This window comes from Lysobacter sp. HA18 (assembly GCF_054057595.1).
This window is the reverse complement of sequence record NZ_JBSRZL010000001.1, coordinates 1256501-1311349: the sequence shown is the minus strand read 5'-3', so window position 1 is coordinate 1311349 and position 54849 is coordinate 1256501. Positions and strand designations below refer to the sequence as shown.

General features: G+C 66.7%; 56 protein-coding genes, 1 tRNA gene and 1 pseudogene (2 of these 58 only partly in view). 32 read left to right on the top strand and 26 right to left on the bottom strand.

Annotated elements, in window-relative coordinates; translation table 11 throughout:
• From ACVWWW_RS06655 to ACVWWW_RS06620, 8 genes are all read left to right on the top strand, one after another.
• On the top strand, positions 1 to 993 hold the 3' portion of the coding sequence (locus ACVWWW_RS06655) for a Glu/Leu/Phe/Val dehydrogenase dimerization domain-containing protein (protein ID WP_027082725.1). Its footprint begins 111 nt before the window's first position; 993 of the gene's 1104 nt are visible here — the last part of the coding sequence; its start codon lies beyond the left edge, outside the window; the stop codon is at positions 991 to 993.
• Between the two features lie 201 nt (positions 994 to 1194).
• The gene (locus tag ACVWWW_RS06650) at positions 1195 to 2352 is read left to right on the top strand and encodes an isovaleryl-CoA dehydrogenase (protein ID WP_027082724.1); all 1158 of its coding nucleotides are present in this window, start codon (positions 1195 to 1197) and stop codon (positions 2350 to 2352) included.
• Positions 2353 to 2572: 220 nt separating this feature from the next.
• On the top strand, positions 2573 to 3748 hold the full coding sequence (locus ACVWWW_RS06645; RefSeq protein ID WP_027082723.1) for an acetyl-CoA C-acyltransferase: 1176 nt from the start codon (positions 2573 to 2575) through the stop codon (positions 3746 to 3748).
• Between the two features lie 120 nt (positions 3749 to 3868).
• A complete protein-coding gene (locus tag ACVWWW_RS06640) occupies positions 3869 to 4252 on the top strand; it encodes a hypothetical protein (protein WP_051235011.1) in 384 nt (127 codons plus the stop codon).
• A 160-nt stretch (positions 4253 to 4412) separates the two neighbouring features.
• Entirely contained in the window at positions 4413 to 4805 is a 393-nt protein-coding gene (locus tag ACVWWW_RS06635; protein ID WP_027082722.1) for a hypothetical protein, read from the top strand.
• 150 nt (positions 4806 to 4955) lie between these two features.
• On the top strand, positions 4956 to 6566 hold the full coding sequence (locus tag ACVWWW_RS06630) for a carboxyl transferase domain-containing protein (RefSeq protein WP_027082721.1): 1611 nt from the start codon (positions 4956 to 4958) through the stop codon (positions 6564 to 6566).
• Between the two features lie 150 nt (positions 6567 to 6716).
• Positions 6717 to 7277 carry a polymer-forming cytoskeletal protein gene (locus ACVWWW_RS06625; protein ID WP_027082720.1) on the top strand — a complete coding sequence of 187 codons (561 nt, stop codon included), beginning with the start codon at positions 6717 to 6719 and terminating at the stop codon, positions 7275 to 7277.
• Positions 7274 to 7624, top strand: coding sequence for a hypothetical protein (locus ACVWWW_RS06620; protein WP_027082719.1), 351 nt, complete (start codon positions 7274 to 7276; stop codon positions 7622 to 7624). The genes ACVWWW_RS06625 and ACVWWW_RS06620 overlap by 4 nt, the downstream gene beginning before the upstream one ends.
• 1 nt (position 7625) lies before the next feature.
• Here the strand turns inward: ACVWWW_RS06620 and ACVWWW_RS06615 are convergent, their stop codons facing one another.
• The 3 genes from ACVWWW_RS06615 to ACVWWW_RS06605 are packed head-to-tail and all read right to left on the bottom strand — an operon-like array spanning position 7626 to position 10029.
• Positions 7626 to 7868 carry a DUF6587 family protein gene (locus ACVWWW_RS06615; RefSeq protein WP_051235009.1) on the bottom strand — a complete coding sequence of 81 codons (243 nt, stop codon included), beginning with the start codon at positions 7866 to 7868 and terminating at the stop codon, positions 7626 to 7628.
• Complete coding sequence (gene feoB / locus ACVWWW_RS06610) at positions 7865 to 9736, bottom strand: ferrous iron transport protein B (RefSeq protein WP_027082717.1); 1872 nt, start codon at positions 9734 to 9736, stop codon at positions 7865 to 7867. The genes ACVWWW_RS06615 and feoB overlap by 4 nt, the downstream gene beginning before the upstream one ends.
• Entirely contained in the window at positions 9733 to 10029 is a 297-nt protein-coding gene (locus tag ACVWWW_RS06605) for a FeoA family protein (protein ID WP_051235417.1), read from the bottom strand. The genes feoB and ACVWWW_RS06605 overlap by 4 nt, the downstream gene beginning before the upstream one ends.
• A 119-nt stretch (positions 10030 to 10148) precedes the next feature.
• Here ACVWWW_RS06605 and ACVWWW_RS06600 point away from each other — a divergent pair, with 119 nt between their 5' ends.
• The 9 genes from ACVWWW_RS06600 to yeiP are packed head-to-tail and all read left to right on the top strand — an operon-like array spanning position 10149 to position 17699.
• Positions 10149 to 10934, top strand: a complete 786-nt coding sequence (locus tag ACVWWW_RS06600) for an enoyl-CoA hydratase-related protein (RefSeq protein WP_027082716.1) — start codon at positions 10149 to 10151, stop codon at positions 10932 to 10934.
• Between the two features lie 9 nt (positions 10935 to 10943).
• Positions 10944 to 11348: a VOC family protein gene (locus tag ACVWWW_RS06595; RefSeq protein WP_027082715.1), complete on the top strand. Its 405-nt coding sequence runs from the start codon at positions 10944 to 10946 to the stop codon at positions 11346 to 11348.
• Positions 11348 to 13351: an acetyl-CoA carboxylase biotin carboxylase subunit gene (locus tag ACVWWW_RS06590; protein ID WP_027082714.1), complete on the top strand. Its 2004-nt coding sequence runs from the start codon at positions 11348 to 11350 to the stop codon at positions 13349 to 13351. Before ACVWWW_RS06595 ends, ACVWWW_RS06590 begins: the two co-directional genes overlap by 1 nt.
• Positions 13348 to 14244, top strand: coding sequence for a hydroxymethylglutaryl-CoA lyase (locus tag ACVWWW_RS06585; protein WP_027082713.1), 897 nt, complete (start codon positions 13348 to 13350; stop codon positions 14242 to 14244). Before ACVWWW_RS06590 ends, ACVWWW_RS06585 begins: the two co-directional genes overlap by 4 nt.
• Positions 14241 to 14732 (top strand): GNAT family N-acetyltransferase, encoded by a 492-nt coding sequence (locus tag ACVWWW_RS06580; protein ID WP_027082712.1) that lies wholly within the window; start codon positions 14241 to 14243, stop codon positions 14730 to 14732. The genes ACVWWW_RS06585 and ACVWWW_RS06580 overlap by 4 nt, the downstream gene beginning before the upstream one ends.
• Position 14733: 1 nt before the next feature.
• Positions 14734 to 16020, top strand: a complete 1287-nt coding sequence (locus tag ACVWWW_RS06575) for an amidohydrolase family protein (protein ID WP_027082711.1) — start codon at positions 14734 to 14736, stop codon at positions 16018 to 16020.
• A gap of 56 nt (positions 16021 to 16076) precedes the next feature.
• Positions 16077 to 16847: an SDR family NAD(P)-dependent oxidoreductase gene (locus ACVWWW_RS06570; RefSeq protein WP_027082710.1), complete on the top strand. Its 771-nt coding sequence runs from the start codon at positions 16077 to 16079 to the stop codon at positions 16845 to 16847.
• A 4-nt stretch (positions 16848 to 16851) separates the two neighbouring features.
• Positions 16852 to 17136 (top strand): hypothetical protein, encoded by a 285-nt coding sequence (locus ACVWWW_RS06565; RefSeq protein ID WP_027082709.1) that lies wholly within the window; start codon positions 16852 to 16854, stop codon positions 17134 to 17136.
• Positions 17133 to 17699 (top strand): elongation factor P-like protein YeiP, encoded by a 567-nt coding sequence (gene yeiP, locus ACVWWW_RS06560; protein ID WP_027082708.1) that lies wholly within the window; start codon positions 17133 to 17135, stop codon positions 17697 to 17699. The genes ACVWWW_RS06565 and yeiP overlap by 4 nt, the downstream gene beginning before the upstream one ends.
• A gap of 69 nt (positions 17700 to 17768) precedes the next feature.
• Here the strand turns inward: yeiP and ACVWWW_RS06555 are convergent, their stop codons facing one another.
• Positions 17769 to 18392 (bottom strand): NUDIX hydrolase, encoded by a 624-nt coding sequence (locus ACVWWW_RS06555; protein ID WP_456998658.1) that lies wholly within the window; start codon positions 18390 to 18392, stop codon positions 17769 to 17771.
• Between the two features lie 122 nt (positions 18393 to 18514).
• Between ACVWWW_RS06555 and ACVWWW_RS06550 the strand changes: the two genes are divergently transcribed.
• The 4 genes from ACVWWW_RS06550 to mtnC all read left to right on the top strand — a co-directional run bounded on the left by ACVWWW_RS06550 (position 18515) and on the right by mtnC (position 22102).
• Positions 18515 to 19999 (top strand): amino acid permease, encoded by a 1485-nt coding sequence (locus tag ACVWWW_RS06550; protein ID WP_027082706.1) that lies wholly within the window; start codon positions 18515 to 18517, stop codon positions 19997 to 19999.
• Positions 20000 to 20125: 126 nt separating this feature from the next.
• Positions 20126 to 20794, top strand: coding sequence for a methylthioribulose 1-phosphate dehydratase (locus ACVWWW_RS06545; RefSeq protein ID WP_027082705.1), 669 nt, complete (start codon positions 20126 to 20128; stop codon positions 20792 to 20794).
• Positions 20791 to 21348, top strand: a complete 558-nt coding sequence (locus ACVWWW_RS06540; protein WP_027082704.1) for a 1,2-dihydroxy-3-keto-5-methylthiopentene dioxygenase — start codon at positions 20791 to 20793, stop codon at positions 21346 to 21348. Before ACVWWW_RS06545 ends, ACVWWW_RS06540 begins: the two co-directional genes overlap by 4 nt.
• Positions 21349 to 21406: 58 nt before the next feature.
• On the top strand, positions 21407 to 22102 hold the full coding sequence (gene mtnC / locus ACVWWW_RS06535) for an acireductone synthase (RefSeq protein ID WP_027082703.1): 696 nt from the start codon (positions 21407 to 21409) through the stop codon (positions 22100 to 22102).
• Between the two features lie 46 nt (positions 22103 to 22148).
• On the opposite strand, the gene ACVWWW_RS06530 is transcribed toward mtnC, so the two are convergent.
• The 12 genes from ACVWWW_RS06530 to hisS all read right to left on the bottom strand — a co-directional run bounded on the left by ACVWWW_RS06530 (position 22149) and on the right by hisS (position 34652).
• Complete coding sequence (locus ACVWWW_RS06530) at positions 22149 to 23747, bottom strand: calcineurin-like phosphoesterase C-terminal domain-containing protein (RefSeq protein WP_027082702.1); 1599 nt, start codon at positions 23745 to 23747, stop codon at positions 22149 to 22151.
• 43 nt (positions 23748 to 23790) lie between these two features.
• Positions 23791 to 24411 carry a bifunctional phosphoribosyl-AMP cyclohydrolase/phosphoribosyl-ATP diphosphatase HisIE gene (gene hisIE, locus ACVWWW_RS06525; protein ID WP_027082701.1) on the bottom strand — a complete coding sequence of 207 codons (621 nt, stop codon included), beginning with the start codon at positions 24409 to 24411 and terminating at the stop codon, positions 23791 to 23793.
• Entirely contained in the window at positions 24404 to 25177 is a 774-nt protein-coding gene (gene hisF, locus ACVWWW_RS06520; RefSeq protein ID WP_027082700.1) for an imidazole glycerol phosphate synthase subunit HisF, read from the bottom strand. Before hisF ends, hisIE begins: the two co-directional genes overlap by 8 nt.
• Positions 25171 to 25926: a 1-(5-phosphoribosyl)-5-[(5-phosphoribosylamino)methylideneamino]imidazole-4-carboxamide isomerase gene (gene hisA, locus ACVWWW_RS06515; RefSeq protein WP_027082699.1), complete on the bottom strand. Its 756-nt coding sequence runs from the start codon at positions 25924 to 25926 to the stop codon at positions 25171 to 25173. The genes hisF and hisA overlap by 7 nt, the downstream gene beginning before the upstream one ends.
• A complete protein-coding gene (hisH, locus tag ACVWWW_RS06510) occupies positions 25923 to 26519 on the bottom strand; it encodes an imidazole glycerol phosphate synthase subunit HisH (protein WP_027082698.1) in 597 nt (198 codons plus the stop codon). The genes hisA and hisH overlap by 4 nt, the downstream gene beginning before the upstream one ends.
• Positions 26519 to 27643 (bottom strand): bifunctional histidinol-phosphatase/imidazoleglycerol-phosphate dehydratase HisB, encoded by a 1125-nt coding sequence (gene hisB, locus ACVWWW_RS06505; protein WP_027082697.1) that lies wholly within the window; start codon positions 27641 to 27643, stop codon positions 26519 to 26521. The genes hisH and hisB overlap by 1 nt, the downstream gene beginning before the upstream one ends.
• Positions 27640 to 28713 carry a histidinol-phosphate transaminase gene (gene hisC / locus ACVWWW_RS06500; RefSeq protein WP_027082696.1) on the bottom strand — a complete coding sequence of 358 codons (1074 nt, stop codon included), beginning with the start codon at positions 28711 to 28713 and terminating at the stop codon, positions 27640 to 27642. The genes hisB and hisC overlap by 4 nt, the downstream gene beginning before the upstream one ends.
• On the bottom strand, positions 28710 to 30008 hold the full coding sequence (hisD, locus tag ACVWWW_RS06495; protein WP_027082695.1) for a histidinol dehydrogenase: 1299 nt from the start codon (positions 30006 to 30008) through the stop codon (positions 28710 to 28712). Before hisD ends, hisC begins: the two co-directional genes overlap by 4 nt.
• Complete coding sequence (hisG, locus tag ACVWWW_RS06490) at positions 30005 to 30913, bottom strand: ATP phosphoribosyltransferase (RefSeq protein WP_027082694.1); 909 nt, start codon at positions 30911 to 30913, stop codon at positions 30005 to 30007. The genes hisD and hisG overlap by 4 nt, the downstream gene beginning before the upstream one ends.
• Entirely contained in the window at positions 30910 to 31236 is a 327-nt protein-coding gene (locus tag ACVWWW_RS06485) for a YerC/YecD family TrpR-related protein (protein WP_027082693.1), read from the bottom strand. Before ACVWWW_RS06485 ends, hisG begins: the two co-directional genes overlap by 4 nt.
• Positions 31237 to 31359: 123 nt before the next feature.
• A complete protein-coding gene (locus ACVWWW_RS06480; RefSeq protein ID WP_027082692.1) occupies positions 31360 to 33273 on the bottom strand; it encodes an aromatic amino acid lyase in 1914 nt (637 codons plus the stop codon).
• On the bottom strand, positions 33270 to 34652 hold the full coding sequence (hisS, locus tag ACVWWW_RS06475; RefSeq protein ID WP_027082691.1) for a histidine--tRNA ligase: 1383 nt from the start codon (positions 34650 to 34652) through the stop codon (positions 33270 to 33272). Before hisS ends, ACVWWW_RS06480 begins: the two co-directional genes overlap by 4 nt.
• Positions 34653 to 34775: 123 nt before the next feature.
• On the opposite strand from hisS, the gene ACVWWW_RS06470 reads away from it, so the two are divergent.
• A tRNA-Pro gene (locus ACVWWW_RS06470) sits at positions 34776 to 34852 on the top strand.
• A 54-nt stretch (positions 34853 to 34906) separates the two neighbouring features.
• Here the strand turns inward: ACVWWW_RS06470 and ACVWWW_RS06465 are convergent.
• Together ACVWWW_RS06465 and ACVWWW_RS06460 are read right to left on the bottom strand one after the other, a co-directional pair.
• Entirely contained in the window at positions 34907 to 35743 is an 837-nt protein-coding gene (locus ACVWWW_RS06465; RefSeq protein ID WP_155914245.1) for a universal stress protein, read from the bottom strand.
• Between the two features lie 97 nt (positions 35744 to 35840).
• Positions 35841 to 36101, bottom strand: a complete 261-nt coding sequence (locus ACVWWW_RS06460; RefSeq protein WP_155914243.1) for a DUF6868 family protein — start codon at positions 36099 to 36101, stop codon at positions 35841 to 35843.
• 176 nt (positions 36102 to 36277) lie between these two features.
• Between ACVWWW_RS06460 and ACVWWW_RS06455 the strand changes: the two genes are divergently transcribed.
• The 7 genes from ACVWWW_RS06455 (at position 36278) to pgaD (ACVWWW_RS06425) (ending at position 44209) form a co-directional block, all read left to right on the top strand.
• The gene (locus ACVWWW_RS06455) at positions 36278 to 36595 is read left to right on the top strand and encodes a hypothetical protein (protein WP_155914241.1); all 318 of its coding nucleotides are present in this window, start codon (positions 36278 to 36280) and stop codon (positions 36593 to 36595) included.
• A gap of 180 nt (positions 36596 to 36775) precedes the next feature.
• Positions 36776 to 38866: a tetratricopeptide repeat protein gene (locus ACVWWW_RS06450; protein ID WP_155914239.1), complete on the top strand. Its 2091-nt coding sequence runs from the start codon at positions 36776 to 36778 to the stop codon at positions 38864 to 38866.
• Complete coding sequence (locus tag ACVWWW_RS06445; RefSeq protein ID WP_027082687.1) at positions 38866 to 40503, top strand: polysaccharide deacetylase family protein; 1638 nt, start codon at positions 38866 to 38868, stop codon at positions 40501 to 40503. The genes ACVWWW_RS06450 and ACVWWW_RS06445 overlap by 1 nt, the downstream gene beginning before the upstream one ends.
• Position 40504: 1 nt before the next feature.
• Positions 40505 to 41755, top strand: coding sequence for a poly-beta-1,6-N-acetyl-D-glucosamine synthase (gene pgaC, locus ACVWWW_RS06440; protein WP_027082686.1), 1251 nt, complete (start codon positions 40505 to 40507; stop codon positions 41753 to 41755).
• Entirely contained in the window at positions 41752 to 42222 is a 471-nt protein-coding gene (gene pgaD / locus ACVWWW_RS06435; RefSeq protein WP_027082685.1) for a poly-beta-1,6-N-acetyl-D-glucosamine biosynthesis protein PgaD, read from the top strand. The genes pgaC (ACVWWW_RS06440) and pgaD (ACVWWW_RS06435) overlap by 4 nt, the downstream gene beginning before the upstream one ends.
• 182 nt (positions 42223 to 42404) lie before the next feature.
• On the top strand, positions 42405 to 43646 hold the full coding sequence (gene pgaC, locus ACVWWW_RS06430; protein ID WP_456998657.1) for a poly-beta-1,6-N-acetyl-D-glucosamine synthase: 1242 nt from the start codon (positions 42405 to 42407) through the stop codon (positions 43644 to 43646).
• A complete protein-coding gene (gene pgaD, locus ACVWWW_RS06425; RefSeq protein WP_196804346.1) occupies positions 43643 to 44209 on the top strand; it encodes a poly-beta-1,6-N-acetyl-D-glucosamine biosynthesis protein PgaD in 567 nt (188 codons plus the stop codon). The genes pgaC (ACVWWW_RS06430) and pgaD (ACVWWW_RS06425) overlap by 4 nt, the downstream gene beginning before the upstream one ends.
• On the opposite strand, the pseudogene argH reads toward pgaD (ACVWWW_RS06425), so the two are convergent.
• From argH to ACVWWW_RS06385, 8 genes and pseudogenes are all read right to left on the bottom strand, one after another.
• Positions 44199 to 45511: pseudogene (argH, locus tag ACVWWW_RS06420) on the bottom strand (argininosuccinate lyase). The gene pgaD (ACVWWW_RS06425) and the pseudogene argH sit on opposite strands and share 11 nt — an antisense overlap.
• Entirely contained in the window at positions 45508 to 46473 is a 966-nt protein-coding gene (argC, locus tag ACVWWW_RS06415; protein ID WP_027082682.1) for an N-acetyl-gamma-glutamyl-phosphate reductase, read from the bottom strand. The pseudogene argH and the gene argC overlap by 4 nt, the downstream one beginning before the upstream one ends.
• Positions 46470 to 47069, bottom strand: a complete 600-nt coding sequence (locus tag ACVWWW_RS06410; protein WP_027082681.1) for a GNAT family N-acetyltransferase — start codon at positions 47067 to 47069, stop codon at positions 46470 to 46472. The genes argC and ACVWWW_RS06410 overlap by 4 nt, the downstream gene beginning before the upstream one ends.
• Positions 47066 to 48394 (bottom strand): acetylglutamate kinase, encoded by a 1329-nt coding sequence (locus tag ACVWWW_RS06405; RefSeq protein WP_027082680.1) that lies wholly within the window; start codon positions 48392 to 48394, stop codon positions 47066 to 47068. Before ACVWWW_RS06405 ends, ACVWWW_RS06410 begins: the two co-directional genes overlap by 4 nt.
• Positions 48391 to 49485 (bottom strand): acetylornithine deacetylase, encoded by a 1095-nt coding sequence (locus ACVWWW_RS06400; RefSeq protein WP_027082679.1) that lies wholly within the window; start codon positions 49483 to 49485, stop codon positions 48391 to 48393. Before ACVWWW_RS06400 ends, ACVWWW_RS06405 begins: the two co-directional genes overlap by 4 nt.
• Positions 49478 to 50707: an argininosuccinate synthase gene (locus ACVWWW_RS06395; protein WP_036141828.1), complete on the bottom strand. Its 1230-nt coding sequence runs from the start codon at positions 50705 to 50707 to the stop codon at positions 49478 to 49480. Before ACVWWW_RS06395 ends, ACVWWW_RS06400 begins: the two co-directional genes overlap by 8 nt.
• A 26-nt stretch (positions 50708 to 50733) precedes the next feature.
• Entirely contained in the window at positions 50734 to 51744 is a 1011-nt protein-coding gene (locus ACVWWW_RS06390) for an N-acetylornithine carbamoyltransferase (RefSeq protein ID WP_036141825.1), read from the bottom strand.
• Between the two features lie 239 nt (positions 51745 to 51983).
• Positions 51984 to 52385, bottom strand: coding sequence for a hypothetical protein (locus ACVWWW_RS06385; RefSeq protein ID WP_036141822.1), 402 nt, complete (start codon positions 52383 to 52385; stop codon positions 51984 to 51986).
• 151 nt (positions 52386 to 52536) lie between these two features.
• On the opposite strand from ACVWWW_RS06385, the gene cysS reads away from it, so the two are divergent.
• The 3 genes in view from cysS to ACVWWW_RS06370 are tightly spaced (at most 10 nt apart) and all read left to right on the top strand, a layout consistent with a single transcriptional unit that may run on beyond the window.
• Positions 52537 to 53940 (top strand): cysteine--tRNA ligase, encoded by a 1404-nt coding sequence (gene cysS, locus ACVWWW_RS06380; protein ID WP_027082675.1) that lies wholly within the window; start codon positions 52537 to 52539, stop codon positions 53938 to 53940.
• A gap of 10 nt (positions 53941 to 53950) precedes the next feature.
• Positions 53951 to 54397 carry a SufE family protein gene (locus tag ACVWWW_RS06375; protein ID WP_027082674.1) on the top strand — a complete coding sequence of 149 codons (447 nt, stop codon included), beginning with the start codon at positions 53951 to 53953 and terminating at the stop codon, positions 54395 to 54397.
• Positions 54394 to 54849: the 5' portion of an MFS transporter gene (locus ACVWWW_RS06370; protein WP_027082673.1), read on the top strand. The gene runs 780 nt beyond the window's last position; 456 of the gene's 1236 nt are visible here — the first part of the coding sequence; the start codon lies at positions 54394 to 54396; the stop codon falls past the right edge of the window. Before ACVWWW_RS06375 ends, ACVWWW_RS06370 begins: the two co-directional genes overlap by 4 nt.

Here is a 54849-nt window from a genome sequence, read left to right as displayed (position 1 = left end):
GCTCTGGGCGGGACGCGCATGTGGCCGTACGCGAGCGAGCAGGAAGCGCTGAACGACGTGCTGCGCCTGTCGCGCGGCATGACGTACAAGAACGCGGTCGCGGGCCTGGACATCGGCGGTGGCAAGGCGGTGATCATCGGTGATCCGGCCAAGGACAAGTCCGAAGCGCTGTTCCGCGCGTTCGGCAAGTTCGTTGACTCACTGGGCGGCCGTTACATCACGGCCGAGGACGTCGGCATCGACGTCAACGACATGGAATACGTCTACCGCGAAACCGAATACGTCACCGGCGTGCACCAGGTGCATGGCGGGTCGGGCGATCCGTCGCCGTTCACTGCGTACGGCGCGCTGCAGGGCCTGATGGCCACGCTCAACCGTAAGTACGGCAACGAGGAAGTCGGCAACTATTCCTACGCCGTGCAGGGCCTCGGCCATGTCGGCATGGAATACGTGAAGCTGCTGCGCGAGCGCGGCGCCAAGGTGTTCGTCACCGACATCAACAAGAGCCTGGTTGCGCACGCGGTCGACGAGTACGGCGCCGAAGCGGTGTCGACCGACGAGATCTATGACGTGCCGGCCGACGTCTACTCGCCGTGCGCGCTCGGCGGCACCGTCAACGAGAAGACGCTGCCGCGCCTGAAGGCCAAGATCATCTGCGGCGCGGCGAACAACCAGCTCGCGAACAACGCGATCGGCGACGAAGTCGAGAAGCGCGGCATCGTCTACGCGCCGGACTACGCGGTGAACGCGGGCGGCGTGATGAACGTTGCGCTCGAGATCACCGGCTACAACCGTGAACGCGCGATGCGCATGATGCGCACGATCTATCACAACCTCGCGCGCATCTACGAGATCGCCGACCGTGACGGCATCCCGACCTACAAGGCCGCGGACCGCATGGCCGAGGAGCGCATCGCGATGCTCGGCAAGCTCAAGCTTCCGCTGGGCCGTTCGAAGCCGCGCTTCGAAGGTCGCATCCGCGGCGGCCACTGATTTATCGGTCTCTGACCGATGAATCCCCTGCGCTTTTCGCGTTGCGGAAAGCTCGGGCCCCAGTCTTCAGCTCCCACAACCCCCGCCGCTGTCGCGGCGCCCCCCTTGACTCAAGGGGGCTGCGGGAAATGCACGTGCGCATTCGGCCGCTCCGTTCGCCGTAGCGCGCGACGTAATCCAGATCAGGCGAGGCGATTGACGATGCGACCGTTCCCTCTCGGTGAAGAGATCGATGCCCTGCGCGACGCCGTGCGTCGCTTCGCCGACGCCGAGATCGCCCCGCGCGCCGCGCAGATCGATCACGACAACGTCTTCCCGCAGGACCTGTGGCCGAAGCTCGGCGAGATGGGCCTGCTCGGCATGACGGTGCCGGGCGAATACGGTGGCAGCGAGATGGGCTACCTCGCGCATGTCGTCGCGATGGAGGAGATCTCGCGTGCATCGGGTTCCGTCGGCCTGTCGTACGGCGCGCATTCGAACCTGTGCGTGTCGAACCTCTACGCCAACGGCAACGAGGCGCAGCGCAGCAAGTACCTGCCGAAGCTGTGCACCGGCGAATGGAAGGGCGCGCTTGCGATGAGCGAGCCGGGTGCGGGCTCCGACGTCGTCGGATCGATGAGCTGCCGTGCCGAACTGCGCGACGGCGTGTGGGTCGCGAACGGCAACAAGATGTGGATCACCAACGGCCCCGAAGCCGACGTCCTCATCGTCTACATGCGCACCGCGGGCAAGGACGCGGGCAGCAAATGCATGACGGCCTTCATCGTCGAAAAAGGCATGAAGGGTTTCAGCACGGCGCAGAAGCTAGACAAGCTCGGCATGCGCGGCTCGAACACCTGCGAGCTGGTGTTCGACAGCTGCGAGATTCCGCAGGAGAACGTGCTCGGCGAGGTCAACAACGGCGTCAAGGTGCTGATGTCGGGCCTCAACACCGAACGCCTCGTGCTGACCGGCGGCCCGCTCGGGCTCATGCAGGCCGCGCTCGACATCACCCTGCCCTACGTGCGTGAGCGCAAGCAGTTCGACCAAGCCATCGGCACGTTCGGACTGATGCAGGGCAAGGTTGCCGACATGTATACGTCGCTGCAGTCGTCGCGTGCGTTCGCGTACCAGGTGGCGCGCGATTACGACGCCGGGCACAAGTCGCGCGTCGATGCGGCGTCGTGCCTGCTGCATGCGTCGGAAGCCGCCGTCCAGGTGACGCTCGAAGCGATCCAGTCGCTCGGCGGCAACGGCTACATCAACGAGTACCCGACCGGCCGCCTGCTTCGCGACGCCAAGCTCTATGCGATCGGCGCCGGCACGAACGAGATCCGCCGCATGCTGATCGGCCGCGAGTTGTTCGCCGGCAACGACTGACCGGTCTCACGCGATACCTGAAACGGGCGGCCTCGGCTGCCCGTTTTTGTTTTGGCGGTTTGCCGGCGGCTCGCCGGCCCGGGCCGATCGCGGGGCCGGTCGGGAGCCAACGTCCATCGCTGAAACACTGCGGTCTCCTACGGTTTGCGGCACCGCAACATGCCGCCGCATAATCGGGTGGTTCCGGCCCCGGCGCCGGCTGCCTTTACCGGAGTTCGCCATGAGCGACGTCGTCATCGTCGGTGCCAAGCGCACCGCCATCGGTTCCTTCCTCGGCCAGTTCACCGGCGTCCCGACCCCGGAGCTGGGCGCCACCGCCATCCGCGGTGCGCTGGAGCAGGCCGGCATCGCCAACGACACCGTGCAGGAAGTGCTGATGGGCTGCGTGCTGCCCGCGGGCCTCGGCCAGGCACCGGCGCGCCAGGCGGCGATCGCCGCGGGCGTGCCGACGTCCGCCGCCTGCATCACCATCAACAAGGTATGCGGCTCGGGCATGAAGGCGATGATGCTGGCCGCCGACATGATCCGCGCGGGCTCGGCGGAAGTCGTTGTCGCCGGCGGCATGGAGTCGATGACCAATGCGCCGCACCTGCTCAACGGCTCGCGCACCGGCATCCGCTACGGCTCGGGCGAACTGCTCGACCACATGGCGCACGACGGCCTGACCAATCCGTACGACGGCAAGGCCATGGGCGTGTTCGGCGATGCGGCCTGCACGAAGTACGAATACACGCGCGAAACGCTAGACGCTTACGCCGCCGAGAGCGTCAAGCGCGCGCAGAACGCGGTGCAGTCGGGCGCGTTCAAGGCGGAGATCGTTCCGGTCACGGTGAAGGGTCGCAAGGGCGACGTCGTGGTCGACACCGACGAAGAGCCGGGCAAGATCGATGCGTCGAAGATCCCGTCGCTGCGCGCTGCATTCGGCAAGGAAGGCCTGCTCACCGCCGCCACGTCGTCGAAGATTTCCGACGGCGCGGCCGCCGCAGTGCTGATGTCGGCCGAAGCCGCGCAGCGTCTGGGTGCGAAGCCCATCGCGCGCGTCGTCGCGTATGCGGGCCATGCGCAGGAGCCGGAGTGGTTCACGACTGCACCGATCGAAGCGACGCGTCGCGTGCTGGAAAAAGCGGGTTGGACGGTCAACGACGTCGATCTCTTCGAGATCAACGAAGCCTTTGCGTGCGTCGCGATGGCGCCGATGAAAGACCTCGGAATCCCGCACGAAAAGCTCAACGTCAACGGTGGTGCTGTTGCGCTGGGTCATCCGATCGGCGCGAGCGGTGCGCGACTTGTGGTGACACTAATTCACGCGCTCATCGCACGCGGCGGCACGCGCGGTGTAGCATCGCTGTGCATCGGCGGTGGCGAAGCCACTGCGCTTGCAATCGAAATCATCTGAAGTTAAAGAATCGTGATAAGCCGCTCGTCAAGCGATCGCTTGACATGTCGCAGCCGCTTGTCATCATGTTTAGGGCGCGCAAATGCGCGTTGCCAAACCACACGACGAGGAATTGACCCGATGAACACCAACAAGGCGCTGATCGCCCTGGCCCTGGGCCTGGCTCTGACCGCTTGCTCGAACAAGGACCAGGCTGCCGACTCCGCCGCTCAGGCGCAGCAGGACGCCGCGACGGCTCAGGCCGCTGCCGACGCGACCGCCGCTACGGATCCGAACGCTGCTGGCGCTGCGCAGGCTGCCGCTGACACCGCCGCCAAGGCTGCTGACGCTGCTGCGACCTCGGCTGACGCCGCTGCCGCTGCTCCGACCGCTGGCCAGGCTGACAACGCTGCCGACGCCGCCGACAAGGCTGCCGACGCTGCTGACGCTGCCAAGGACGCTGCCCAGGCTGCCAAGCCGGACACCGCCCCGGCCGCTACGCCGGCAGCTCCCGAGAAGAAGTAATTCTTCGAAGGCTGCTGTAGCATTTGGAAAAGCCGTCGGTCATCCGGCGGCTTTTTCCATGGTCAGTGAACGATAAGCCGGCTCGTCCGGAGTGATGCGCGCACTGGCGTTGCCTGACTGTAGTGATATCTCGTTTCAGACAACTCCTAGGAGACTGCACATGAATACCAAGCTCTTCGTCCTCCTCGTCGCTGCTGCCCTCTCGCTGTCGGCTTGCAAGAACGACACCCCGACCGCGCAGAACGAAGCCGACCAGGCTGCCGCTGCCGCGCAGAACGCTGGCGACAAGGCTGCTGACGCCGCCGCCGCCGCGGGCAACGCCGCCGCCGAAGGCGCCGACGCCGCTGCCGCCGCCACCGGCGAAGCCGCTGCACAGGCTGGCCAGGCTGTCGACAACGCTGCCGACCACGCCGCTGCTGCCGCGAACGACGCTGCCGCCACGGCTGCCAACGCTACGGCCACCGCCGCGCAGAACACCGCCGACGCTGCCCAGAACGTTGCCAACAAGGCCGACGCTGCTGCGGAAGAAGCCAAGGCCGACGCGAAGAAGTAATCGCGTCGTTCTCGAAGTACCGAAGGCCCGCGAAAGCGGGCCTTCTTCGTTTCAGGCGCGACGCCACGTACGCGCCGCGACATCGGCGAACGGCTGGCCCGACGTGCCGCCATGTGGTTTGATCGCGCGTCCCTTACGCACCAAGCGCCCATGCCCGTCATCGAAAGCCAGATCGACCCGCGCTCTGCGGATTTCCAGCAGAACGTCGAGCATCACCGCGCACTCGTCGATGAGCTGAGGCAGCGTCTTGCACGCGCCGCGGAAGGCGGCGGCGAGAAGGCGCGCGAGAAGCATGTGTCGCGCGGAAAGCTGCTCGCCCGCGATCGCATCACCACGCTGCTCGATGAAGGCTCGCCCTTCCTCGAGATCGCACCGCTCGCCGCGGAAGGCATGTACGACGACGCAGCGCCAGCAGCCGGCATGGCCTGCGGCATCGGTCGTGTCATGGGTCAAGAGGTGGTAATCGTTGCGAACGACGCGACGGTCAAGGGCGGCACCTACTTCCCGATGACGGTGAAGAAGCATCTTCGTGCGCAGGAAGTCGCGCTCGAGAACAACCTGCCCTGCATTTACCTCGTCGATTCCGGCGGTGCATTCCTTCCGTTGCAGGACGAGGTATTTCCCGACAAGGAACATTTCGGCCGCATCTTCTACAACCAGGCGCGCATGTCGGCGGTCAACATTCCGCAGGTCGCGGTGGTGATGGGCAGTTGCACCGCGGGCGGCGCGTACGTGCCGGCGATGTGCGACGAGAGCGTCATCGTCAAGGAACAGGGCACGATCTTCCTCGGTGGCCCGCCGCTGGTGAAAGCCGCAACGGGCGAGGTCGTCGACGCCGAAGCACTCGGTGGCGCGGACGTGCACACGAGCGTGTCGGGCGTGGCGGATCACTTCGCGCAGGACGACGACCACGCATTGCAGATCGCGCGCGACATCGTGAAGAGCTTCAATCGTCGCAAGGTGTTGCGCGTTGCATCGATTCCCTCGCGCGAGCCGCTGCATCCAGCCGATGAGCTTTACGGCATCGTCCCGAAGGATGCGCGTCGTCCGTTCGACATCCGCGAAGTGATCACACGCATCGTCGACGGCAGCGAATTCCAGGAATTCAAGGCGCGCTACGGCAAGACGCTGGTCACCGGTTTCGCGCACCTGCACGGCTATCCGGTCGGCATCGTCGCCAACAACGGCATCCTGTTCGCCGAGAGCGCACTCAAGGGTGCGCACTTCATCGAGCTCTGCAACCAGCGCGGCATTCCGCTGGTGTTCCTGCAGAACATCACCGGCTTCATGGTCGGCCGCAAATACGAGAACGCGGGCATAGCGAAGGACGGCGCGAAGATGGTGACCGCGGTGGCGTGCTCGCATGTACCGAAGTTCACCGTCGTCATCGGCGGCAGCTTCGGCGCCGGCAACTACGCGATGTGCGGCCGCGCCTACGGCGCGCGCTTCCTGTGGATGTGGCCGAATGCGCGCATCTCGGTGATGGGCGGCGAACAGGCCGCGAGCGTGCTGGCGACGGTGCGTCGCGATGCGCTCGAAGGCGCTGGCAAATCGTGGAGCTCTGAAGACGAAGAAGCTTTCAAGGCGCCGATCCGCGACCAGTACGAGTCGCAGGGGAACCCGTACTACGCCACCGCCCGGCTGTGGGACGACGGCATCATCGACCCCGCGGACACCCGTCGCGTGCTCGGACTCGGCATCTCGGCATCGCTCAACGCACCCATCGAAGATCGCACGCGCTTCGGCGTGTTCCGGATGTAGGTCGGGCCGCGACCTGAACCGTATCGAACGCAACGCAGGGCTTACACGTTGCGGTGACGCCCAGCGTCAGTACGGGGCCCTGGGTCACGGTTTTGGGGTCAAGACCGCGTGATAGGCTCGGCCTTCACTTCCCGCCCCCGAGGGACACCGATGGCGATTTTCCCGAATACCAACACCAACAAGCGCGATCTGCCTGCGCCGCAGCCGGAAACGGCGCTCGGCAAGGATCCGTCGCCCAACGAGTTCGCGTTCGCGACTACGCCGGCCTCGGCCTCCGCCAATCCAGCGATCTCCCCTGCTCCCGCGCCGACCGCTGCACGCGCGGCGGCCCGCGCGACGCAGGAATCGATCATCGCGTCCGATCTATCGATCGAAGGCAAGATCCTGGGCGCCGGCAGCGTGCGCGTTGCGGGTCGTTTCACCGGCGACATCGCGGTGGAAGGCGACCTGACGATCGAAGTCGGTGCGCGCGTCAACGGCGGCGTCAAGGCACGTCGCGTGACCGTCGCGGGCGAGCTCGAAGGCAACGTCGAGTCGGCGCAGCGCGTCGAGGTCATCGAAAGCGGTTCGATCGTCGGCGACGTCAAGGCCGGCACCGTCACCGTCGCGCCGGGCGCGCGCATGCGCGGCATGGTCGAGTTCGGCTGGGACGACAGCGCCAACGGTCGCAAGCCGAAGAACGACAAGACGGACACCGACAGCGCCGCATGAGCGCTGTTCGGCCCGGCACGCCGGGTGCGACACGGACCTGTCCGCACTGCAGGACGACCATCCTCGAAACCGCGAGCGTGTGCCCGGGGTGCAAGCACCATTTGCGCTTCGATGCACCGAAGGAAGCCGAGCGGACGACGTCGCTCGCGGTCGAAGGTTCGCTTCGCTCGGATCGTCCGGGCGAAGCCGTCGAGTACACCATGGTGATGGTGATCCGTAACGAGCGCGGCGAGGAAGTCGACCGCAAGGTCGTCGGCGTCGGCGCGCTCGAAGGCACGCAGAGCCGCACCTTCAGTGTGTCCGTTGAGACGAACGTGGTGCCGGCCGGCAAGGGCCGGCGCCGCTGATTCAGCGCTTGGGTTCGCAGCCGTTGCAGCTGCCGCAGCCGTCCTGGATTCGCGGTGCGGGTGCGAGGCGGCGGCCGAGTTTCGCTATCGAGGCCGAACCGCTGTCGATCATGCGGATTGCGATCCAGCCTCGCAGTCGTCGAGACGTTCCTGGCAACCGCGTACGGAAGACGTAGACCGCGCTCGCGATCACCGCGAGCGCGACGATGATCTGCTGCAGCACGATGCCGGTGTTCATCGTCATGCACCCAGCGCGTGCGCGACCTGGTAGGTCAGCAGCGACGCCAGGTAGGCGAGCGCGAACAGGTAGCCTGCAGCGATGCCGACCTGCTTCCACGAATTCGTTTCGCGACGGATCGTGGCGAGCGTCGAGATGCACTGCGGTGCGTAGATGTACCAGACCAGCAACGACAGCGCGGTCGCTAGTGACCAGCCCTGCGCGATGATCGGCGACAGCGAATCCGCCGCATTCGGATCGTTCGCATTCGCCAGCGCGTAGACCGTCGCCAGCGACGCCACCGCGACTTCACGCGCCGCGAGCCCGGGCACCAGGGCGATGCAGATCTGCCAGTTGAAGCCGAGCGGCGCGAACACCGACGTCATCGCATGGCCGATCCGGCCGGCGAAGCTGTAATCGATCGCGGAACCGCTGAAACCCGCGGGCGGCGTCGGGAACGTCAACAACACCCACAGCAGCACCGTCAGCGCGAGGATAATGCCGCCGACGCGCTTGAGGAAGATCGATGCACGCTCCCACAGGCCGATGGCGAGGTCGCGCGGGTGCGGCACGCGATACGACGGAAGCTCGAGCATCAGCGGATGCTCGCCCTTGTCGCGGCGCCACTTCTTCATGACCCACGCCACCGACAGCGCGCTCAGGATGCCCGCAGCGTAAAGCGCGAACAGCACGAGCCCCTGCAGGTTGAGCACGCCGAACACCTGGCGTCGCGGGATGAAGGCGCCGATCAGTAGCGCATATACGGGCAAGCGCGCCGAACACGTCATCAGCGGCGCGACGAGGATGGTGGCGAGGCGATCGCGCGGATCCTGGATCGAGCGCGTCGCCATGATTCCAGGAATCGCGCAGGCGAAGCTCGACAGCAAAGGGATGAACGATCGGCCCGACAGACCGGCCGCCGCCATCGTGCGATCGAGCAGGAATGCCGCGCGCGGCAGGTAACCGGATTCCTCGAGCGCGAGGATGAAGAAGAACAGCACCAGGATCTGCGGCAGGAACACCACAACGCTGCCCGCGCCCTTGATCACGCCATCGCCTAGCAGGCTCGTAAGCGGTCCGGGCGGCAGCGTGGTGCTGACGGCCGCGGCCAGCCACGTCGCGCCGGCGTCGATGAGATCGGCCACCGGCGTCGCCCAGACGTACACCGCCTGGAAGATCAGGAACATCACCGCGACGAACGCGAGCAGTCCAACGACCGGATGCAGCAACCAGCGATCAAGCGCGTCGTCGATCTTCGCGGTGCGGCGCGGCATGCGCACGGCCGCGTTGAGGATCGCGCGCGTGCGCGCGTGCAGCGCATCGATGTCGGTCGCGCTGCTGCCGGCGTTGTGCAGGTCGATGGGCGGCATCGATGCGCTGCCGCGATCGATCGCGTCGACGAGTTCCTTCGCGCCGCCGTTGCGCACCGCGATGGTCGGCACCACCGGCACGCCGAGTTCGCGTTCGAGCGCCGCCATGTCGACTTCGATGCCCCGACGTCGCGCCGCGTCCATCATGTTGACCGCGACGATCATCGGACGGCCCAGCTCACGGACTTCCAGCGCGAATCGCAGGTGCAGGCGCAGGTTGGTGGCGTCGACGACGCAGACGATGACGTCCGGCGCGGGTTCGCCCGGATAGAAGCCGCGACAGAGATCGCGCGTCACCGCTTCGTCGAGGCTGGCGGCCTGCAGGCTGTACGCGCCTGGCAGGTCGAGCACGACGTATTCGCGGCCGGACGGCGCGGAGAAGCGGCCTTCCTTGCGCTCCACCGTGACGCCCGCATAGTTCGCGACCTTCTGGCGGCTGCCAGTCAGGCGATTGAACAGCGCGGTCTTCCCGCAATTGGGATTGCCGACCAGCGCGAGCCGCAGCGTGCCGGCCTCGACGCTCATGCCTGCACCGCTTCGGGTTCGGAATCGCGTGCCGGTTCGGCGTCGGCGGGAACGGCTTCCGTCAGACGCACCTTGATCCGGTCGGCCTCGCGACGGCGCAGCGCGAAGCGGGTGAAACCGATCTGGACCAGCAGCGGCTCCGCGCCGACCGGACCAGCCGCCATCACCTCGACCTGCTCGCCGCCGACGAAGCCGAGCTCGCGCAGGCGCCGGGCGACGATGTCGTTCGGCATCGCGTCCTCGACGGCGAGGACAGTCGCCGCGGTGCGGAAAGGCAGCTCGGACAGTCTCACGACGGCGCGTCGACCCAAATGGGAATTGTTCTCATTCTAACACCGGCACGGCCGTTCGGATGCTGAAGGCGCGCACGATCGACCGGCTATCATCCGGTGCCTCCCGCCGACGCCCGTCCATGAGCCACCCCCTGCTCCACCTGCGCGAGGGCGCCGTCGCCCGCCTGAGACTCAACCGGCCGCAGCTGCACAACGCTTTCGACGCCACGGTGATCGCCGCGCTGACCGGCGCGCTGGACGCGGTGGCGCGCGACCCGGACGTCCGCGTGGTGGTGATCGAAGGCGAAGGCGCGTCGTTCTCGGCGGGCGCGGACCTGAACTGGATGCGCGGCATGGCGGCGGCCGGCGAAGACGAAAACCGTCGCGACGCCCTCGCCCTCGCGCGCCTCATGCGTACGCTCGACGAGCTGCCGAAGCCGACCATCGCGCGTGTGCATGGCGCGGCGTTCGGTGGCGGTGTCGGGCTGGTGGCCTGCTGCGACATTGCGATCGCGACGACGAACGCGAAGTTCGGCCTGACCGAAAGCAAGCTCGGCCTGCTGCCTGCGGTGATCTCCCCTTACGTGATCGAAGCGATCGGCGCGCGCGAATCGCGTCGCTGGTTCGCGACAGCAGAATTGTTCGACGCTGCGACGGCCTACCGCATCGGCTTGCTGCACGAGATCGTCGATGACGACGCGGCGCTCGACACCGCCGTGCAACGACAGATCGACCTGCTACTGAAAGCCGGCCCGATCGCTGCCGCCGAGGCGAAATCGCTGGTGCGTCGCGTCGCATCGCACAGTGACCGCACGCGCCACGACGCCGACAACGCCGACCTCATCGCCCGCCTGCGCGTTTCGCCCGAAGGTCAGGAAGGCCTCGGGGCGTTCCTCGAAAAGCGCAAGCCCAGCTGGCATTCCTGAGATGACCCCATGATCGACCACCTCGGCATCAGCGTCCGCGATTTCGACGCGAGCCATGCGTTCTATACCGCCGTCCTCGCCCCGCTCGGCTACGCGCCGATCAAGGACGTGACGCCGGAAATGTCCGGCAACGGCACGCGGCATGCGGGTTTCGGTCGCGACGGTATGCCCGCGTTCTGGATCGGCACGCGAACCGACGATGCGGTGACGCGCGACGGGCTGCACATCGCGTTCGCCGCCGCGTCGCGCGCGGATGTCGATGCGTTCCACGCCGCGGCACTCGCCGCGGGTGCGCGCGACAACGGTCCGCCCGGTCCGCGTCCGCAGTACCACCGGGGCTATTACGGCGCGTTCGTGATCGATCCGGACGGCCACAACATCGAAGCGGTCTGCCACCGGCCGGAAGCGTCCTGATGTTCGAGAAGATCCTGATCGCCAATCGCGGCGAGATCGCCTGCCGCGTCATCGGCACCTCTCGTGCGCTCGGCATTCGTACCGTCGCGGTGTATTCCGATGCCGACGCCGATGCGCAGCACGTGCGTCAGGCGGACGAGGCGTACCGCATCGGTGGGCCGCGTCCGCAGGAGTCGTATCTGCGTGGCGATGCGATCCTCGAAGTCGCACTCAAGAGCGGCGCGCAGGCCATCCATCCCGGCTACGGCTTCCTCAGCGAGAACGCGGACTTCGCCGATGCGGTGGAAGCCGCGGGCCTCGTCTTCATCGGCCCGCCCGCGTCGTCGATGCGCAAGATGGGAAGCAAGGCCGGCGCGAAGGACCTGATGCACGCGGCTGGCGTGCCGGTGGTGCCCGGTTACACCGGCGAAGACCAATCCAACGACGTGCTGCAGCGCGAGGCCGATCGCATTGGTTATCCGCTGATGATCAAGGCCGCGCACGGCGGCGGCGGCAAAGGCATGCGCATCGTGCGTTCGTCGCAGGAATTCCTGCCGAACCTCGAAAGCTGCCAACGCGAAGCGCGCAATGCGTTCGGTCGCGATCGCGTGCTGCTGGAGCGCTACATCGAGCAGCCGCGCCACATCGAGATCCAGGTGTTCGCCGACCGTCACGGCAACGCCATGCATCTGTTCGAGCGCGAATGCTCGGCGCAGCGTCGCTACCAGAAGGTGCTGGAGGAATCGCCGTCGCCCTTCCTGACGCCCGAACTGCGCCGCGCGATGGGCGACGCCGCCGTGCAGGCCGCTCGCGCGATCGACTACGTCAACGCCGGAACGGTCGAGTTCATCGTCGGGCAGGACGGCGGTTTCTATTTCATGGAGATCAACACGCGCCTGCAGGTCGAGCATCCGGTCACCGAGATGGTGACGGGGCTCGACTTGGTCGAATGGCAGCTACGCGTCGCATCGGGCGAACCGCTGCCGCGCACGCAGGAATCGCTGACGCAAAGCGGGCATGCGATCGAAGTGCGCCTGTATGCGGAAGATCCGGATGCAGGCTTCCTGCCCGGTTCCGGCCGCCTGGAACGCCTGCGTTTGCCGACCGCGACCGAAGGCGTGCGCGTCGATTCGGGCGTGGTCGAAGGCGACACCGTCACGATCTTTTACGACCCGATGATCGCCAAGCTGATCGTGCATGGCGCGGATCGCACGCAGGCGCTCGCGCGGATGCGCAGCGCGCTTGCGCAGTGCGAGATCGCGGGGCCGAAGTCGAACATCGAGTTCCTCGAACGGCTCGTGCGTCACCCGGCCGTGGTGAACGGCACGATCGATACGGGTTACCTCGATCGTCATCTCGACGAGTTCATCGGTGCATCCGATTCCGATGACGCGCGACTTTTCGTCGCTGCGGTCGTTGCGCGTCTCATCTCGCACGAACGTGGCGCGCGCGGGTGCAACGCGGCATCGAACGACCCGACATCGCCGTGGGCGACGCCAGACAGCTGGCGCATCGGCGACGCTGCGCTTTCGCGTATCGCGGTCGAACATCGCGGTGAGCGCACGGTGCTACGTGCAGGTGGAAACGGCGGCACGTACCGCGTCGAGCACGACGGTCGCCTATACGCGATCGAAGGGGCGCGTCTGGAAGACGAAGTACTGAGCTTCCGTCTCGACGGTGACGCGATGCGCGTCCAAGTGGGCGCGGGTCGCGGCTCATGGTCGGTGCATGACGGCTCGCATCGCCTCGCGATTTCCGCTGCGCCGCTGCACGACACCCACCACGGTGCGGGCGAAGGCGGCACCGATCGCATTGCTGCACCGATGCCGGGCCGCATCGTGGTCGCGCGCGTGCAGCCAGGCGACAAGGTGACGGCCGGCCAGGAAGTCATGGTGATCGAAGCCATGAAGATGGAGCTGAGCCTGAAGTCGCCCCGCGACGGCGTGATCGCCGAAGTGCGCGGCGCCGGGGGCGACTTCGTCGAAGCCGATGCGGCGCTGGTGGTGCTGGAGCACGTCGAATGAGCGACCTCGTCCGCATCGTCGAAGTCGGGCCGCGCGATGGGCTGCAGAACGAGAAGACCATCATCTCGACGGCCGACAAGATCGCGCTGATCGACCGGCTTTCCGCGACGGGACTGTCCGTCGTCGAAGCCACCAGCTTCGTCAGCCCGAAGTGGGTGCCGCAGCTCGCCGACGCCGCGGACGTCTATCGCGGCATCACGCGACGCAGTGGTGTCGACTATCCGGTGCTGGTGCCGAACCTGCAGGGCTACGAGCGCGCGCGCGAAGTCGGCGTTACACATATTGCGGTGTTCACCGCGGCGTCCGAAGCGTTCAACCGCGAGAACATCAATGCTTCGATCGACGAATCGCTGGAGCGCTTCGCGCCGGTGATGGAGCGCGCGAAGGCCGACGGCGTTCGCGTGCGCGGCTACGTGTCGACGGTGCTGGGCTGTCCGTACCAGGGCGAGGTTCCGGTCGCCGACGTCGTGCGCGTCGCAAAGGCGCTGCACGAGATGGGCTGCGAGGAAGTTTCGCTGGGCGACACAATCGGCGTCGGTACACCATCGAAGGCGCGCGCGATGCTGCGCGACGTCGCGAGCGAAGTGCCGATGCAGGCACTCGCCGTGCACTTCCATGACACGTATGGCCAGGCGCTGGCGAACATCCTCGCCTGCCTCGAGGAAGGCGTTCGAGTCGTCGATTCGGCGGTCTCCGGCACGGGCGGCTGCCCGTATGCGAAGGGCGCGAGCGGCAACGTTGCCAGCGAGGACGTGGTCTACATGCTGCACGGCATGGGCATGACGACCGGCGTCGATCTCGATGCGCTCGTCGATACCGGCCGCTGGCTTGCCGCCCTGCTCAGCCGCGAAACCTCCAGCAAAGTCACCCGCGCACGCGGAAGCAACGAATGAAGCCTGCCGAATACACGATTCGCCCCATCGAACCGCGCGACGACGCGGCCATCGCCCGCATCATCCGCACCGTCATGCCCGAATTCGGCGCATGCGGTTCGGGTTTTGCGATCAATGATCCCGAGGTCGACTGGATGCACCGCGCGTATTCGGGCGACCGCAGTGCGTACTTCGTGGTCGAGGTGAATGGCGAAGTGGTCGGCGGTGGCGGGGTTGCACCGCTCGAAGGCGGTGACGCCGACACCTGCGAGCTGCGCAAGATGTATTTCCTTCCGACGGCGCGCGGGCTCGGCGCCGGCGCGGCGGTGATGGAGAAGTCGCTCGATACCGCGCGCGAGTTCGACTTCAAGCGCTGCTACCTCGAAACGCTGACGGGCATGGACGCGGCCATGCGCCTTTACGAGCGCAAGGGTTTCCGTCGCATCGACACGCCCATGGGCGCGACCGGTCACGGCGGCTGCGACATCTGGTACCTCAAGGACCTCTGACATGAAGCGGATGCTGGCTGCGGTGCTGTGCGTGGCGTCGCTGGCAGCGATGCCGGTGTCCGCCGAAACGTTGCTGCTCGCGCCAGCGCGAGTGTGGACCGGCGAAGGCACGTCGCAGCCGGGCTGGGTCGTGCTGGTGCGCGACGGCGCGATCGCGGCGGTCGGGCCTGCGTCGACGGTCACCGCCCCGGCCGACGCACGCCGCATCGATCTGCCGAACGCGACGCTGACGCCCGGCCTCATCGAACTGCATTCGCATCTGTTCCTGCACCCGTACAACGAGGAGAGTTGGAACGACCAGGTGCTGAAGGAGCCCGAGGCGTATCGCACGTTGCAGGCCGCGAAGTTCGCGGGCGACACGCTGCGCTCGGGCTTCACGACGCTACGCGACCTCGGCACCGAAGGCGCGGGTTTCGCGGACGTGTCGCTGAAGCGCGCGATCGATGAAGGTCTCGTCGCGGGACCGCGTCTGTTCGTTTCGACGCGTGCGATCGTCGCGACATCGAGCTACGGCCCCGGCCCGCGCGGCTTCCGTCCCGATGCCGACCTGCCCGGCGGCGCACAGGAAGTCAGCGGCACTGACGAAGCCACGCGCGCCGTGCGCGAACAGGCCGGGCGCGGCGCGGACTGGATCAAGTTCTATGCGGACTATCGCGTCGGCCCGGGCGGTAGCACGCAGCCCGCGTTTACCGCGAACGAGATGAAGGCCGTCGTCGAAGCTGCGCATACGGGCGGACGCCCCGTCGCGGCGCATGCGGCGAGCGACGCGGGCATGCGCATGGCGATCGAGGCCGGCGTCGACACCATCGAGCACGGGTATGGCGGCACGCCGCAGACGTTCAAACTGATGCACGACCGGCACGTCGCCTACCTGCCGACGCTGACGGCGGTCGAGGCGACCGAGACCTACTTCAATCACTACGTGCCGGGCCAATCCGCACCGACGCCGAAGATCGAGGAGTCACTGAAGGCGTTCCGCACTGCGCTGGCGCAAGGCGTCACGATCGGCTGCGGTAGCGACGTCGGCGTATTCCGCCACGGCGACAACTGGCGCGAGCCCGCGCTCATGGTCAAGGCCGGCATGGCGGCGGTCGACGCGATGCGCGCCTGCACGTCGACGGCGGCGGCGATCCTCAAGCAGCAGGACCGGATCGGCCGCATCGCGGTCGGCCTGCGCGCGGATCTCGCCGCGTTCGAGGGCGACCCGACCGTCGCGATCGACGCGCTGCGCCAGCCGGTGCTGGTGGCGAAGGACGGCGTGCTCTACCGCGAGCCGGCGTCGCACTGAGGCGAAACCGCGCAGCCGGTAGAATCGCGGCCTTTCCGGCTTTCCGAGGGACCGCCATGCAGATCTCCAACGCCCGCGCCGTCATCACCGGCGGCGTCTCCGGCCTCGGCTTCGCCGTGGCGCAGCGCATCGTTCGCGAAGGCGGCCGCGTCGCGCTGTTCGACGTCAACGACGAGAAGGGCCAGGCCGCGGTCACCGAACTCGGTGCCGACAAGGCGAAGTTCTTCCGCACCGACGTGACCGATGAAGCGGGCGTCACCGCGAACGTCGCCGCCGCGTCCGAATTCCTCGGCGGGCTCAACGTCACCGTGAACTGCGCGGGCATCCTCGGCTCGGGCCGAGTGCTCGGCAAGGACGGCCCGATGGCGCTGTCCCAGTTCCAGACGACGGTGATGGTCAACCTCGTCGGTAGCTTCAACGTCGCCAAGGCCTGCGCTTCGCTGATGCAGAACAACGAAGCCGGCACCGACGGCGAGCGCGGCGTGATCATCAACACCGCGTCGGTCGCCGCGTACGAAGGCCAGATCGGCCAGGCCGCGTATTCCGCGTCGAAGGGTGGCGTCGTCGGCATGACGCTGCCGCTGGCGCGCGAGCTGGCGCGCTTCGGCATCCGCGTCGTCACCATCGCGCCGGGCGTGTTCTGGACGCCGATGGTCGACGGCATGCCCGACAGCGTGCAGCAGTCGCTGGCGGCGTCGATCCCGTTCCCCTCGCGCCTGGGCAAGCCGGACGAATTCGCCGACCTCGCCGCGTACATCCTCGGCAACACCTACCTCAACGGCGAGACGATCCGCCTTGACGGCGCGACGCGTCTGGCACCGAAGTAAAGCGATGCCACGAATTCCGCACGAAGCACACCGCTGGAGTCGCGCACGCGCGCTGGGGCGCACGCGCTACGTGCTGCTCGTCGGCGTCGCTGGCTGGGGCTTGCCGATGTTCGTTTACATGATGCTGCTGCGCCCATGGATGAGCGGCCATCCGCAGGACATTTCGGCGCGCCACCTCGCGGTCGGCGCCGTGACATGGGCGCTGGCCGGCGCGGTGTTCGGACTCTTCATGTGGCATGTCGGCCGCGTCGACCCAAGATTTCAGAACAACGAGCAAACCAGGCAATGAAGGCTTACGACATCAAGAAGGGCAACGTCGTTGAACACAATGGCGGCGTGTACCAGATCCGCGACATCGAGCGCAGCAGCCCGCAGGGTCGCGGCGGCAACGTGCGCTTCCGTTTCACCATGTACAGCGTGCCCGGCGCGAACAAGCTCGACGCCAGCTTCGACGGTGACGACGACCTGCGCGAAGTCGATCTCGCGCGTCGCCAGGCGACGTTCTCGTACATGGACGGCGACGCGTTCGTGTTCATGGACGACGAGGACTACACGCCGTACGCGCTCGACGCGGACGTGGTCGGCGACATGGCGGGCTACGTCGTGCCGGACCTTTCGGGCTGCTACGTGCAGATCATCGACGACGCACCGGTCGGCCTGCAGCTGCCGCAGACGGTGACGATGCAAGTGATCGAAACGCCGCCGGAACTCAAGGGCGGCACCGCGACCAAGCGCCCGAAGCCGGCGAAGCTGTCGACCGGCCTGGAAATCATGGTGCCGGAGTACATCGGCAACGGTGAGCGCGTGCTGGTCAACACCACGACGGGCGAGTTCGCGGGCCGCGCGGACTGACTCGAGGTCGATCGGAAATACGAAGGGTCGGCATCGCTGCCGGCCCTTTTTTTGCGTCACTCGATGAGGTCAGCCCGCCGACTGCAGATCGCCGTTGCGGATGCGCCACTTCATCGACATGCGGCGCACCGAGTCGTCGGTGGCGGGATCGTCGAGCAGCGACTGAACATCGCGCCATGCGAGATCCAGCGATTCCTCGCTGACGACGAACGCCTCGTTCTCACCCGCGCGCACGACGAACCGCACGTCGTAATGCCAATGCGCGGGCACGTCGCGACGCTCGGGAATCCAGTGGCGATCGAGGTCGAACAGCCCGGCCTCCAGCGTCAATCCGGTCAGGCCCGACTCCTCCTCGGCTTCCTTCAACGCGACGCGACCCAGGTCGACGTCGCCGTCCGCATGACCGCCGAGCTGCAGCCATCGACCGAGCTTGCGGTGATGCGTGAGCAGCACGCGCGTGCCGGTGCGGTCTACCAGCCATGCCGACCCGGTGAAGTGCCCCGCGAGCCGCTCACGCGCGAACGGCGCGCTGTCGATGTCGTGCAGCAGCTCGACGAAGTGCGCGACCACCTCGGCCTCGGCGGGCCAGCGGCGCGCGTAGTCCGCGAGATCGTGGTGCAGCTGATCGGTCGTGGACGAGTGGTCGGGTCGAGGCGTCCATACGATGGCGTCTTCATGGGTGCAGTGCAGCATTATCCCGATTCATGGTCCGAAGGGCGCGACGCGACTTGTGCAGCGCAGGCGGCTGCGGCTAAGGTCCACGGGTTCCCCGGCGTGCGAGCGCCGGGGCCTTAGTCCCGGGGAGAACACCGCAAATGCTGTTCCAGCGCAGAAAGCCGCTCGACCTGATTCTCGCGACCGCTGAAAAGCGCTCGCTCAAGCGCCAGCTCGGCGCATTCGACCTGACCATGCTCGGTATCGGCGCCGTGATCGGCACCGGCATCTTCGTGCTCACCGCGGTCGCGGCGAACAAGGCCGGCCCGGGCATGATGTACTCGTTCATCATCGCCGGCGTGGTCTGCGCGCTCACGGCGCTGATGTACTCCGAGATCGCGGCGATGGTGCCCGTCTCGGGCTCGGCCTACACGTACTCGTACGCGGTGCTCGGCGAGCTGATCGCGTGGATGGTGGGCTGGGCGCTGATCCTCGAATACGCGGTCGCAGCAGGCGCCGTTGCGGTCGGGTGGTCCGGCTATGCGAACGGCTTCCTGCACGCACACGGGATGGGATTACCGACGGCACTGCTCTCGGGTCCGTTCGACCCGGTGACGCTGCCGGACGGCACCGTCGCACGCGGCAGCTTCAACCTGATCGCCTTCCTGCTCTCGCTGCTCGTGACCTGGCTGCTCGTCATCGGCACCAGCAAGTCGGCGAAGGTCACGTCGGTGCTGGTGCTGATCAAGATCGCCGCGCTCACCGCGTTCGTGCTGCTGGCCTTCCCGGCCGTGCAGTCGACCAACTTCACCCCGATGCTGCCGAACGGCTGGGGCACGCCGCTCTCGGGCGTGGGCGTGCTGGGCGCCGCGGCGTCGATCTTCTTCGCGTACGTCGGCTTCGATGCGGTCTCGACGGCTGCCGAAGAAACCAAGAACCCGAACCGCAACATCCCGATCGGCCTGATCGGTTCGCTCGGCGTCTGCACCGTGTTCTATCTGCTGGTCGCGTACGCGGCCGTGGGTTCGATGGGCGCGCAGCCGGGCGGTCCGCTGTCGATGAGCAAGGAGCCGCTGGCGTTCGTGCTCCGCAACATCGGCTGGCCGCGCGTGGGTGACCTCGTCGCCGCCGCAGCGATCATCGCGCTGCCGTCGGTGGTGCTGATGATGATGTTCGGCCAGACGCGCATCCTTTTCACCATGGCGCGCGACGGCCTGATGCCGTCCGTGTTCGCCAAGGTGCACCCGCGCTTCCACACGCCGCACGTGGTGACCTGGACGACCGGCGTCTTCGTGGCGTTCTTCGCCGCGCTGTTCCCGGTAAGCGCGCTTGCGGACATCTCGAACGCCGGCACGCTGTTCGCGTTCTTCATGGTCTGCGCCGGCGTGATGATCCTGCGCCGCACGGAGCCGACCCGTCCGCGTCCGTTCCGCACCCCGCTGGTCTGGATCGTCGGCCCGCTGGCGCTCGCCGGCTGCGTCCTGCTGTTCTTCAGCCTGGGCTGGGATCCGACGATCAAGTTCTTCTGCTTCTGGGCGGTTCTCGGCCTGATCGTGTACTTCCTGTTCGCCCGCAAGCGCAGCCACCTGGCGCACGGCGAGCCGATCGAACTGCACGAAGAGCCGGAACCGAACATCCACAAGTAAGCGAGCGACATCGGTTCACGGAAACGGCGCGGGCGACCGCGCCGTTTTCTTTTGTTCCGCGGTCTGCACTGCGGCGTCGCACCTCCGTTGCGCGTCGGCAACACGGTCTGCCCTAAACTTCCGCCGATGAGCACCTCCCTGCCCTACGACCCGCAACGCCTCGCCGTCTGCGCGGACGAAATCATCGTCAACGTGCGCGAGCTCGCCGATCGCGGCTGGACGCCCGCGACCAGCAGCAACTTCTCGCGCCGCATGGATGCCGACAACGTCGCCATCACCGTGTCCGGCCGCGACAAGGGCCGGCTGGTCGAGGCCGACATCATGGTCGTCGACCTCGATGGTCGGCCGGTCGCGACCACGCAGAAGTCGTCCGCCGAAACGCTGCTGCACACACAGCTCTACAAGCGCTTCCCCGACATCGGCTGCGTGCTGCACACGCACTCGATGAACCAGACCGTTGCATCGCGGCTGTATGCAGCCGATGGCGTGCTTCGGCTTGAAGGCTACGAGCTGCTGAAGGCGTTCAACGGCAACACCACGCACGACGCCGTGCTCGACCTGCCGGTTCTGCCCAATACGCAGGACATGCCCGAACTCGCCGGACGCGTTGAACGCCTTCTCGACACCGGCCCGATGTGGGGCTACCTGATCGACGGCCACGGACTCTACGCATGGGGACGCGACATGCCCGAAGCGCGCCGTCACCTCGAAGCGTTCGAGTTCCTGATCGCCTGCGAACTCGAACTCCGCCGCCTCGGCACCTCGTCCACCGCACTGTCCCGGAGCGCGCCATGAGCCGCCTGCGCATCTTCCACGAAGCCACGCCCGACCAGCCGGAGTTCGTCTCGAGCGAGCTCGAACCGATCCGCGAACACCTCGCGCCGATCGGCGTCGGTTTCGAGCGATGGGAAGCGAATCAGCCGATCAAGGCGGGCGACGCACCGGACGTCATCCTCGACGCGTATCGCAGCGACATCGATCGCATCGTGCGCGAGCGCAACTTCAAGACCGTCGACGTCGTCAGCATCGCGCCGGACAACCCGAACCATGCCGACGCGCGCAAGAAGTTCCTCGACGAGCACTTCCACAAGGAAGACGAGGTGCGCTTCTTCGTCGCGGGATCCGGCCTGTTCACACTGCACGCCGGCGAGCGCGTCTACGAGATGAAGTGCGAGGCCGGCGACCTGATTTCGGTGCCGGATTCGATGCTGCACTGGTTCGACATGGGTCCCGAGCCCAACTTCGTCGCGATCCGTTTCTTCCAGGAACCCGACGGCTGGATCGGCCACTTCACCGGCAACGACATCGCGCAGAAATTCCCGCGCTACGAGCCCGGCCAAGCCGGCTGACCCTACGTATTCGCCTTCCTGCGACGCGTTCGCGGCGGCCAACTCGAGCGACGAAAGCATGCCCGTCCGCGCCATCCTCACCGACATCGAAGGCACCACCAGCAGCATCTCGTTCGTGAAGGATGTGCTGTTCCCGTATGCTCGCCGCGCACTCCCCGGCTTCGTGCGCGAGCACGGCAACGAGCCTGAAGTGCGACGCTGGCTCGATGCGGTTGCTGTCGAACAGGGCGGAATCTGCAGCGACGATACGATCGTCGAAGTGCTGCAGGGCTGGATCGACGAAGACCGCAAGCACACGGCGCTAAAGGCGCTGCAGGGCATGATCTGGAACGCGGGTTATCGCAGCGCCGACTTCACCGCGCACCTGTATCCCGACGCCGCGGTCGCGGTGCGCGAATGGCATGACGCGGGTTATCCGCTGTACGTCTATTCGTCGGGCAGTGTGCCAGCGCAGCGCCTGTTCTTCGGTCACAGCGACGCCGGGGATCTGACGCCGCTGTTCTCAGGTTGGTTCGACACCGAGGTCGGCGGAAAGCGCGAGGCCGACAGTTATCGCCGCATCGCCGAAAGCATAGGCATTGCACCGGGCGACATCCTGTTCCTGTCGGACGTTGTCGAGGAACTCGACGCCGCGCGCGACGCAGGCATGCAGGCGGTGTTGATCGACCGTCGCAACGACTATCCGCAGCCGCGCACGGGCGATGCGACGCACGGCCATCGCCGCGTCGAGACGTTTGCCGACGTCGGGATCTAGGTTCCGTTCGATCGCGTCGGTGTAGCGACGCGCGCCGCGACTCGCGTTACGGCTCGGCGTCCTGCAGCGAGTACGTCGTGTCCGCGTGCTGCTCGCCCTGCCAGCGATCGAACGTGCGTACCTCGATGCGATGCGATCCGACCGGAAGATTCGTCGGCAGCGCACCGCGCCAAAGATGCGTCGACGCCTGCGCTTCCGGCGAGCGGTCGTAGCCGCGTAGCTTCGCCGCCTCGTCGTCGCGCACGTTTTCGCTCAGCAACCACGGGTCCGGCTGTCCGACGCGCTTCATCGGCGCCCAGTCGCCACCGTCGACACGGAATTCGGTGCGCTGGTCCGGCGTGCCCATCCAGACGTTCGCGTACACGCCCCACGCAGGATATGCGCCACGACGCAGCACGCGCGGTGCATGCAGGCGCATCGCGCGCGTGACATCGCCGGAGTCAGCAGTGATGCCCGCCGGCTGCCACGACAACCTGTAACTGCCGTCATGCGAGACGATCAGGCGCGCGGTGCCGTTTGGTGTCCCGTCGGGCATCGTCGAATCCGGCACCCCCGCGGCGTTCTTGACGCCCGACCAGTACGCGCCGCAGGCCGCGCCCGAGTTGTATTCCTGCAGCGGCGACGCGCCATGCCAGCCGGTCTTCTCGTCGTGGAAGAACTGGCGCTGCACATGGCCGTGCGCGCTCAGCACCAGCACGTGCGGCACATCCTTCAACAGTGCGAACAGGCGTTCACGATCAGCGCTGCGGAAGGTCTCGCCGCCATCCGGAAACAACGGGATGTGCACCGCGACCACGAGCAGTCTTTTCGCATCGTGCGTCGGGAGGTAATGCTCGAGGAACGCGAACTCGTCGTCACGCAGTCCACCGATGTACGCCGGTTTCTGCCCCGGGCGCGAGATGACGTCGTCGAGCACGACGAAATCCGCCTGCGGCTCTTCCCAGGCGAACGTATCCGGGCCGAACTGCTGGCGGAACGTCAGCAGCGCGTCGGTATCGCTCTTCGCGTCCGCATCGACGTCGTGATTGCCTGCGACGTGCAACCACGGCGCGCCGAGACGCGTCGTCAGCGCAGTCATGTCGGGATACAGCGAAAGATCGTCGCTGACGACGTCGCCGAGTGTCAGGCCGAGATCGGCTGCAGGTGCACCATCGCGACGCCGCAGCGGCTCGACGATGTCGCGTTCGTAATAGCCGACATCGATCTTGGACTTGGGCTGCGTGTCGGCGAATACCAGAACGTCGAGATCAGCGTTACGCGGTTTCGCATGACGCAGCCCGAACGATGGACACGTCGTGCCGGCATCGCGCAGCCCGCCGTAGCGCAACACCGGTGCCGAGCGATGCGGCGCATGCGCCCAGAACAGCGGCAGGCCGTCGGCACGTCGAGGCGCATCGAAGCCCGCGGGCTTGATCACGAACAGGGTGCGACCCGGCTCGGCGGGCAAGTCGAATCGGCCGTCCGCCGACGTGGTGACGATGCGAACGCCGTCGGACACTCGCATCCTCGCGAGGCCGGGCTCGCCCGCATCGCGACGACCATTCCCGTTGCGATCTTCATACACCGCGCTGTTGCAAGACGCGGGCTGCGCATGCGACCACGAGGCAAACGTGAGCAGCGCGAGCGCGAGGAGCGAACGGGTCATGGTGGCCTCCGGGACGAGGCCGAAGCCTAGCAGCGGCGCGGTGCTATTGCGTAGCGCCGTGGCGCTGCTTCAGCACACCGACCGCGTCGTTCAGCGACAGGCCGCGCGCGCGCAGCAGCACGATCAGGTGGTACAGCAGGTCGGCGGATTCACCGAGCAGTGCGCCGTCGTCCTGCACCACGCCCGCGAGCGCGGTCTCGACGCCCTCCTCGCCCACTTTCTGCGCGATGTGGCGTACGCCGCTGTCGAACAGTTTGGTCGTGTAGCTGCCGTCTGGACGCTCGAACGCGCGACGCTCGACAAGTACATCGAGCGTCGACAGGAAGTCGCCCGGTGCATCCGGAAAGCAGCTTGCGCGGTCGAGATGGCAGGTCGGGCCGCGTGGGGTTGCGAGCACCAGAAGCGTGTCGCCATCGCAGTCGAGTTTCACATCGGCGACGTCGAGCACGTTGCCGGACGTCTCGCCCTTGGTCCATTGCCGCTGCCGCGTGCGACTGAAGAACGTCGCCTGACGTGTCGCGAGCGTATGCGCGAGCGCGTCGCGGTCCATCCAGCCGACCATCAGCACGCGCAGGGTCCGCACGTCCTGCACCACAGCGGCGACCAGGCCATCCTGTTTCGCCCAGTCGATGATGTCGGCGTCGAAGGTGATCGGATCACGCACGGCGCACCTCGATTCCGGCCGCGGCCAGTTCCCGCTTGAGTTGCGGAATGCGCACGGTGCCGGAGTGGAACACGCTTGCGGCGAGCGCGCCGTCGACATCGGCGTCGCGGAAGACGTCCGCGAAGTGCGAGGCGTCGCCGGCGCCGCCCGATGCGATGAGCGGAACGTCGCAAAGTCGACGCGCCTCGCGCAATTGCTCGATGTCGTAGCCGCTTCTCACGCCATCGCTGCCCATGCAATTCAGCACGATCTCGCCAGCACCGCGACCCTGCGCTTCGACCATCCAGTCGAGCGTGCGACGCGCGAGCGCGCGTGTCCGCGACGGATCGCCCGTGTACTGGCGCACGCGCCACTCACCGTCATCATCGCGTAGGCTGTCGAGACCAACGACGACGCACTGCACGCCGAATGCGGCGGCCAGTTCGTCGATCAGCTCGGGCCGCTCCAGCGCGGGCGTATTGACGGAAATCTTGTCGGCACCCGCGTGCAGGATTTCGCGCGCGTCTTCCACGCGGCGGATGCCGCCCGCTACGCAGAACGGGATGTCGATCAATCGCGCCACGCGTTCGACCCAGCCGCGGTCGACGCTGCGGCCTTCCGGGCTCGCCGTGATGTCATAGAAGACGAGTTCATCTGCACCTTCGTCGCGATAACGCAGCGCGAGCTCGACGATGTCGCCCATGTCTACGTGGTCGCGAAAACGCACGCCTTTGACGACTCGGCCGTCGCGCACGTCCAAGCATGGAATGATGCGGCGGCTCAGCACGGTGCGCTTTCCGTTGCGACGGCCAACGCATCCGCGACGCTCAGTCGCCCTTCGAGCAGTGCCTTGCCGAGCACGATGCCCGCGCAGCCGGATTCAAGCGCAGCACGCACATCTTCGACCGAACGCGCACCGCCGGATGCCTGCACCCGCAGCGACGGGGCCCGTGGGATCAGCGCCGCGTATAGATCGAGATTCGGCCCGGCAAGCATGCCGTCGCGCCCGATGTCGGTGCACAGCAGATGCCGCAGGCCGGCAGTGGCGTACAGCTCGACGAGGTCGAACAGATCGACACCGCCGGTGCGCGTCCAGCCTTCGGTTGGCAATGTCCAGCGGCCCTCGGCCTCGCGTGTGTCTAGCGCCACGGTGACGCGCTCATTACCGAACTTCGCGAGCCAACCCGCCACGGCTTGCGGTTGTCGCACCGCCAGCGACCCAACGACGACGCGATCGGCACCGGCATCGAGAAGGCGCTGCACGTCGTCGACCGAGCGGACGCCGCCGCCGGTCTGCACGCGCAGTCCGGTGGCCGCGCGGATGCGCGTCAGCAGGTCGCCGATGGAATAGCCGCCATCGCGCGCGGCGTCGAGGTCGACGAGATGCAGCCACGTCGCACCCTCGTCCGCGTACCGCCGCGCTACCGCGAGCGGATCGTCGGCATAGCGCGTTTCCTGCGAATAGTCGCCCTGCCTGAGGCGCACGACGCGGCCTTCGCGAACATCGATCGCCGGGTAGACGGTGAAATCGGTCATGCCGGTACCTTCAGGAAATTCTCGAGCAGCTGTGCGCCGACGGCTGCAGACCGCTCGGGATGGAATTGCGCGCCCATGCGATTGCCGCGCCTTACGACGGCGGCGAAGCGCTCGCCGTGCGTGCACGTCGCAATCGTGTCGTCGGTGACAGGCGCAGCGTACGAGTGGACGAAGTAGGCGTTGTCGCCGTCACCGACGTTGGGGAGCAGCGCATCGTCGCGCACGCGCTCGAGCGTATTCCAGCCCATGTGCGGGACGCGCAGCCCCGGCGCGCTGCCGAGCTTGCGTACGCGACCGGGCAGCAGCGCGAGGCAGTCGACATCGCCTTCTTCCGACGACTCGAACAACAGCTGCATGCCGAGGCACACGCCGAGCAGCGGTTGCCGCAGCGATCGCACGCAGTCGACGAGATTGAGCTCGCGCAGTCGCGCCATGCCTGCTGCCGCCGCGCCGACCCCCGGGAGCACCACGCGTTCTGCAGCGGCGATTTCATTCGCATCGGCGCTGAAGCGGACGCTCGCGCCGAGACGCTCGAACGCATAACGTACCGAGCCGATGTTCGCGCCGCCGGCGTCGATCAACACCACGTCCATCAGAGCGCGCCCTTTGTCGACGGTAGCTCGCGACCTTCGCGCCTGATCGCCTGACGCAGCGCGCGCGCGACGACCTTGAAACAGGCTTCGACCTTGTGGTGATCGTTGTTGCCCTGCACTCGCACATGCAGGTTCAGCCCCGCGGCTTCGCACAACGACCGGAAGAAGTGCGGCACCAATTCGGTCGGCAGTTCGCCGACGCGGTCGCGCTTGAAGTCACCTTCGAATACGAAGTACGGGCGTCCGGAGAAATCGAGCGCGGCGCTCGCCAGCGATTCATCCATCGGCAGGGTGAACCCGTATGACGGCGTCGCTTCGGCTTCGCCGTTCGCCTCGTCTGCCGCGCCGTATCGCCCGATGCCCCGCTTGTCGCCGAGCGCCTGACGCAGCGCCTGGCCGAGTGCGAGTGCGCAATCCTCGACGGTGTGGTGTTCGTCGATGCGCAGGTCGCCTTCGCAGGTCAGGTCCAATGCAAAGCCGCCGTGCTTGCCGATCTGTTCGAGCATGTGATCGTAGAAGCCGAGTCCCGTGTTGATCTTCGGCTCGGCAGCCCGGTCGAGATCGACGTCGACCGTGATCCGCGTTTCCTTCGTATTGCGCTCGACACGCGCCGTGCGCGGCGCGTCGACGAGTGCGTGCGCGATGCCCGTCCAATCCCACTCACCGCCGAACTGCGACGTGCGCAGCTGGAACGCGCGGATGCCGAGGTTGTCGGCGAACTGCACATCCGTCGGACGATCGCCGACCATCGCCGAGCGCGACCAGTCGATCGATCGATCCTTCAGATACGACGTCATCAGGCCGATCTGCGGCTTGCGCGTCGGCGCGTTTTCGCTGGGAAAACTTGTGTCGATGAGCACGTCGCGAAAGCGGATTCCCTGGCTTTCGAACACCTGCATCATCAGGTCGTGCGGGCCCTGGAACGTGTCGCGCGGATAGCCCGGCGTGCCGAGGCCGTCCTGGTTGGAGACGATCACGAACTCGTAGCCGGCGTCGCGCAGTTTCAGCATCGCCGGGATGACGTCAGTGACGAAGCGCAGCTTTTCGAAGGCGTCGATCTGGAAGTCGGACGGTTCCTCGATCAACGTACCGTCGCGATCCACGAAGAGGATCGGCGTGCTCATGCGATCGCTCCAGCGAGCACCGACAGCACGCGATCGTTCTCGTCCGGCCGTCCGACAGTGATGCGCAGCGCATCGCCCAAACCGGGCTGCGCGCGAACGTCACGAACGACGACGCCGGCCGACAGCAGCGCGTCGAATGCGCCCTGCGCATCGTCGAAACGGACCAGCACGAAGTTCGATGCCGACGGATAGACAAGCCGCACGCCGGGTGCGACGCGCAGCGCTCCGGCGAGCCGCGCGCGTTCCTGCACGGCGAGCGCCGTTGCCCCGCGGGTGCGTGCGAGTGCAGCGTCATCCAGTGCATCGCTCACGAGCGCGATGCATGGCGAAGGCAAGGGGTACGGCGCCTGGCAGCGGCGCAGCACGGCGATCAGGTCGGCATCGCCGATCGCAACGCCGAGCCGCGCGCCGGCGAGTGCATGCGCCTTCGACAAGGTTCGCAGGACGACGACGTTGTTCGTTTCGCCGAGGAGCGTAAGCGCGGATGGCGTCGACGCGAACTCCTGATAAGCCTCGTCGACCACCACGACGGCGCGTCCCTCGAGGCGCGTGGCAAGGCGGCGCACGTCGTCGAGCGGCACTACGTCGCCCGTCGGATTTCCGGGCGAGCAGAGGAAGACGAGCGTCGCACCGGACGCGAGCGACGCGTCTCCGACCGCGTCGATATCGCAGCGGAATGCACCTTCGCCATCGACCAAAGGAACTTCGACCACTCGCACGCCGTGGAGTCGCGCGCTCACCGCGTACATGCCAAATGTTGGTGGCGTGGTCACGACGGCGCCCTGCCCTGGCGCGCACAGCGCGCGCACCAGCAGATCGATGGCTTCGTCGCTGCCGCGACCTGCAAGAAGCTGCTCGGGCGCGCAGCCGTAGAGCGACGCCAGCTTCTCGCGCAGCGCCTGCGGCTGCGGGTCCGGATATCGGCGTGCGCTCCCGTCGTCCGCGGCGTTCGGCCACGCGGACTCGTTGGCGTTGAGCCACACGTCGCCGGTCAGCCGGTCGCTGCGTGCCGAGCGATAGCCCGCGAAGTCACGCAGATCCGCGCGCACGAGGTCGATGGGCGACGTCATGCCAAAGCCTCCAACCGTAGCGAGACAGCGCGGCCGTGGGCGTCGAGCCCTTCCGCGTTTGCGAGTTCGACAGCACACGGCCCGATCGCGGCGAGACCTTCGCGCGCGACTTCCTGCACGGTGATTGCGACCTGGAAGCTGGCCACGCTGAGCCCGCCCGTGAAACGCGCCGCCCCGCCCGTCGGCAACACATGGTTCGTGCCGCTGCAGTAGTCGCCGAGCGCTTCGGGCGCCCAGTCGCCGAGGAAGATCGAACCTGCGGCATCGACCCGGTCGAGCCAGCCCCGTGGTTCGCGAAGCGCGAGGATCAAGTGCTCGGGCGCATACGAATTGCTGATGTCGAACGCGATGTCGAGCGTGTCTACTTCGATCGCGAGCGAGGCTTCGAGCGCAGCACGTGCAATGTCCGCGCGCGGCAAAGTACGCAGTTGCCGATCGATCTCGGCGGCGACGCCATCGAGCACATTCGTGTCGTCGCTGATCAGGACGACCTGCGAGTCGCGACCGTGTTCAGCCTGCGAGAGCAGATCCGCCGCAACGAACGTCGCATTCGCGCCGGCATCTGCGATGACCAACACTTCCGAAGGCCCAGCCGGCATGTCGATCGCGGCGCCGCCTTCCGTCATCGAGACCTGGCGCTTCGCTTCGGTAACGAAGCCGTTGCCTGGCCCGAACAGCTTGTCGCACTTCGGGATCGAGGCCGTGCCGAACGCCATCGCGGCGATCGCCTGCACGCCGCCGAGCGCGAACACGCGCTGGATTCCGCAGCGCTGCGCGGCATACAGAACGGCGGGATCGACGGTGCCGTCGGCTCGCGGCGGCGAACACAGGATGACTTCGGCACAACCTGCAAGCTGCGCAGGTACGCCGAGCATCAGTGCGGTCGAAGGCAGTGGTGCGGAACCTGCCGGCACGTACAGGCCCACGCGACGAATCGGACGCAACACGCGCTCACAGCGCACACCCGGCGCGGTGTCCACGACGACGGGTGAGGTCATGCAGGCGGCGTGGAAGACGCGGATGCGCTCGGCAGCATCGTCGATCGCGCGCTTCAACGCGTCGGGCAACGCGGCGCGTGCGTGGAGGAACGCTTGAGTGTCGACGTCGAATCGCCCGATATCGACGCCGTCGAAACGGGTGGTGAGCTCGCGGAGTGCTGCGTCGCCGTCGCGGCGCACCTGCGCGATCAACGTCGCGACCGACGACGCGACGTCATCGGCAACCCGCTGTGCAGGACGACGCAACGCGTCCTCGCGCGCCGTGGCGTCGAGTTCGGACCAGCGGATGCGCTTCATGCCAGCATGCTCTCGACTGGCAGCACCATCAGGCCCTGCGCGCCCGCTCGCTTGAGGTCTTCAAGACGCTGCCATGTCAGGCGACCGTGGCAGAGCGCCTGCAGCGCGAGGCGGTCGGCACCATCGACCTGCAGGACCGTCGGCGATTCGGCGTCGGGCAACAGCGGCAGCAGGCGCGGGATCGCTGAACGCTCCGCCTGGAACATGAGCAGGCGACTGTGGCGCGTACGCAGCGCGCCTTCGAGACGGCGCAGCAGAAGCTCGGCAAGTAGTGCACGCTCGCCTTCGAATTCGGCAGCCGGCCCTGCGAGCACGGCTTCGCTTTCGAGCAGCGTCGCGACCGGCTTGAGTTGGTTCGCGGCGAGCGTTGCGCCACTGGAAACAAGGTCGCAAATCAGGTCGGCCTGGCCCAGGCGCGGCGCGATTTCGACCGAGCCCGACAGCGTCACGATGTCGGCATTGATGCCCTGCCCGTCCAGCCAGCCGCGCAGCAGCGCCGGATAACTCGTCGCGATGCGCGTGCCTTCGACCTGCGACGCACCCGTCCAGCTCCAGTCATCGGGCACCGCGAGCGCAAGTCGGCAACCGCCGAAACCGAGCGGAACCAGCTCGCGGAATGCGGAGGGCGCACCGCCGCGCTGGCGTTCAAGGTCCTGCTCGCCAAGCACGTTGCGGCCGACGATGCCGAGATCGCACACGCCATCGGCGATGAGACCGGGAATGTCGTCGTCGCGCACCAGCAGCAGGTCGATCGGCAGCGCTTCGCCGTAGCAGAACAGGCGGTCGCGGCTTTCGCGCCAGCTCAGGCCGCAGGAGCCGAGCAGTGCACGGGCGGGGTCGGCGAGGCGGCCGGACTTCTGGATGGCGATGCGCAGGCGATCGCGGGGTTCGATGACGGAGCTCATGCGTTCTCTTTGCGCGGCCGGCGTGCGAGGCGTTTGGTGGCGATGCGGTAGCCGCCGGCGCCGTGTTCGAGGGTTCGGGCAACGCGCCCGATCGTGGTGACGCTGACCTTCGTCTCGTCATGGATTTCGCGGTACGGAACGCGATCCTGCAGGTACGGAACCACGCGCCAGCGATCGCTCATCGACTCGAGTTCGGCCGGCGTGCAGAGGTCCTCGAGGAACGCGAGCACCTCGTCGCCCGACCGCAGGGCGGCAAAGGCCTCGGCGAGGACCTCGAGGGACAGTTGCTTTTCGGCGTCTTCGAGCGGCGGGCGTCGCTTCATCGTCGTTCCAATGTAATAGCGCGTTAGTACATTAATGGGCAGACGGCCGCTGGTCAATGCCGCAAATGAAAACGGGCCGGAGTTCATCCGGCCCGTTCAGGGGTATCGTCTGCGATGGCACCCTCAGTGGATGGCGTCGCCCAGTACGGCCTGCCGCGCCGCGGCGAGGACGCGTCCGTCCTTCACCAGATGCACCGCGGCCTGAACGTCGCCGTCCATAGCGCGGTCGAAGCCCATGAAGGCGATCGACTCGCGGATGACCGCATGCGCGGCCTGCACAGCAGTGCCCGGGCCGAACTCGCCCGCTTCCGCAAGCTCACGACGCAGTCCGTCGACCTCCGCCATGAACGCGTCGCGGTCCGACGACGATGCCGCGGGTGAGCACGCCACCTTCGATGCGAGATCGTCCAGCGAGCCGGCACGCGCCAGCGCACGCGCGGCATTGATCATGTCGCGACGCAGGTCCAGCGCCTGCGCGGCGGTGTACAGCTCGAGGCCGAGCACCTTGCCGAGATCCTCAGCCATGGCGAGCACGTGGCGCGCTTCGTTGGCGCCCATCGACACGTGGTCTTCGGCGTTGGCGCTGGTCGGAATCGAATAGACCGACGCCGGCATCGCGCGGCTCGCGAGGTCGTTGACGATCGCCGCTGCGGTGTACTGCACGATCATGAAGCCGGACTCGGTCGCGTCCTCGTTGCCGATCAGGAAGCCCGGCAGTCCGTCGTTCGTCGCGGGATCGACCAGCTTGTTGAGGCGACGCTCCGAGATGCTCGCGAGCACGGGAATCGACGCCTTGACGTAGCTCATCGCGAGTGCGAGCGGCATGCCGTGGAAATGGCCGGCGGAGACGACCTGGTCCTCGACGTGTTCGGCCTGCGCGTCGGGGAAGATGATCGGGTTGTCGGTCAGCGAGTTGAGTTCGATGTCGAGCACGCGGGCGGCCTGCGCCAGCGCGTCGCGAACCGCGCCGTGCACCTGCGGCACGCAACGCAGCGAATAGCTGTCCTGCGGCTGATGCTTCTTGCCGCCGCGGAACGGGCGGAAGCGGTCATAGAACTTCTCGCGGCCGTGGCGCTGCGACAGCGGCACCCAGTCCCAACCGATGTCGAAGCGCAGCTCGCGCGCCTCATCAGTGGCCCAGCTTTCCGGCAGCCACGGTCGGAAACGCGGCACCAGGTGATACGGAATGTCGGCGAGCGTGGAACCTTCGAGCAGCTGACGCAGATGCGCGGCAACCGCGACCTGCCCCGGATGCGGACGCAGCGCATGCACCTCGGGCTTGAATGCACCGAGACGGCCGGCGAACGCATCGATCGTCATCGCGGCCGCGAGGTCGGCGGTGTCGACAAGATCCTCGAGCTTGGCCAGCGCCAGCACGCCCGTCGCGAGCATCTGCGCCGTGCCGTTGTTCAGCGCGAGGCCTTCCTTGTACGAGAGCGTGACCGGCTGAAGTCCAGCGCGACGCAGCGCTTCAGCGCCCGGCAGTCGCTCGCCGCCGAGGAACGCTTCGCCGCCACCCAGCAGCACGATCGCGAGATGCGACAGGGGCGCAAGATCGCCGCTCGCGCCCACGGAACCCAGCTGCGGCACGACGGGCACGACACCGGCGTTGAGCATCGCAGCTAGCGCACGCAGCGTGTCGACGCGAATGCCCGAATGTCCGCGCATCAATGTGTTGATGCGGATGCACAGCATCGCGCGCACCACTTCCGGCGCGAACGGCTCACCCACGCAAACCGCATGCGTAACGATCAGGTTGCGCTGCAGTTCCGCATGCAGTGATTCGTGCGGATTATTCGCGTCACTGCCCGCGCCATTGCGCAGGCGATACGAGCCGAGCAGGCGATCGGCATTACTGCCGAAGCCGGTCGACACGCCGTAGATCGGTTCTTCGCGGCTTACCTGCTCGGCAAGAAAATCCGCAGCGCGTGCGACTGCGGGCAGCTGCGCTTCGTCGAGTTCCACTGCCGCGCCGTACGCAACGGCCAGCACCTGCGCGCGCGTCAGCGAGCGACCATCCAGATGCACCGGCTTCATGCGCGCACCACCGGCTGAGCGAGTTCGACTCGCAGCGTCGATGCAAGCTCCGCACGGTCGACCTGGAACTGGTCTTCGCGACGCAGGTCCTTGACCGTCACCTTGTTCGCGGCGATCTCGTCGTCGCCCAGCACTACGACGAAGCGGATGCCGGCGCGATCGGCGTAACGGAACTGCTTGGCGATCTTCGAAGCTTCCATCACCACTTCCGTGTTGAAGCCGGCGTGGCGCAGGTCGTTCGCGACGGCGAGGCAGTGCGGCAGGTGCGCGGCGTCCATTTGCGTCACGAGTACCTGCACGGTGCTTTCAGCGGCGCCTAGCAGGCCCGCTTCGCGCAACTGCCAGAAAAGCCGCGTCAGGCCGATCGAAATGCCGACGCCCGGCAGCTTCGACTTCGTGTAATGGCTCGCGAGGTTTTCGTAGCGACCGCCCGAACAGATCGAGCCGATCTGCGGGTAGTCGTTGAGCGTGGTCTCGTAGACGGTGCCGGTGTAGTAGTCGAGGCCGCGTGCGATCGAAAGATTGAGCGCATAGGCGGTCTCGGGCACACCCATCGCGCGCACGAGCTCGAGAACTTCGCGCAATTCGTCGACACCCGTCGCGAGCGCTTCGTTGACGTCGCCTTCGGTCGCGAGGCGATCGAGCGTCGCGATCGCATCGGCATGCGACGTCGAGCGAATCTCGACGAAGCGCAGGATGCGATCCACAGCGTCCGCCGCAAGTCCAAAGCCCTCGCCTGTCAGCGTTTCGCGCACATAATCCGCACCGCGCTTGTCGAGCTTGTCGACCTCGCGCAGCACCAGCGCCTGCTGCTGCGCATCGGTCACGCCCTGCTGCTCGAAGAAGCCGCGCATCAGCTTGCGGTTGTTGAGCTGGATGGTGAATGCGCCGATGTCGAGTTCGGAGAACACGGCGTGGATCGCGGCGGGAAGCTCGGCGTCGAAGCGGACGCTCAATGCGTCCTTGCCGATGACGTCGATGTCGCACTGGTAGAACTCGCGGAAGCGGCCGCGCTGCTGGCGCTCGCCGCGATACACGCGCTGCATCTGGTAGCGGCGGAACGGGAATGCGAGGTCGTGCTCGTGCTCGGCGACATAGCGCGCGAGTGGCACGGTCAGATCGAAGCGCAGGGCCATTTCCGGCACGCCGTCACCCGCCTTCTCTAGCGCGCCGGTCGACTGCACGAAGTAGACCTGGCGCTCGGTTTCGCCACCGGATTTCGTCAGCAGCACCTCCGACAGCTCCATCACCGGCGTTTCGACCGGCAGGAAGCCGAAGCGCTCGAAATTGCGGCGGATGACGTCGAGCATCCGCTGGAAGGCGATCTGGTCGGGCGGCAGGAGTTCGAGGACTCCGGCCGGCGTGCGTGGCTTGATCAAGGGGTTCCCCGAAGCGGGCGGATCGGACGTCACAGTTTAGCGGCGACGGGCGCCGGCCCACGGACGGCTTCACCGCCCCTTGTCGCGAACGCCGCCGCCCGATAAACTTTGCGGCTCAGCTGTCGGGGTGTAGCTCAGTCTGGTAGAGCGCTACGTTCGGGACGTAGAGGTCGCAGGTTCGAATCCTGTCTCCCCGACCAAAAGATCGATTGAAAAAGCCGGCCTCGCGCCGGCTTTTTCTTTTTCCGGCTCGGCTAGCGCTCGTGGCGCAGCAGCAGCGGAATGTCGGTATGGCACAGCACATGCCGAGTCACGCCGCCCAGCGCCCACTCCGTCAGGCGCGCGTGGCCGTAGGCGCCCATGACGAGCAGGTCGGCACCGAGCGCACGCGCCTCTGCCAGCAAGGCCGCGCCTGTTCCCTCGCCGCCATCCCCCACGTCGATCGTGCGGATTTCGGCTTCGGTTCGATGTCGTGCGAGCGCGTGGCGCAGGTCGAGCGCGGGCAGCGTCGGTTCGATCGCGCCTCGGGAGCCGTCGAGGACGACGAGCCGCGTCGCCTGCTCGATGAAGGGGCGCGCCGAATGCAGCGCGGCGGCGGCGCCGGACGAGCCGTCCCAGGCGACCACGACCGTTCCGAACGTCAGCTCGTCCATGCAGGGCGTGGGCAGGACGAACGTCGGAAGCCCGGTCGCGGACGCGAGCCGACCGACGCCCGACGGATTCGTCCATGGATCGTCCGACGTCGGATCGACCTCCGCGACGAGCAGATCGTGCGAACCGGCGACCGAGCGCAGTGCACGCGCAGCATCGCCGGCGGACGACAGCCATGCGCTGCCGCGAACGCCCAGCGATGCGGCCCATGCGTCGAACTCGGCTGCACGTCCGTCGCATTCGAGCCGCTGGCGCGCGACTTCCAGCGCCGCAGCGGCGACGAGCATTCCGGGGTCGTAAGGCGATAGCGGCGGCAACCCGACCGGCACCACGTGCACGGCCGTCAGCGCGCCATGCAGCATCGCGGCGATGCGCGCGGCGGCGCGAACGCCGTCGTCCCAGTTATTGATCCGCTGCGAGCGGACGAGTACGTCGTGCATGGTCAAGTCCCGTGTTTCGTGCGTGTACGAATGCGCCAAGCGCGCGCTGTTTCGCGTGCGTCGCTGCAACTCTTCGTCGACGGCGTCGATGCGCCGCTCATGTGCCGCTTCCCGCTAATCCACTCGCATACAGCCCGATCAGCGGAAACACGAAGAACACCATCAGCGCGAGCTTGAATGCACCGATGAGCACGAACATCAGTACTTCGTACGTCGGGCGTTCGATGCGGAACCAGTGACTGTGCAGTCGGTAGACGCGCTCGCGCATGGCGATCCACGCGAGCGCCCAGACGAACAACACCGCGTATCCGGCGACCGCGCTCCACGTGAGCACGCTGGCGAGCTGATGAGGCGTCATCGGTGTTTCCATCGGGGCGATGACCTCACCTTGCGCGCCACGACATGCCGGGCGTTTGCGTCGGATCAAAAACGCGTTCTGCTGTGTTCGTTCGATGGACCGAGGCGATCCGATCCGTCGGCGTCACCGGCGACGGTTTCACCGAACCGAGAATCGCGGGCTGTCAGGCTGCAGCCATGACCGATCAGACCGACCAGGACCGTATCGAAGCGCTCGAGGCCGATGTCGCGTTCCTCAAGGAGCAGATGTCGCTGCTGGCGCAGTACCTGGCGATCATGATCGGCCGTGCGCAGGTCAACGACTGCATGTTGTCGGCATTGATCCTGTCGCACCACGACCGCGAGTCGCTCAACAGCGTCTGGCGGCAATCCTCGGCCGCGGTGATTCCGAACGTGATCGTGCGCGGGCCGTCGCCCTGGGACTCGGAAATCGCCGATACCGCCAAGCAGCGTGTCGAGCATCTCAACGAGCTCGCGGACCCCGAAGCCTCCTAGCGGAGGCAACCATGAATCGGCCGCCCGTCGGCCAGCCGCGCTCGTCCGCCGGAAGGTAGGGCGGTTTGGCTGCGTCCGCTTAAATTGTGATCGACTTCTCGATTCAGCCCACGTTGCCTTCACATTCGGGACGGAAGACTCGTCGCCGTTCAGCCCCGATTTCGACTTACGGATCGAACCGTGCGCCCACTCCGAAAAACCGTACTGGCGCTTCTGCTCCCTCTGGTCTGGACGACCGGCATGGCGCAGGCGCGTCCGGCAACCGGCAGCGCTCCAACGACCACGGCCGCCGACTCCCTCCCCGCAGTGACGAGCCGGACCGTCCGCGACAGCCTGCTCGCGCAGGCCGAGGCCGCCCGGAAGGACCAGCGGTGGACGGACGCGCTGGCCATCTACGAACACCTGCTGGCGGCCAATCCGCGCGACGACGTCGCCTATCGGATGCAGGCGCTGACGCTGGACGACGTCGGCGCGCCGTTCCGGGCCGACGAGCTCCGCGCCCGCTGGGCCAGCGACTTCCCGGACTACGAGCGCGACCTCATCCAGGGCGACCGCGTCGCGCATGAGATCGGCTGGGGCCTGACCTACCCGGACAACCTCGACGACCCGAACGCCGAGCTCCGCCGTGCCTACGACGCGGCGCTCGCGCTGCAGGCGCAGCCGGGCCGCACGCATTGGGAGCAGACCCGGTTGCGGATGGACATGCTGACGGCGACGAATGGCCTCGGCATGTACCAGAAGACCATCGACGAGTACGAAGCGCTCAAGCGCGAAGGCGTCGACCTGCCCGCCTACGCACACGGCCCCGCCGCTGACTCGTACCTCGCGCTGCATCACCCGAAGGAAGCGCAGGCCGCGCTCGAGCAGGCGCTGGCCAAGGATCCGAACGACGTCGATACGCAGATCCTGCTCGGCTATGCCTACATCGAGCAGGAACGCTTCGACCTCGCGCTGCCGATGATGCAGAAGCTCGCGGAATCCCAGCCCGCGTGGATCGAACGCCCCGGCGCGGAGTCGGACCAGGCGAACTGGAAGCGCTACCGCGCCGAGATGGCGTACGCGCAGATGATCTCGTTCGGCGACGACAACGCGCGTGCGCAGTCGATGATCGAGCCGCTGCTGCGCATGGGTCCGAACCGTTCGAACACGCAGGCGGCGTTCGGCGCGTTGATGTATCGACGCGGCCATCCCACTGCCGCGCTCGAGCGCTACGACATGGCGCTGACGATGGATCCGCACAACCGCGACGCCGAGATCGCGCGCGTGTCGGCGCTGTACGAACTGGGCCGCGTCGACGAAGCGATGGCCGCGAACGACCAGGTGCAGAAGCGCTACCCGAAGAACCTGCACGCCGAGCGCCTGCAGGAAGAACTCGATTGGCGCAACGGCCCCATGGGCAGCATCGACTTCATCAATACGCGCAACAACTCCGAGTCCCCGAACGGCTCGCCCTTCGGTGTGCGCGAACACCGCCTGTACTACCAGACGTGGTCGCCGCTTCTCGGTTACCGCTGGCGCTTCGGCATCGTCGGCGACACCGTCGACGCGCATTTCGACCCCGACACCGTGCGCTATCGCCGCATCGGTGCGGGCATCGACTACCGCTATCGCCAGTTCGGTTTCCGCGTGTCCGGCTACCAGGCCGAAGAACCGACGCACGACAACGCATGGACGGTCGACGGGGCGTGGTACCTCAACGATTCGTGGACGCTGCACGGACAGGTCGCCGACAACGACGTCGACACGTCGCTGCAGGCGCGCCGTGCCGGCTACAAGGCCGACTCGTGGCGCATCACCGCGAACTGGCATCCGAGCGACACCGTCGCGATCGACATGAACTACAAACACCTCGACTACAGCGACGGCAACAACCGTGACCAGCTGTGGGCGTACGGCCGCACGCGTCTCTACACCAGCCCGCGATTGATGATCGACGGACTGGGCTCCCTGTGGACCAGCCGCGGTTCGCGCGACGACGCGCCGTACTTCAACCCGTCGCAGGACGCGATGGCGACTGTCGGCGTGCGCTTCAACCACCTCATCTGGCGGCATTACGACGCCTATCTCCGGCAGAAGCTGACGCTCGAAGCCGGGCCTTACTGGCAGGAAGGCTTCGGCACGAACTGGGTGCCTTCGATTTCCTACTACCAGGAGTGGCGCCCCGCGATGGGGCACACGTTTACGTATGGCGTGTTCTGGGCACGCCCGGTGTACGACGGCGGCCGCGAGCGCCGTGTCGGCTTCGAAGCGGCCTACCGCTGGGGGTTCTGATGCGATCGGTCGTTCTATTCCTCGCGCTTCTGTTCACCGCCGCAATGCCGCGGCCGGCCGACGCACTGGTCGTGCTCGGCTGGCACGACATCCGCGACCGCGTTCCGGATGGTTATCCCGATACGGAAGCCGTCACCACCCGCAACTTCGCGATGCAGCTCGACTGGCTGCGTTCGCACGGCTACGTACCGGTCACCGCACAGGCGGTTCGTGACGCACGCGCCGGGCGCGGCACGCTTCCGGCGAAAGCCGTGTTGCTGACCTTCGACGGCGGCTACCGCTCCGCATACACGCAAGCGCTTCCACTGCTGCGCGCGTTCGACTACCCGGCGCTGGTCGCCGTGCCGACGTCGCGCGTCGATGCGACCGGCAACGTGCATATCGGTATGCGTGACGTGCCGCGCAGTGACTTCCTCGGCTGGAGCGACGTCAAGGCGCTGCAGGCGAGCAACCTGGTCGAGATCGCGACGCAGGGCCATGATCTTGCGACGCCGATCGCGGGCGACCCGCAGGGCGACTTGCTTCCGGCCGCAATCGTCCGTCGATGGAACGGCGGCTACGAAACCGAAGCCGCGCAGCGTGAGCGCATCCGCGCCGACCTTGCGACCAGTGCCGACCGAATCGAGCGCGCCACCGGCCGTCGCCCGCAACTCGTCGTGTGGCCGGCCGGTGGTGCGTCCGGTGCTGCGCGCGCTGCCGCCGAGTCGCTCGGACTCGCGACGATCATCGGGCCCGATGGCCGCAGCGGTACGAGCGAACTGCATTACGCCGGCGTCGCGCGACCGGGTGACGACGCATTCCCCGGTGCGCGCTTGATGATGGTCGAGAACGCAGGCGCCAGCGATCTGGCCTACGAGTTGCGCCGCGATCCACGCCTCGACGGTATCCGTGCCGTGCGCGTCTCCCTTGCGGACCTCGCGGGCGGCGATGCCACGATCACGACGCAGAACGTCAACGCCGTCGCCGAGCGCATTCGCGCGATCCATCCGAGCCACGTGATCCTCGATGCCGCAGCTCCCGACGCCGCATGGTTCCCCACCGCGTCGATGCCGATGCGCTCGGACCTTCTGACGCACCTGGTCGCGCGTATCCACGCTCGTTCGAATGCCCAGGTGCTGGCGTGGATGCCCGCTGGCGCGTCGGCTGACGCATACGCCGATGTCGCCGCGACACCGATCGATGGAATCGTCATAGGCGACGGCGCGTCGTCAGCTTCCGCTGCGCTGGCTCGCGCGAAGGCCGTGCGTCCCGACCTGGTACGCGTCGCGGCCATCACCATTCCGACCGGTGACCCCGCGCCGATCGCATCGCAGACGCCATCGCTCGCGTCGAGCTACGACTTCATCGTCGCGATGCTTCCGCACGACGTGCGCGGATCGCGCCGCGAAGTCGACCGCGCGGTCGCGGCCGTCGCCGCGTCGCCGACCGCGCTGGATCGGACGGTGTTCGTGATCGACGCAGGCGACGTCGCCAACCCATTGCCGTCCGACGAACTCGAAGCGCAGGCGCGCCGCGTGGTCGCGAGCGGTGGCCGGCACGTGGGCTACAGCCGCGACATCGCGCTGAAGGACCTTCCGCCTCTCGAACCTGCGCGCGCCGCCATCAGCGCCCGCTCGTTCCCCTACCAGGAGCGCTGAGATGTCCTTCGACCTGCTCGGCGTACTCTTCGGTTTCGCCTTCTTCTACCCCATCGTGATGTCGCTGTTCTGGATGGCGGGCGGCCTGTATTACTACTTCCGTCGCGAACGTAAACACGCCGGCCCGGATGAGCTGCCGCCGCTGAAAGCGCATCCGATGACGTCGATCCTCGTGCCCTGCCACAACGAAGGGCCGTTGGTCGAAGACACCATCGCGTGGCTGTCCAAGCAGAACTATCCCGAGTTCGAAATCATCGCGATCAACGACGGCAGCACCGACGACACCGGTGCACGCCTCGACGCACTGGCCACGCAGCACGCGAACATGCGTGTCATCCACCTTGACCGGAACCTCGGCAAGGCGAACGCGCTGCGCATGGGCACGCTCGCCTCGCGCAGCGAATACCTGGTCTGCATCGACGGCGACGCGCTGCTGCATCCGAACGCGACGCAGTGGATGGTGTTCCATCTCACCAGCGGCCCACGCGTGGGTGCGGTGACCGGCAATCCGCGCATCCGCAACCGTTCGACGCTGCTCGGCAAGATGCAGGTCGGCGAGTTCAGCTCGATCATCGGCATGATCAAGCGCGCGCAGCGCAGCTACGGCCGCATCTTCACCGTGTCGGGCGTGGTGTCCGCGTTCCGCAAGACCGCGCTGCATCGCATCGGCTACTGGGCCGACGACATGGTGACGGAAGACATCGACGTCAGCTGGCGCCTGCAGATCGACCATTGGGACATCCGCTACGAGCCCAACGCGCTCGCCTACATCCTGATGCCCGAAACGTTCCGCGGACTCTGGCACCAGCGCCTGCGCTGGGCGCGTGGCGGCGTCGAAGTGATCGCTCGCCATGCGAAGTCGCTCAATGCGTGGACGAAGCGGCGCATGTGGGCCGTGGTGCTCGAGTACCTGTTGAGCGTTGTGTGGTCGTACTCGATGCTGCTGTCGATCGTGCTCTGGATCATGAGCTACTTCTTCGACATTCCGCCTCGCCTCCAGACCGGCGGCCTGATTCCGCATTGGCATGGCGTGGTGCTCGGCCTCACCTGCCTGCTGCAGTTCGCGATCAGCCTGTTCATCGACCGCCGCTACGAGAAAGGCATCGGTCGAAGCTACTTCTGGATCATCTGGTACCCGATCGCGTACTGGCTGTTGAGCATGCTCACCACCATCGTCGCGGTACCGAAAACACTCTTCGCCAAACCACGCGGCGTTGCCACCTGGACCAGTCCGGATCGAGGTTACCGATGAGCACCGAACTACAGCACGACCCTTTCATCTACACGCCCAAGCGCGCTGCGCCACAGGCGATGCGGACCGTCCACGGTGTGATGACGTTCGTTGCGTGGGTGCTCTACGCCTACCTCTGGCTGCCGCTGATCACGGTGGTGGCCTGGGTGCTCGGCGTCCGCACGAGCTACATCGAGGTCTACGTGCGCAACAACCGGGTGGACGAGACGATCTTCCTCGTCATCCTCGGTCTCGCCGTCGTCGCGACGGCGCTGCTGGTCGGCTGGGCGGAATACAACCGTCACCGCTTCAGTGGGCCGGATCGTCGTGCGAACCCGGGCAACGTCGAACTGCCGGCCGTTGCGGAATCGATGGGCGCACCGTTCGATCTCTCCGAGCGGGTATCGCACGCGAAGTCGATGACGCTCGCGATGGGCGACGACGCGCGCCTTTCCGGTATCCATCGCTCCACGCCGTTCGCGATGTAATGCATCGCACGGCCGTTGACTGAAACGTAATAGACGCGAGACCACACTGGCGCCCGATCGACTCCGGGAGCCCGTGTGGCACGCGACCGTTCCGCGCTCCGTCGTGACGCTGCCAACCGCGTGTCACGTATCGGACCCGACAGCACCTATGAATGCGACCACCCTGTTCCTCCGGGATGGCCGTGATCGACGCACTGCTCGGCTACACGTTTTTCTATCCTGTCGTCATGTCGTTCGTTTGGATGACCGGAGCGCTCTACTACTACATGCGCCGCGAGCGCCACGCACCGCGTCGCGATGAGCCGCCGCCGCTGCTTCACTACCCGCCTGCTTCCATCCTCGTGCCCTGCCACGATGAAGGCGCGAACATCCGCGAGACGATCGCCGCCGCGCTCAACCAGCGCTATCCGAACGTCGACGTCATCGCGATCAACGACGGCAGCAGCGACGACACCGCCGAGCAGTTGAACACCCTCGCTCTCGACGAAGCGCGCCTCAGCGTCATCCATCTCAGCCGCAACCTCGGCAAGGCCAACGCGCTGCGCATGGGCGTGCTCGCGTCGAAGTCCGAATACCTCGTCTGCATCGATGGCGACGCGCTGCTCGACGAATACGCCGTGCACTGGATGGTGTGGCACCTCACCGATGGCCCGCGCGTGGGTGCGGTGACCGGCAATCCGCGTATCCGCAACCGCTCGACGCTGCTCGGCCGCCTCCAAGTCGGCGAGTTCTCGGCGATCATCGGCATGATCAAGCGGGCGCAGCGCGTCTACGGCCGCATCTTCACCATCTCCGGCGTGATCGCCGCTTTCCGGCGCAGCGCACTGCACCGCATCGGTTACTGGTCGGAAACGATGGTGACCGAAGACATCGACATCAGCTGGCGCCTGCAACTCGATCACTGGGACATCCGTTACGAGCCCAACGCGATGTGCCTGATCCTGATGCCGGAAACGCTGCGCGGCCTGTGGCGCCAGCGACTGCGCTGGGCGCAAGGCGGCGTGGAAGTGCTGCTTCGCTATGCCGGCGACGTGTTCTCCTGGCGCAAGCGGCGCATGTGGCCGGTCGTGCTCGAGTACGCGCTGAGCACGGCGTGGGCGTACGGGATGAGCCTGGTGTTCGTGCTCTGGGCGCTGGGCAAGATCGTCGACCTGCCACCTGCACTGCAGGTGCCGCACATCATCACCTGGCAGAGCGTGGTGCTCGGGCTCGCCTGCCTGACGCAGTTCGCCGTCAGCCTCGTCATCGATCGCCGCTACGAAACCGAAGTCGGCCGCACGTTCTACTGGTTGATCTGGTATCCGCTGGCGTACTGGTTGTTGAACCTGGCGACCACCGTGGTCGCCGTGCCGAAGACCTTGGCGGCGGGACGCGTCGGCGGACACCGTGCGACATGGTCGAGCTCGGACCGGGGACTGCGATGAGCCGTGCACTGCGCCCGTCGACCCGGCCGGATTCGCGACTGATCGTCCGACGCAGCGCACAGCCACGACCGCAACGCGTGGCGTGGGCCGTCGCGACGCTGCTCGCGTGGGGATTCTTTCTCTACCTGTGGAAGCCGCTCGCCGCCACGGTATTCGCGCGCCTGATGCCCGCGTACGTAGACGCCGGCATCGACCTCCATGCGGCGCGGCTCGACGTAATGGTCATCGTCGCGCTGCCGGTCATCGCCATAATCGCCGCGTCCCTGCTGATCGCCTGGGCCGAGTACAACCGGCTGAGGTTCAAGGACGCGAAGCGCCGCGTTCCCGCGTGCGATATCGACACGGCCGACATCGCTGCCGCGCTCGGCGCGACACCATCAGTTGCACGTGCGTTATCCGAGAGCCGCATCGCGATCGTGCAGATGGACGCCGCTGCGCATCCCGTGTCCATCACCATGGTGTTGGCGCGTGACGCCAACGACGCGGCTACCGAAACTCCACGTGACTCGATCGATGCCTCGATCGAAACGCGGGCGGACGAAGTACCGCGCGTTACGAGTTAGCGGCGTCGACGTTCGACGCCACCGCCTGCAGGCGCGCGCGCAGCTCATCGAGTCGGAGGTCACCGGCGCCGCCCGGCGAGACGCGCGCCTCGAGGCTAGCCCCAGGATCGCGCGTCGCCCAACGTGCCGGATCCGCCGCATCGCGATACGCCTGCCGGAACGGCACTCCATCGCGCGCGAGTTCGATCGCGAGGTCGGTCGAATACATCGAGGGATCGATCGCAGCCGTCATTGCGTCCCGCTTCCACTCGATGCTGGACATCAGGTCCGGCAGCAAGGCGAGCGCACGCAGACCGTGCCCGACACCGCGCACCAGCGGCGCCTTGGTGAACTGAAGATCGCGGTGATAGCCCGAGGGCAATGCGACCACTTGTTCGATCTCGGCGCGCGCTGCGCTGACGACCGCATGGCTTGCGCGCAGCAGCTCCACGACATCCGGATTGCGCTTGTTCGGCATGATCGAACTGCCGGTCGTGTATCGCGCCGGGAGCGCGACGAAGCCGAATTCGGCCGTCGTGAACAGGCTCACGTCCCATGCGAAACGGCGCAGGTCCATCGTCGCCGAACCGAGCGCTTCCAGCGCCGCCATCTCGAACTTGCCGCGCGACAGCTGCGCGTAGCCCGGATTGACCTGCATGCGCGCGAAGCCGAGCTCCTGCGTCGACGCATCGCGCGCCAGCGGCAGGTTGACGCCATAGCCGGCAGCGGTGCCGAGCGGGTTCGCGTCCAGCCACGCGCGCGTCTGGACCGCTCGCGTCGCGTTGTCGATGAAGGCCTCGGCCCAGCCGGCCCACCAGTGCGCAGCCGACGAAACGACGGCCCGCTGCAGATGCGTGTACCCGGGCATCGCAACATCGCGCTCCGCTTCCGCGCGTTGCAACGCGACGCCCGCGATCTCAATGCAGCGTGCCGACAGCTCGTCCATCTGCGCGCGCAGCCACAGGCGCGTCGCCACCAGCACTTGGTCGTTGCGGCTGCGCCCGGTGTGGATGCGACGGCCGGCATCGCCGAGTCGCTCGGTCAGCACGTCCTCGATCGCGGAATGTCCGTCCTCGTAGCGCGCGTCGAGCACGAACGAGCCGTCGCGATACGCCGTCGCAAGCGCAGCCAGTTCGCGGTCGATTCCGTCGAATTCGTCTCCTGCGACAGAATCCCGATGCCGACCAGTCCACGCGCATGCGCTCGCGACGCATCGATGTCGTGCAGGAAGAATTCGCGATCGAGCAGCACGTCGTCGCCCGCAAGGAACGACTGGATACGAGCGTCGACTTCGACGCCGCCCTTCTGCCACAACAGGCTCATGCCGAAATCTCCGTTCGCGTGTCGGCCTGAAGGCCCGCGAGGGCGTCCAGCCCGAACGCGAGGTTGAGATTCTGCAGCGCCTGCGTCGCCGCGCCCTTCAGCAGGTTGTCGAGGATGGCGACGACGACGAGCCGCCGGCCGTCCTCCGACAGGGTGAAGCCGCCGACCGCCGCGCCCGCTTGGCCGGCGATGTCGCGCACGTGTGGCGGCGTATCGGTGACGTCGATCAAGGGTGCGCCCGCGTAAAACGCGCGATAGCGCTCCCGTACGTCGTCCAGCGATATGGGTGAAGACAGATGCAGGTTGCACGTCACCGTCAGCCCACGGAAATGCGGTGCGACGTGCGGCATGAATTCGACCGCATGCCCCAGATGCCGCGTCACCTCGCGTTCGTGCACGTGGCCGGTGAGTGTGTACGGCATCAGGTTGTCGCGCAGCGCCTCGGGATCGTTTCGCGGCGACGGCGTAGTGCCTGCGCCCGAGTAACCGGACACGCCGAAACATTGCACGGGGCCGTCGAGCAATTGATTCATCGGCGCGATCGCGAGCTGCATCGCCGTTGCGTAGCAGCCGGGATTGGAGATGCGCCTATGCGGCTTCGTATCGAACAGCTCGGGCAGCCCGTAATGCCAGTAGGCGTCGAAGCGGTAGTCCGCGGACAGGTCGATGACCACAGCGCCGGGCGCAATCCGATCGATCGCCTCGACGTAGGGCTTCGCCATTCCGTTCGGCAGCGCGAGCACATAGGCGCCGTTCGCGAGCGCAGGCAATTCGTCCGGTGCGGGCATGCTGTAGCGCAGCTCGGGCGATGCGCCGATAACCTGATCCGCGACGAGCTGTCCGGCGCGCTCGCGCGATGCCGCATGCACGAGCTCGAAGCGCGGATGCGCGACGAGCAGGCGCATCAGCTCCGCACCAACGTGTCCGCGTGCACCAATGAGGCTTACCGGGATCTTCGTCACGCGGCGACCTCCAAGCGTTCATCGAGCCCGGCGCGCACGACCGGCCATTCGTCGCGCACGATCGAATAGCGATACGTATCGCGCAGCGAGCCGTCCTTGTGCCGCATGTGCGCGCGGAGTATCCCGTCGCGTCGTGCGCCAAGCCGCTCGATAGCCGCTTGCGAACGTGCATTAAGATGACTTGTTTCCAGCGACACCGACTCGCACTCGAGCGTGTCGAACGCATGTGCGAGCAGCAGGCGCTTGGCTTCTGTGTTGAGCGCCGTTCGCTGTACGCGGCTCGCGTACCAGGTGTAACCGATATGCAGGTTCGGCACCGAGCGATCGATGTCGTAATACCGCGTGCTCCCAACCACCTCGCCCGCTGCGTCTAGCACCACGAACGGCATGGATTCGTCACGATCGCGCGATGCGAGCGCGGCACGGACGTAGTCGCCCTCCTCGCCCGGCGCCGGCACGCTCGTGAACTTCAGTGTCCACAGGGCACCGTCGGCGGCCGCGGTCGCGAGCGCCGCTGCGTGGTGCTCCTGCAATGGCAACAGCGTGACATGCCGGCCCTGCAGCATCGGAATGCGCCAGCGATCGACATCGGTCATCGCGGATCCTCCAGCGACGCGGGGTGCGAGCTGCAGTATTCGATGCAATGCGCGATGGTCGCGAAGTCCTCCATGCCGTACCAGAACACTTGCCATGGGCCGCGACGCACGCAACCGTCGGACTCCGACATGTAGAACACGTTGACCGGATTCTCGCGACGCGAGCGCCAGAACAGCGTCGGCGTTTCCTCGCGCATCACCTGCCACACGGCGCGCCCAAGGCCTTCGCCCTGCGCCTCATCGAGCACCGCGAATTTGTCGAGGTACGGCATGCCGTTCTCGAACGTCAGGATCACGGCGGCGCGATAGTTTTCGCTGACATAGGCGCGATGCAACGTCTTGCGGTCGAAGTAGTCGGACAGCAGGCGGCGGCCGAACGCGGATTCGATCAGCCCGCGCAGGCGGTCGAGATCGAGTTCTTCCCACGATTCGGCGCGAACCACGCGTTCGCCGCGACGCACCAGCGTGCCGGAACCGCGATGCGTGAACAGTTCCTTCGCCAGTTCCGCGGGACGTGTAATCGACACCGACGACGCCGGCGGCAGCGCCTCCAGCAGTTCGCGGATCTGCTCGATCTTGAGTCGCATGCCGCCCGTAAGCCACGGCTGCGCGAGCAGATGGTCGTACTCGGTCGACAGGTTGATCGAGTCGATGACATTCCCGTCGCCGTCGAGCAGGCCGCCGGTTCCGGTCAGGAAGACGATCTTGTACGGCTGCAGCTCGCGCACCAACTCGTTCGCCGCGTAGTCGGCATTGACGTTGACGATCTGGCCGTCGACGGTTTCGCCGAGGCTCGCGATAACGGGAATCGATCCGACACGAAGGCTCGCATGGATGGACGCAAGCTCGACGCGCTTCACGCGCCCAACCAGACCAAGTTTGTCGCGATCGATGTATTCGGACTCGAACACGCCCGATACGATCGACGTCGAACGCGCGCCGGCTTCCTGCAATGCTTCGGCCAGCGCGAGGTTCTGCGCCTGCATCACGCGACGCACGATCGCCAGCACTTCCGGCGGGGTCACGCGCAGGCCGTCGACCGTCTGCTTGGTGATGCCGGCGGCGCCCATTTCCTCGTCGAGCTGCGGGCCCGCGCCATGCACGACGATTGGCGTCAGGCCGACGTCCTGCAGGAACGCGAGCGACGATGCGAGCGCGTCGAGGTCGTCGCGCAACACTGCGCCGCCGACCTTCACGACCGCGAATCGCTCGGCGTCGAGCTGCGCGAAGCGACGCAGATACTGGTCGATCTCCTTCGCGCTGCCCATGCTCGAGAGCAGGCGCACGATGGTCTGACGGGTCTGGATGTCTTCGATCGGCGTCATGCCGGCGTGTTTCCGATGATGCGGGCCGCGTGTGCGGCGTAGCGTTCGAGCTGGTCGATGGCGACCCATTCGTCGGCGGTGTGTGCCTGCGCGATGTCGCCCGGTCCGAACACGAATGCGGTCAGGCCGGCCTGCGAGAACAGCGAGGCTTCGGTCCAGAAGTCGACGGCGTTGCCGATCGGGATGTCGAGCGAGTCGGCGAGGTCGCGCGCCGCGAGGCGCTGACGCTCCGCCTCATGCAGAACGCCCGCCGGCAGCGGCGGGCCGCGGAACGTTTCCTCGTACGCGTCGAGCTGATCGTCGCCGGCGAAACCCTTGAACTTCGCGTGCATGGCATCGATATCCATCGACGGCAACGGGCGGAAGTTGAAGCGCAGCTCGCCGCTCGGTGCGATGACATTGCCCTTGATGCCGCCCGCCATGGTGCCGATGTTGAAGCGCAGGCCCGTCAGGCCGCCGAAACGCTCGTGCGCGAGTGACTGGGCATGATCGAGCGCACGCACGCCCCAGCGCATCGCGCGATGTATCGCGCTGAGCTGCATCGCGTTCGGTGACGATGCGTGCCCCGCTTCACCGCGGAACGCGATGCGCGCCGAACTCAGCCCGCGATGCGCGAGGACCGCTTCGCAGTTGGTGGGCTCGGCGACCAGCACTTCGGTGAAACCGTGGTGGCTGGCAAGGAATGCCGCGATGCAACGCGGGTCATTGGCTTCCTCGTCCGACGAGAACAGGAATGCCGCATCACCCGTCGTCAGAGCGGCCGCGGCGATCAGACCGGCCGCAGCGCCCTTGATGTCGCAGGCGCCGAGCCCGACCGCGCGATCGCCTTCGATGCGCAGCACGTGCGGATCGCGCGTCCAGCCATCCGACGACGGCACGGTATCGAGGTGGACGTTGAACAACCGCACCGGTCGACCGCGCACGGCCAGCATCGACACCGCACCCGCGCCGTGATCGGTCACATCGACCTTGAAGTCCGGGAGCTGCGCACGCAGGTAGTCGAAGATGCCACCGGTGCCGATCGCCCGTGGCGGGTTGCGCGTGTCGAACGCGACCAGCGCTTCGAGATGGCGGAGCACCGCCTCACGCATCGTTGGCTGCTCCGTTCACTTCGGCCCAGAGCGTGCTGCTCATGCCGAACAGCTTGATGAAACCTTCGGCTTCCTCGACGCCCCAGTCTGCCGACTGCGCGTAGGTCGCGCCCTTGGCGTTGAGCACGTGCGGCGACTTCACCGCGACCGCGTCCACGCGTGCGCCGCGCGTCTCCAGCACGACTTCGCCATTGACCATGCGCTGCGAACTCGCGAGGAACGCTTCGAGATCGGTCTTGAGTGGATCATGGAAGAAGCCTTCGTAGACGATCTCGACCCACTTGCGCGCGACGTCGGGCTTGAAGCGGTTCTGCTGCTTGGTCAGAACCGCTTCTTCCAGCGCACGATGCGCCGCGAGCAGCGCGATCAGGCCGGGCGCCTCGTACACGATGCGGCCCTTCAGCCCGATCGTAGTGTCGCCCGTGTACATGCCACGGCCGACGCCGTACGGCGCGAACATCGCGTTGAGCTTCGCAAGCAGCTTGTGCCCCGGCATCGCGACGCCATCGAGCGACACCGCTTCGCCCTGCTTGAACTCGATCGTCGCGCGCAGCGGCGCGGTCGGCCACTCCTCGCGCGGCGCGCACCAGCCGCGCGACCCCTCGCCGGGCGCGTCCCACTTGTCGATCTCGCCGCCGGACAGCGTCACGCCCAGCAGGTTCTCGTTGATCGTGTAGCTCTGCTGCTTGGCGCGCACGCCAAAGCCGCGGTCCTCGAGATACTTCTGCTCGTAGGCGCGCGTCTGCGTGTGTTCCTTCTGGATCTCGCGGATCGGCGCCACGATGCGGTACGTGCCCTGCGACTTCACCGCAAGGTCGAAACGCACCTGGTCGTTGCCCATGCCGGTGCAACCGTGCGCGATCGCGTCGGTGCCGAGCTCCTTGCAACGCTGCAGCGCGGCGTCGACGATGAGGTAACGGTCGGACACCAGCAGCGGGTACTGGCCCTGATAGCCCTCGCCCGCTTGCACGAACGGCTTGACGAAACCGGTCCAGATCGCGGGCCCGCCATCGACGGTGACATGGCTCGCGACGCCGAGTTCGTTTGCACGCGCTTCGATAAACGCACGCTCTTCCGCATCGACGCCACCGGTATCGGCGAACACGGTGTGCACGTTCCAGCCGCGCTCCTTGAGGTACGGCACGCAGAAGCTGGTGTCGAGGCCGCCGGAGAAGGCGAGGACGATGTCGCGCGAAGCCGACGCGGTGCTTTCAGTGGTCATGGATATTCTCGAAGAGAAATTCGGGATCAGCCGTGCTGATTGATGAGCGTCGCCATCACCGCCTTCTGCACGTGCAGGCGGTTCTCGGCTTCGTCGATGGCGATGCAGGCGGGCGAATCCATCACCGCATCGGTGGCCTTGACGTTGCGGCGCAGCGGCAGGCAGTGGCTGAAAACGCCGTTGTTGGTGAGCGCCATCTTTCGTTCGTCGACGATGAAGTGCTTGTACTCGTCGCGGATCGGCTTCTCGTCCTGCCAGCGGCCGAAGAACGGAATCGCGCCCCAGCTCTTCGCGTAGACGACGTCGGCGCCGGCGTACGCGCTGTCGATGTCATGGCTGACCTGCAGCGAGCCGCCGTTCTCGACGACGTTCTGCGCGGCCCAGCCCATGTAGCGCTCGTCGAGCACGTAGTCCGGCGTCGGGCAGAGCAGCGTCACGTCCATGCCCATGCGCGTCGCGATGGTCAGCGCGGAATTTGCGACGGCGGTGTTGAGTGGTTTCGGGTGGTACGTCCAGGTCAGCACGTACTTCTTGCCGCGCAGGTCGCTCGTGCCGAAGTGTTCCTGCAGCGCGAGCGCATGCGCGAGTTCCTGGCACGGGTGCGTGATCGTCTCCATGTTGATGACGGGCACGGTCGAATACTTCGCGAACGACTTCAGAACGAGATCCTGGCGGTCGACCGACCAGTCGACGAACTTCGGGAACGCGCGCACGCCGATCAGGTCGACGTAGCGCGCCAGCACGCGTGCGACTTCCGCGATGTGTTCCTCGGTATCGCCGTCCATCACTGTGCCGAGATCGAACTCGATCGGCCATGCATCCTTGCCCGGCTGCAGCACCACCGCGTGGCCGCCCAGCTGGAACGCACCCAGCTCGAAGCTCGTGCGCGTGCGCATCGACGGGTTGAAGAAGACCAGCGCGATGGAGCGCCCCTTGAGCTGGTCGCCGATCTTCGAGCGCTTGAACCGCGCGGCATCGGCCAGCACCGCGTCGAGCTCGGCGCGGGACCAGTCCTGGGTGTTGAGGAAGTGCTTCATGGGGTCTCCGGGAAAGATTCGCCGGGCCCGAAAACGAAAAGACCCAGCGCGAGGGCTGGGTCCGAGTCTGCGCCGTACAGGCGTAGTGCCGCGTTACCCAGCCGTGTGGCGGGTGCGTCGGCGAGCGCGCGAGGTCATGCCCGCCGCCATGTAGGCAGAGGTCAGGATGTCGGCGTCGGTGTAGTCGGTACGCATGAGGGGCGCGATTCTGCGGGCTGCGGCTGGACGATGCAAGGGCGTTACGGGGCCGGCATCACGGAAATGCGGATCCGAAGCAGATGGCCCGGATCGTCGGCCAGTCGCGACCGGTACTTCGCGCCGCGATAGGTGTAGTCGACGTCGTAGGCGAAGGGGCGCTTGAACTCGCGCTGCACCGGCACGCTGCGGCAGTTGGTGCTGCCCGTCGACGAGTCGCGCTTGAGCACGTTGCGGACGCTGCCAACGATCTTGGACAGTCGCGAGCCGTCCTCGCAGCGGGTTTCCATGCTCGTGGCGGTAAGCGTCTGGTAGACCGGTGTCACCCGCAGCACGCGCGCGTACTCGTAGCTGACGTTCTCGCGCTGGACCACGGTCTCGGCGGACGCCCCGCATACGGCGGAGCAAAGCAGCAGCGCGACCAAGGGCAGCGTTCGACGTCGCAAGGCGGGGTTCTCCGCGGGGACCGGACCGAAGAGTGTATGCGGCGCAGCGGCCGTGGCGATGAATGCCCCCTGTCCTCGCCCGCCCTCGGGCCGGCCACGGCCGGCACGCCGCTACAATGGCTGGCTCGACCGCATGCGTCCGACGAGCGCCATGAGCCTGCACCTCTACAACAGCCTCACCCGCCGCCTGCAGGCCTTCGAGCCGCTCGATCCCGCCTGCCCGACGATGTATGTCTGCGGGCCTACGGTCTACAACTACGTGCACATCGGCAACGCGCGGCCTTACGTGGTGTTCGGCGTGCTGGCGAACCTGCTGCGGCGCCGCTATGGCGCGGTGCGCTACGTCCGCAACATCACCGACGTCGACGACAAGATCAACAACGCCGCACGCGAGCTCGGCGTGCCGATCTCGACCATCACCGATCGCTTCGCCGCCGCGTTCCGCGACGACATGGCCGCGCTCGGTGCGGTCGCGCCGGACGTGGAGCCCTCGGTCGTCGCGCACATGCCGCAGATCATCGCGATGATCGAGCGCCTGATCGAATCGGGCCATGCGTACGCGGCGGAAAGCCACGTGTTGTTCGCCGTCGGTTCGTTCGACGGCTACGGCAAGCTCTCGCGCCGCGATCGCGACGAGATGATCGCGGGCGCGCGCATCGACGTCGCGCCGTACAAGCGCGACCCGGGCGATTTTGTGCTGTGGAAGCCGTCGACCGACGACCTGCCCGGCTGGGAATCGCCGTGGGGTCGCGGGCGCCCGGGCTGGCACATCGAATGCTCGGCGATGGCCGAAGCGCATCTCGGCGAGACCATCGACATCCACGCCGGTGGCGTCGACCTGCAGTTTCCGCATCACGAGAACGAGATCGCGCAGAGCGAATGCGCGCACGGCGGCCGCGTGTTCGCGCGCTACTGGCTGCACAACGGGATGCTCAACTTCGGCGGCGCGAAGATGAGCAAGTCGATTGGCAACATCGAGAAGATCCACGACCTCGTCGCCAAGCATCCACCGGAAGCGCTGCGTTATGCGTTGCTGTCCGCGCACTACCGGCAGCCGCTGGAGTGGTCGGAGACGGTGATCGATCAGTGCGTGCGCACGCTGGATCGGCTGTATGGGACGTTGCGGGATCTCGGCGATATCGACGCAGATGGCGAGCCTCTGGTGCCGGTCGATGTCGAAGAAGCACTGAATGATGATCTGAATACGCCGAAGGTGCTCGCCGCGATCAATTCATTAGCAGCGCAGGCACGCCATCTTCTCAGTCACGGACCGCACGCCGCTGCGGCGTCCGAGACTGCCGAGCTGCGCTACCTCAAACGAAACCTGCTCGGTGCGGGTTCGATACTCGGCCTGCTGCAGCAGTCGCCCGCCGAATGGTTCGCACGCGGTGTCGACGACAGCGACGACGCACGCATCAACGCGCTCGTCGAAGAACGTACTACCGCAAAGAAGACGCGCGACTTCGCTCGCGCCGACGCGATTCGCGAACAGCTCGCCGGCGAAGGCGTGCTGCTCGAGGACACCGCCGCCGGCGTGCGCTGGCGTCGCGCCTGAGGCCAGCATCGTGAGTGAAACGCGGTTCCCGCTCGAATCCACCGCCGCCGAGGCCCAACTGGCCATCCGCGACGAATTCGCGTTCTTCGGCGACTGGGCCGAGCGCTACCAGTATCTGATCGACCTCGGCCGCAAGTTGCCGCCGATGGACGAGGCGCTGCGCAGCGAGGACAACCGCCTGCTCGGCTGCCAGTCGAAGGTGTGGATCGTGAGTTCGGGCGATGCGTCGCGGCTGGATTTCCTCGCCGCCAGCGACTCGGCCATCGTCTCCGGCCTGATCTTCCTCGCGCTGCGCGTCTACGCAGGGCGCAGCGCCGACGAGATCCTCGCGACGGAGCCGACCTTCGTCGCCGACATCGGCCTGTCGAAGCATCTGTCGCCAACGCGCAGCAACGGCCTGAGCGCCCTGCTCGCCCGCATCCGCGAAACCGCGCAGGCCGCGCGGGACGCGGCATGACCGAGCCTGTCCCCGCACCAGCGCCGATGCGCGTTCCGGCGTTCGTCGCATTGATGGGCTATCGCATCCTGACGATCCTGTCGTACCAGATCGTCTCGGTCGCGGTCGGCTGGCAGATCTATCAGCTCACGCGCGATCCGCTGAAGCTCGGCCTGATCGGCCTGGCGGAAGTGATCCCGTACTTCTGCGTCGCGCCGTTCGCCGGCTACCTGGTCGACCACCTGCCACGGCGCAAGCTCGGCATGGCGGCCTGCCTCGGGCTCGCGACCACGCCGCTCGTGCTGATGCTGGTGACGACGCAGGCAGTGCCGGCGTCGCGCCTGTTGCTGATGTATTGCGCGGTCGGGCTGACGGGCATGGTGCGGTCGTTCCTCGGCCCGGTCTACAACGCGCTGTTCGGTCGCGTGCTGGTCCGCGAGCAGTACACGCGCGGCGCAAGCATCGGCAGCATC

What these genes read in the sequence shown, in the direction of transcription:
- ACVWWW_RS06650 (WP_027082724.1), top strand. Translation starts at nt 1,195, where the DNA reads ATGCGACCGTTCCCTCTCGGTGAAGAGATCGATGCCCTGCGCGACGCC.
- ACVWWW_RS06645 (WP_027082723.1), top strand. Translation starts at nt 2,573, where the DNA reads ATGAGCGACGTCGTCATCGTCGGTGCCAAGCGCACCGCCATCGGTTCC.
- ACVWWW_RS06640 (WP_051235011.1), top strand. Translation starts at nt 3,869, where the DNA reads ATGAACACCAACAAGGCGCTGATCGCCCTGGCCCTGGGCCTGGCTCTG.
- ACVWWW_RS06635 (WP_027082722.1), top strand. Translation starts at nt 4,413, where the DNA reads ATGAATACCAAGCTCTTCGTCCTCCTCGTCGCTGCTGCCCTCTCGCTG.
- ACVWWW_RS06630 (WP_027082721.1), top strand. Translation starts at nt 4,956, where the DNA reads ATGCCCGTCATCGAAAGCCAGATCGACCCGCGCTCTGCGGATTTCCAG.
- ACVWWW_RS06625 (WP_027082720.1), top strand. Translation starts at nt 6,717, where the DNA reads ATGGCGATTTTCCCGAATACCAACACCAACAAGCGCGATCTGCCTGCG.
- ACVWWW_RS06620 (WP_027082719.1), top strand. Translation starts at nt 7,274, where the DNA reads ATGAGCGCTGTTCGGCCCGGCACGCCGGGTGCGACACGGACCTGTCCG.
- ACVWWW_RS06615 (WP_051235009.1), bottom strand. Translation starts at nt 7,868, where the DNA reads ATGACGATGAACACCGGCATCGTGCTGCAGCAGATCATCGTCGCGCTC.
- feoB (WP_027082717.1), bottom strand. Translation starts at nt 9,736, where the DNA reads ATGAGCGTCGAGGCCGGCACGCTGCGGCTCGCGCTGGTCGGCAATCCC.
- ACVWWW_RS06600 (WP_027082716.1), top strand. Translation starts at nt 10,149, where the DNA reads ATGAGCCACCCCCTGCTCCACCTGCGCGAGGGCGCCGTCGCCCGCCTG.
- ACVWWW_RS06595 (WP_027082715.1), top strand. Translation starts at nt 10,944, where the DNA reads ATGATCGACCACCTCGGCATCAGCGTCCGCGATTTCGACGCGAGCCAT.
- ACVWWW_RS06590 (WP_027082714.1), top strand. Translation starts at nt 11,348, where the DNA reads ATGTTCGAGAAGATCCTGATCGCCAATCGCGGCGAGATCGCCTGCCGC.
- ACVWWW_RS06585 (WP_027082713.1), top strand. Translation starts at nt 13,348, where the DNA reads ATGAGCGACCTCGTCCGCATCGTCGAAGTCGGGCCGCGCGATGGGCTG.
- ACVWWW_RS06580 (WP_027082712.1), top strand. Translation starts at nt 14,241, where the DNA reads ATGAAGCCTGCCGAATACACGATTCGCCCCATCGAACCGCGCGACGAC.
- ACVWWW_RS06575 (WP_027082711.1), top strand. Translation starts at nt 14,734, where the DNA reads ATGAAGCGGATGCTGGCTGCGGTGCTGTGCGTGGCGTCGCTGGCAGCG.
- ACVWWW_RS06570 (WP_027082710.1), top strand. Translation starts at nt 16,077, where the DNA reads ATGCAGATCTCCAACGCCCGCGCCGTCATCACCGGCGGCGTCTCCGGC.
- ACVWWW_RS06565 (WP_027082709.1), top strand. Translation starts at nt 16,852, where the DNA reads ATGCCACGAATTCCGCACGAAGCACACCGCTGGAGTCGCGCACGCGCG.
- yeiP (WP_027082708.1), top strand. Translation starts at nt 17,133, where the DNA reads ATGAAGGCTTACGACATCAAGAAGGGCAACGTCGTTGAACACAATGGC.
- ACVWWW_RS06555 (WP_456998658.1), bottom strand. Translation starts at nt 18,392, where the DNA reads ATGCTGCACTGCACCCATGAAGACGCCATCGTATGGACGCCTCGACCC.
- ACVWWW_RS06550 (WP_027082706.1), top strand. Translation starts at nt 18,515, where the DNA reads ATGCTGTTCCAGCGCAGAAAGCCGCTCGACCTGATTCTCGCGACCGCT.
- ACVWWW_RS06545 (WP_027082705.1), top strand. Translation starts at nt 20,126, where the DNA reads ATGAGCACCTCCCTGCCCTACGACCCGCAACGCCTCGCCGTCTGCGCG.
- ACVWWW_RS06540 (WP_027082704.1), top strand. Translation starts at nt 20,791, where the DNA reads ATGAGCCGCCTGCGCATCTTCCACGAAGCCACGCCCGACCAGCCGGAG.
- mtnC (WP_027082703.1), top strand. Translation starts at nt 21,407, where the DNA reads ATGCCCGTCCGCGCCATCCTCACCGACATCGAAGGCACCACCAGCAGC.
- ACVWWW_RS06530 (WP_027082702.1), bottom strand. Translation starts at nt 23,747, where the DNA reads ATGACCCGTTCGCTCCTCGCGCTCGCGCTGCTCACGTTTGCCTCGTGG.
- hisA (WP_027082699.1), bottom strand. Translation starts at nt 25,926, where the DNA reads ATGACCGATTTCACCGTCTACCCGGCGATCGATGTTCGCGAAGGCCGC.
- hisH (WP_027082698.1), bottom strand. Translation starts at nt 26,519, where the DNA reads ATGGACGTGGTGTTGATCGACGCCGGCGGCGCGAACATCGGCTCGGTA.
- hisB (WP_027082697.1), bottom strand. Translation starts at nt 27,643, where the DNA reads ATGAGCACGCCGATCCTCTTCGTGGATCGCGACGGTACGTTGATCGAG.
- hisC (WP_027082696.1), bottom strand. Translation starts at nt 28,713, where the DNA reads ATGACGTCGCCCATCGACCTCGTGCGCGCGGATCTGCGTGACTTCGCG.
- hisD (WP_027082695.1), bottom strand. Translation starts at nt 30,008, where the DNA reads ATGAAGCGCATCCGCTGGTCCGAACTCGACGCCACGGCGCGCGAGGAC.
- hisG (WP_027082694.1), bottom strand. Translation starts at nt 30,913, where the DNA reads ATGAGCTCCGTCATCGAACCCCGCGATCGCCTGCGCATCGCCATCCAG.
- ACVWWW_RS06485 (WP_027082693.1), bottom strand. Translation starts at nt 31,236, where the DNA reads ATGAAGCGACGCCCGCCGCTCGAAGACGCCGAAAAGCAACTGTCCCTC.
- ACVWWW_RS06480 (WP_027082692.1), bottom strand. Translation starts at nt 33,273, where the DNA reads ATGAAGCCGGTGCATCTGGATGGTCGCTCGCTGACGCGCGCGCAGGTG.
- ACVWWW_RS06465 (WP_155914245.1), bottom strand. Translation starts at nt 35,743, where the DNA reads ATGCACGACGTACTCGTCCGCTCGCAGCGGATCAATAACTGGGACGAC.
- ACVWWW_RS06460 (WP_155914243.1), bottom strand. Translation starts at nt 36,101, where the DNA reads ATGACGCCTCATCAGCTCGCCAGCGTGCTCACGTGGAGCGCGGTCGCC.
- ACVWWW_RS06455 (WP_155914241.1), top strand. Translation starts at nt 36,278, where the DNA reads ATGACCGATCAGACCGACCAGGACCGTATCGAAGCGCTCGAGGCCGAT.
- ACVWWW_RS06445 (WP_027082687.1), top strand. Translation starts at nt 38,866, where the DNA reads ATGCGATCGGTCGTTCTATTCCTCGCGCTTCTGTTCACCGCCGCAATG.
- pgaC (WP_027082686.1), top strand. Translation starts at nt 40,505, where the DNA reads ATGTCCTTCGACCTGCTCGGCGTACTCTTCGGTTTCGCCTTCTTCTAC.
- pgaD (WP_027082685.1), top strand. Translation starts at nt 41,752, where the DNA reads ATGAGCACCGAACTACAGCACGACCCTTTCATCTACACGCCCAAGCGC.
- pgaD (WP_196804346.1), top strand. Translation starts at nt 43,643, where the DNA reads ATGAGCCGTGCACTGCGCCCGTCGACCCGGCCGGATTCGCGACTGATC.
- ACVWWW_RS06410 (WP_027082681.1), bottom strand. Translation starts at nt 47,069, where the DNA reads ATGACCGATGTCGATCGCTGGCGCATTCCGATGCTGCAGGGCCGGCAT.
- ACVWWW_RS06405 (WP_027082680.1), bottom strand. Translation starts at nt 48,394, where the DNA reads ATGACGCCGATCGAAGACATCCAGACCCGTCAGACCATCGTGCGCCTG.
- ACVWWW_RS06400 (WP_027082679.1), bottom strand. Translation starts at nt 49,485, where the DNA reads ATGCGTGAGGCGGTGCTCCGCCATCTCGAAGCGCTGGTCGCGTTCGAC.
- ACVWWW_RS06395 (WP_036141828.1), bottom strand. Translation starts at nt 50,707, where the DNA reads ATGACCACTGAAAGCACCGCGTCGGCTTCGCGCGACATCGTCCTCGCC.
- ACVWWW_RS06390 (WP_036141825.1), bottom strand. Translation starts at nt 51,744, where the DNA reads ATGAAGCACTTCCTCAACACCCAGGACTGGTCCCGCGCCGAGCTCGAC.
- cysS (WP_027082675.1), top strand. Translation starts at nt 52,537, where the DNA reads ATGAGCCTGCACCTCTACAACAGCCTCACCCGCCGCCTGCAGGCCTTC.